General features: G+C 69.4%; 49 protein-coding genes, 1 tRNA gene and 8 pseudogenes (1 of these 58 running past the window's edge). 24 read left to right on the top strand and 34 right to left on the bottom strand.

Going from position 1 to position 57203, the window contains the following annotated elements; translation table 11 throughout:
* Positions 1–598, top strand: the 3' end of a protein-coding gene (locus tag AB0M16_RS34845; protein WP_365350277.1) for a hypothetical protein. It extends 623 nt beyond the left edge of the window; 598 of the gene's 1221 nt are visible here — the last part of the coding sequence; the start codon falls outside the window, past its left edge; the stop codon is at positions 596–598.
* A 232-nt stretch (positions 599–830) separates the two neighbouring features.
* On the opposite strand, the gene AB0M16_RS34840 is transcribed toward AB0M16_RS34845, so the two are convergent.
* Complete coding sequence (locus AB0M16_RS34840; protein ID WP_365350275.1) at positions 831–1088, bottom strand: hypothetical protein; 258 nt, start codon at positions 1086–1088, stop codon at positions 831–833.
* A gap of 430 nt (positions 1089–1518) precedes the next feature.
* On the opposite strand from AB0M16_RS34840, the gene AB0M16_RS34835 reads away from it, so the two are divergent.
* The 3 genes from AB0M16_RS34835 (at position 1519) to AB0M16_RS34825 (ending at position 3622) form a co-directional block, all read left to right on the top strand.
* Positions 1519–2355, top strand: a complete 837-nt coding sequence (locus AB0M16_RS34835) for a helix-turn-helix domain-containing protein (RefSeq protein WP_365350273.1) — start codon at positions 1519–1521, stop codon at positions 2353–2355.
* 68 nt (positions 2356–2423) lie between these two features.
* On the top strand, positions 2424–2906 hold the full coding sequence (locus tag AB0M16_RS34830) for a cupin domain-containing protein (RefSeq protein WP_365350271.1): 483 nt from the start codon (positions 2424–2426) through the stop codon (positions 2904–2906).
* Complete coding sequence (locus AB0M16_RS34825) at positions 2903–3622, top strand: SGNH/GDSL hydrolase family protein (RefSeq protein WP_365350269.1); 720 nt, start codon at positions 2903–2905, stop codon at positions 3620–3622. The genes AB0M16_RS34830 and AB0M16_RS34825 overlap by 4 nt, the downstream gene beginning before the upstream one ends.
* Positions 3623–3792: 170 nt before the next feature.
* Here the strand turns inward: AB0M16_RS34825 and AB0M16_RS34820 are convergent, their stop codons facing one another.
* Positions 3793–4242 (bottom strand): DUF6233 domain-containing protein, encoded by a 450-nt coding sequence (locus tag AB0M16_RS34820; RefSeq protein WP_365350290.1) that lies wholly within the window; start codon positions 4240–4242, stop codon positions 3793–3795.
* A gap of 553 nt (positions 4243–4795) precedes the next feature.
* On the opposite strand from AB0M16_RS34820, the gene AB0M16_RS34815 reads away from it, so the two are divergent.
* Complete coding sequence (locus AB0M16_RS34815; protein WP_365350267.1) at positions 4796–5947, top strand: HEAT repeat domain-containing protein; 1152 nt, start codon at positions 4796–4798, stop codon at positions 5945–5947.
* A 69-nt stretch (positions 5948–6016) separates the two neighbouring features.
* Here AB0M16_RS34815 and AB0M16_RS34810 read toward each other — a convergent pair whose 3' ends face one another.
* Both AB0M16_RS34810 and AB0M16_RS34805 read right to left on the bottom strand, forming a co-directional pair.
* Positions 6017–6511 (bottom strand): hypothetical protein, encoded by a 495-nt coding sequence (locus AB0M16_RS34810; protein WP_365350265.1) that lies wholly within the window; start codon positions 6509–6511, stop codon positions 6017–6019.
* Positions 6508–6711 carry a hypothetical protein gene (locus AB0M16_RS34805; protein ID WP_365350263.1) on the bottom strand — a complete coding sequence of 68 codons (204 nt, stop codon included), beginning with the start codon at positions 6709–6711 and terminating at the stop codon, positions 6508–6510. The genes AB0M16_RS34810 and AB0M16_RS34805 overlap by 4 nt, the downstream gene beginning before the upstream one ends.
* Before the next feature lie 527 nt (positions 6712–7238).
* Between AB0M16_RS34805 and AB0M16_RS34800 the strand changes: the two genes are divergently transcribed.
* Entirely contained in the window at positions 7239–7931 is a 693-nt protein-coding gene (locus tag AB0M16_RS34800) for a MarR family transcriptional regulator (protein WP_365350261.1), read from the top strand.
* 146 nt (positions 7932–8077) lie between these two features.
* Here AB0M16_RS34800 and AB0M16_RS34795 read toward each other — a convergent pair.
* The 5 genes and pseudogenes from AB0M16_RS34795 to AB0M16_RS34775 all read right to left on the bottom strand — a co-directional run.
* Positions 8078–8176: pseudogene (locus AB0M16_RS34795) on the bottom strand (DUF6233 domain-containing protein); the annotation flags it as partial.
* Positions 8177–8450: 274 nt separating this feature from the next.
* Positions 8451–8713: pseudogene (locus tag AB0M16_RS34790) on the bottom strand (ATP-binding protein); the annotation flags it as partial.
* A 151-nt stretch (positions 8714–8864) separates the two neighbouring features.
* On the bottom strand, positions 8865–9464 hold the full coding sequence (locus AB0M16_RS34785; RefSeq protein WP_365350259.1) for a hypothetical protein: 600 nt from the start codon (positions 9462–9464) through the stop codon (positions 8865–8867).
* The gene (locus AB0M16_RS34780) at positions 9464–11110 is read right to left on the bottom strand and encodes an acyltransferase (RefSeq protein WP_365350288.1); all 1647 of its coding nucleotides are present in this window, start codon (positions 11108–11110) and stop codon (positions 9464–9466) included. The genes AB0M16_RS34785 and AB0M16_RS34780 overlap by 1 nt, the downstream gene beginning before the upstream one ends.
* A 1667-nt stretch (positions 11111–12777) precedes the next feature.
* On the bottom strand, positions 12778–13341 hold the full coding sequence (locus AB0M16_RS34775; protein ID WP_365350257.1) for a hypothetical protein: 564 nt from the start codon (positions 13339–13341) through the stop codon (positions 12778–12780).
* Between the two features lie 340 nt (positions 13342–13681).
* On the opposite strand from AB0M16_RS34775, the gene AB0M16_RS34770 reads away from it, so the two are divergent.
* Positions 13682–15694 (top strand): hypothetical protein, encoded by a 2013-nt coding sequence (locus AB0M16_RS34770; protein WP_365350255.1) that lies wholly within the window; start codon positions 13682–13684, stop codon positions 15692–15694.
* Between the two features lie 465 nt (positions 15695–16159).
* Here AB0M16_RS34770 and AB0M16_RS34765 read toward each other — a convergent pair whose 3' ends face one another.
* From AB0M16_RS34765 to AB0M16_RS34755, 3 genes and pseudogenes are all read right to left on the bottom strand, one after another.
* Positions 16160–16486 (bottom strand): GNAT family N-acetyltransferase, encoded by a 327-nt coding sequence (locus AB0M16_RS34765; RefSeq protein ID WP_365350286.1) that lies wholly within the window; start codon positions 16484–16486, stop codon positions 16160–16162.
* Positions 16487–17472: 986 nt separating this feature from the next.
* Positions 17473–18404, bottom strand: a pseudogene (locus tag AB0M16_RS34760) (IS481 family transposase).
* A 187-nt stretch (positions 18405–18591) separates the two neighbouring features.
* Positions 18592–18906, bottom strand: coding sequence for a hypothetical protein (locus AB0M16_RS34755; protein WP_365350253.1), 315 nt, complete (start codon positions 18904–18906; stop codon positions 18592–18594).
* A 113-nt stretch (positions 18907–19019) separates the two neighbouring features.
* Between AB0M16_RS34755 and AB0M16_RS34750 the strand changes: the two genes are divergently transcribed.
* Positions 19020–19958 (top strand): transposase, encoded by a 939-nt coding sequence (locus tag AB0M16_RS34750; RefSeq protein WP_365350251.1) that lies wholly within the window; start codon positions 19020–19022, stop codon positions 19956–19958.
* A 517-nt stretch (positions 19959–20475) separates the two neighbouring features.
* Here the strand turns inward: AB0M16_RS34750 and AB0M16_RS34745 are convergent.
* The 8 genes and pseudogenes from AB0M16_RS34745 to AB0M16_RS34710 form a co-directional block, all read right to left on the bottom strand.
* Positions 20476–20549 (bottom strand) — tRNA-Met (locus tag AB0M16_RS34745).
* 57 nt (positions 20550–20606) lie between these two features.
* A complete protein-coding gene (locus tag AB0M16_RS34740) occupies positions 20607–20807 on the bottom strand; it encodes a cold-shock protein (protein ID WP_030221474.1) in 201 nt (66 codons plus the stop codon).
* Between the two features lie 624 nt (positions 20808–21431).
* Complete coding sequence (locus tag AB0M16_RS34735; RefSeq protein WP_365350248.1) at positions 21432–21845, bottom strand: GNAT family N-acetyltransferase; 414 nt, start codon at positions 21843–21845, stop codon at positions 21432–21434.
* Between the two features lie 231 nt (positions 21846–22076).
* Positions 22077–22637, bottom strand: a complete 561-nt coding sequence (locus tag AB0M16_RS34730) for a hypothetical protein (RefSeq protein ID WP_365350246.1) — start codon at positions 22635–22637, stop codon at positions 22077–22079.
* 128 nt (positions 22638–22765) lie between these two features.
* Positions 22766–22984: pseudogene (locus tag AB0M16_RS34725) on the bottom strand (ATP-binding protein); the annotation flags it as partial.
* A gap of 189 nt (positions 22985–23173) precedes the next feature.
* Positions 23174–23620, bottom strand: a complete 447-nt coding sequence (locus AB0M16_RS34720; protein ID WP_365350244.1) for a MerR family transcriptional regulator — start codon at positions 23618–23620, stop codon at positions 23174–23176.
* Positions 23617–23952, bottom strand: coding sequence for a hypothetical protein (locus AB0M16_RS34715; RefSeq protein WP_365350242.1), 336 nt, complete (start codon positions 23950–23952; stop codon positions 23617–23619). Before AB0M16_RS34715 ends, AB0M16_RS34720 begins: the two co-directional genes overlap by 4 nt.
* 136 nt (positions 23953–24088) lie before the next feature.
* Positions 24089–24436 (bottom strand): annotated as a pseudogene (locus AB0M16_RS34710) (MFS transporter); the annotation flags it as partial.
* A gap of 569 nt (positions 24437–25005) precedes the next feature.
* Between AB0M16_RS34710 and AB0M16_RS34705 the strand changes: the two are divergent.
* Positions 25006–25440, top strand: coding sequence for a hypothetical protein (locus tag AB0M16_RS34705; protein ID WP_365350240.1), 435 nt, complete (start codon positions 25006–25008; stop codon positions 25438–25440).
* A gap of 106 nt (positions 25441–25546) precedes the next feature.
* Here the strand turns inward: AB0M16_RS34705 and AB0M16_RS34700 are convergent, their stop codons facing one another.
* The 8 genes from AB0M16_RS34700 to AB0M16_RS34665 all read right to left on the bottom strand — a co-directional run bounded on the left by AB0M16_RS34700 (position 25547) and on the right by AB0M16_RS34665 (position 30731).
* Positions 25547–26008, bottom strand: coding sequence for a hypothetical protein (locus tag AB0M16_RS34700; protein WP_365350238.1), 462 nt, complete (start codon positions 26006–26008; stop codon positions 25547–25549).
* A 438-nt stretch (positions 26009–26446) separates the two neighbouring features.
* Positions 26447–26713, bottom strand: a complete 267-nt coding sequence (locus tag AB0M16_RS34695; RefSeq protein ID WP_365350236.1) for a DUF4235 domain-containing protein — start codon at positions 26711–26713, stop codon at positions 26447–26449.
* A complete protein-coding gene (locus AB0M16_RS34690; RefSeq protein WP_365350234.1) occupies positions 26710–27162 on the bottom strand; it encodes a DUF3618 domain-containing protein in 453 nt (150 codons plus the stop codon). The genes AB0M16_RS34695 and AB0M16_RS34690 overlap by 4 nt, the downstream gene beginning before the upstream one ends.
* Positions 27159–27575, bottom strand: a complete 417-nt coding sequence (locus AB0M16_RS34685) for a phage holin family protein (protein ID WP_365350232.1) — start codon at positions 27573–27575, stop codon at positions 27159–27161. The genes AB0M16_RS34690 and AB0M16_RS34685 overlap by 4 nt, the downstream gene beginning before the upstream one ends.
* A gap of 82 nt (positions 27576–27657) precedes the next feature.
* On the bottom strand, positions 27658–28236 hold the full coding sequence (locus AB0M16_RS34680) for a phosphatase PAP2 family protein (RefSeq protein ID WP_365350230.1): 579 nt from the start codon (positions 28234–28236) through the stop codon (positions 27658–27660).
* A 9-nt stretch (positions 28237–28245) separates the two neighbouring features.
* Positions 28246–29274, bottom strand: a complete 1029-nt coding sequence (locus AB0M16_RS34675; RefSeq protein WP_365350228.1) for a YihY/virulence factor BrkB family protein — start codon at positions 29272–29274, stop codon at positions 28246–28248.
* Between the two features lie 840 nt (positions 29275–30114).
* Entirely contained in the window at positions 30115–30492 is a 378-nt protein-coding gene (locus tag AB0M16_RS34670; RefSeq protein WP_365350226.1) for a fic family toxin-antitoxin system, toxin component, read from the bottom strand.
* A complete protein-coding gene (locus AB0M16_RS34665; RefSeq protein ID WP_365350224.1) occupies positions 30492–30731 on the bottom strand; it encodes a hypothetical protein in 240 nt (79 codons plus the stop codon). The genes AB0M16_RS34670 and AB0M16_RS34665 overlap by 1 nt, the downstream gene beginning before the upstream one ends.
* 211 nt (positions 30732–30942) lie before the next feature.
* On the opposite strand from AB0M16_RS34665, the pseudogene AB0M16_RS34660 reads away from it, so the two are divergent.
* Positions 30943–31085: pseudogene (locus AB0M16_RS34660) on the top strand (transcriptional regulator); the annotation flags it as partial.
* Positions 31086–31164: 79 nt separating this feature from the next.
* On the opposite strand, the gene AB0M16_RS34655 reads toward AB0M16_RS34660, so the two are convergent.
* Complete coding sequence (locus AB0M16_RS34655) at positions 31165–32406, bottom strand: beta-ketoacyl-[acyl-carrier-protein] synthase family protein (RefSeq protein WP_365350222.1); 1242 nt, start codon at positions 32404–32406, stop codon at positions 31165–31167.
* Between the two features lie 67 nt (positions 32407–32473).
* Here AB0M16_RS34655 and AB0M16_RS34650 point away from each other — a divergent pair, with 67 nt between their 5' ends.
* The gene (locus AB0M16_RS34650) at positions 32474–33091 is read left to right on the top strand and encodes a TetR/AcrR family transcriptional regulator C-terminal domain-containing protein (protein WP_365350220.1); all 618 of its coding nucleotides are present in this window, start codon (positions 32474–32476) and stop codon (positions 33089–33091) included.
* 581 nt (positions 33092–33672) lie between these two features.
* Here the strand turns inward: AB0M16_RS34650 and AB0M16_RS34645 are convergent.
* Positions 33673–34080, bottom strand: coding sequence for a TipAS antibiotic-recognition domain-containing protein (locus tag AB0M16_RS34645; RefSeq protein ID WP_365350218.1), 408 nt, complete (start codon positions 34078–34080; stop codon positions 33673–33675).
* Positions 34081–34566: 486 nt separating this feature from the next.
* Here AB0M16_RS34645 and AB0M16_RS34640 point away from each other — a divergent pair, with 486 nt between their 5' ends.
* The 4 genes and pseudogenes from AB0M16_RS34640 to AB0M16_RS34625 all read left to right on the top strand — a co-directional run bounded on the left by AB0M16_RS34640 (position 34567) and on the right by AB0M16_RS34625 (position 38265).
* Complete coding sequence (locus tag AB0M16_RS34640) at positions 34567–35364, top strand: hypothetical protein (RefSeq protein ID WP_365350216.1); 798 nt, start codon at positions 34567–34569, stop codon at positions 35362–35364.
* Positions 35365–35402: 38 nt separating this feature from the next.
* A pseudogene (locus AB0M16_RS34635) lies at positions 35403–35641 on the top strand (Barstar domain containing protein); the annotation flags it as partial.
* Positions 35642–35827: 186 nt separating this feature from the next.
* Positions 35828–37204: a hypothetical protein gene (locus tag AB0M16_RS34630; RefSeq protein ID WP_365350214.1), complete on the top strand. Its 1377-nt coding sequence runs from the start codon at positions 35828–35830 to the stop codon at positions 37202–37204.
* A 488-nt stretch (positions 37205–37692) separates the two neighbouring features.
* Positions 37693–38265 carry a DUF4262 domain-containing protein gene (locus AB0M16_RS34625; RefSeq protein WP_365350212.1) on the top strand — a complete coding sequence of 191 codons (573 nt, stop codon included), beginning with the start codon at positions 37693–37695 and terminating at the stop codon, positions 38263–38265.
* Positions 38266–38523: 258 nt separating this feature from the next.
* Here the strand turns inward: AB0M16_RS34625 and AB0M16_RS34620 are convergent, their stop codons facing one another.
* On the bottom strand, positions 38524–40764 hold the full coding sequence (locus AB0M16_RS34620) for a S8 family serine peptidase (protein ID WP_365350210.1): 2241 nt from the start codon (positions 40762–40764) through the stop codon (positions 38524–38526).
* Positions 40765–41574: 810 nt separating this feature from the next.
* Here AB0M16_RS34620 and AB0M16_RS34615 point away from each other — a divergent pair.
* From AB0M16_RS34615 to AB0M16_RS34600, 4 genes are all read left to right on the top strand, one after another.
* Complete coding sequence (locus AB0M16_RS34615; RefSeq protein WP_365350208.1) at positions 41575–45276, top strand: hypothetical protein; 3702 nt, start codon at positions 41575–41577, stop codon at positions 45274–45276.
* Positions 45277–45526: 250 nt separating this feature from the next.
* Entirely contained in the window at positions 45527–45715 is a 189-nt protein-coding gene (locus AB0M16_RS34610) for a hypothetical protein (protein ID WP_365350206.1), read from the top strand.
* A 41-nt stretch (positions 45716–45756) separates the two neighbouring features.
* Positions 45757–45897, top strand: coding sequence for a hypothetical protein (locus AB0M16_RS34605; RefSeq protein WP_365350204.1), 141 nt, complete (start codon positions 45757–45759; stop codon positions 45895–45897).
* Between the two features lie 353 nt (positions 45898–46250).
* Positions 46251–47429 (top strand): PP2C family protein-serine/threonine phosphatase, encoded by a 1179-nt coding sequence (locus AB0M16_RS34600; protein WP_365350202.1) that lies wholly within the window; start codon positions 46251–46253, stop codon positions 47427–47429.
* Between the two features lie 112 nt (positions 47430–47541).
* Here AB0M16_RS34600 and AB0M16_RS34595 read toward each other — a convergent pair whose 3' ends face one another.
* Positions 47542–47916: a hypothetical protein gene (locus AB0M16_RS34595; protein ID WP_365350201.1), complete on the bottom strand. Its 375-nt coding sequence runs from the start codon at positions 47914–47916 to the stop codon at positions 47542–47544.
* A 79-nt stretch (positions 47917–47995) separates the two neighbouring features.
* Between AB0M16_RS34595 and AB0M16_RS34590 the strand changes: the two are divergent.
* From AB0M16_RS34590 to AB0M16_RS34580, 3 genes and pseudogenes are all read left to right on the top strand, one after another.
* Positions 47996–48376: pseudogene (locus AB0M16_RS34590) on the top strand (transposase); the annotation flags it as partial.
* 111 nt (positions 48377–48487) lie between these two features.
* On the top strand, positions 48488–49759 hold the full coding sequence (locus AB0M16_RS34585) for an MFS transporter (protein ID WP_365350284.1): 1272 nt from the start codon (positions 48488–48490) through the stop codon (positions 49757–49759).
* Between the two features lie 377 nt (positions 49760–50136).
* The gene (locus AB0M16_RS34580) at positions 50137–51276 is read left to right on the top strand and encodes an ATP-binding protein (RefSeq protein ID WP_365350199.1); all 1140 of its coding nucleotides are present in this window, start codon (positions 50137–50139) and stop codon (positions 51274–51276) included.
* A gap of 192 nt (positions 51277–51468) precedes the next feature.
* On the opposite strand, the gene AB0M16_RS34575 is transcribed toward AB0M16_RS34580, so the two are convergent.
* Positions 51469–52389 carry a methyltransferase domain-containing protein gene (locus AB0M16_RS34575; protein WP_365350197.1) on the bottom strand — a complete coding sequence of 307 codons (921 nt, stop codon included), beginning with the start codon at positions 52387–52389 and terminating at the stop codon, positions 51469–51471.
* A gap of 253 nt (positions 52390–52642) precedes the next feature.
* Positions 52643–53416: a class I SAM-dependent methyltransferase gene (locus tag AB0M16_RS34570; RefSeq protein WP_365350195.1), complete on the bottom strand. Its 774-nt coding sequence runs from the start codon at positions 53414–53416 to the stop codon at positions 52643–52645.
* 522 nt (positions 53417–53938) lie between these two features.
* On the opposite strand from AB0M16_RS34570, the gene AB0M16_RS34565 reads away from it, so the two are divergent.
* Complete coding sequence (locus tag AB0M16_RS34565) at positions 53939–54358, top strand: hypothetical protein (protein ID WP_365350193.1); 420 nt, start codon at positions 53939–53941, stop codon at positions 54356–54358.
* Positions 54359–54372: 14 nt separating this feature from the next.
* Positions 54373–56748: a hypothetical protein gene (locus AB0M16_RS34560; protein WP_365350191.1), complete on the top strand. Its 2376-nt coding sequence runs from the start codon at positions 54373–54375 to the stop codon at positions 56746–56748.
* Positions 56749–57203 lie beyond the last annotated feature (455 nt).

Raw genomic sequence — 57203 nt, 5'->3', positions numbered from 1 at the left:
AGAGCCCGTTGAGGGGCTGATCCCGCTGGTTCCCTCGCTGGGGACGTCGGACGGCCGCCGACCCTTGCCCCTGCTCAGGCGGGCCGTTGAATGCCTGGGCACCATCGCCGTACCGGCGGCGCACGGCTGGGCACAGGAGGACCACCCCTGGCTGGCTCAGCTGGGTGCGGACGTCCTGGCCGACCATGCCGGCCCCGAGGTGTTGCCGGGCCTGGTGACCGAACTCGCCGAACAGTGGACAGCGCGGGCCTGGTGCGGTCCCGACCGGACGGCCCGGCGCCTGGCCCGGTTTGGGCCTGACGCCGCCGGAGCGGTGCCCTACCTGCGGCGCTTCTTGCTGCACACCCCGCACTCGTATGAGCGGGCCGCGTACCTGGGGGCACTCGCCGCCATCGACGGAGACGGCTTGGAAGCCGTGTACGCCGAGACCCTCTGGGACTGTGAGGAAACGATGCGGCTGCTGGGGATCACTTCCGCACCCGCGAGCCCGGACGTCCTCGAACGGATTGCCGTACTACGCGATGATCCGATGGAGACGACCGAGGTGAGAGTCGCGGCCCGAGCACGGCTGGGCGCCGCTACCGGCCAGCTGTACTGACCCTGTTCGAACGAGCGAGCCCGACCATCGGGGCGCCTCCCGTTCTCGTGAACAACGGCCCCCGCCTGATCCGGGCGCCTTCCGATCCGCTGAACAAATGCTGCCGAGACTCGTGAACAAAGCCAATGCCGCGATCTGGATGCGCTGTACGGCGATCTGCGGCCCGATCAGGCGAACGCCCGGCTGGGTACCTCGGATGAAGTGGCACGCCGTCAGATCGCCGTACGGGAGCTTAGATCGGCGTGGTCTCGGCTTCCCTCGCCGCCGTGATGGCTGCCTCCCGAGCGGCTTCCCACTCGGCGTCAGCAGCAGCCTTGTGCTTCTCCGCGGTGATCAGGCAGCGCCCGCACAGGCCGGAGGTCTGCACGGCTCGGCCGCACGGCCCGTCATACCCGGGGCATGCGCCCGTCTCGCGGCCGTCCGACTGGGCCCAGGCGATGCAGGACAGGCCGGAGGCGACGACGCCCCGGCCGCAGCCGTCGGCGGACACCGGGCGGTCCCCGCCGAGGCAGCCGGGCAGAACTCTTCGCCGGGGGCAGCCAGTCGGGGGCACAGGCTGTCGTCTCCGGCGCACGGGCGGTGCCGCCCTGCGCCGGTGACCTCTGCTGCGAGCCTGGATTGCTGCTCGGCCCATGAGGCGGGTTCCGGTGTCTGCTCGTGGGCCTGGTGCTCGCGGTGCACCAGGTCGTAGGTGCCGGAAGGCTGAGCCGGAATCGGCAGGATGCCGGGCCGACCGCCATCAACTCACGCAGGCGGCTCGCGACGACTGCGTCGACAGACGTACGGATCGGCTGCGGCAGGGCCTTGGACAGCAGCGCGTGCCGGATCTCCTGAGCTGTGAACCCGGACGCCAGACTAGGATCTTTCTCGCCGATATCCGCTGTGCCGATGTTCCGACCGCCGGTTCGTACACTGCGGGGGTGGAAGACCATACGGCCACCAGGGTCTATGCACGTCCGGTGCCTGCCTTGCGGCGGTACGTCGGCTCGTATGCCGGTTTCGATCTTCGTGGGTTCCCGGCGGGGGTGCACTGCGGTCCGCCGGGCCGTGTGCTGACTGCGGTGATCAGTCTGTCCGGTCCTTTGGAGGTGGCGGCGGGCGTCGATGACGGGTCGCCGGTCACCCGATTCGGCAGCGTGGCCGGCGGTTTGATGCGCCGGTCTGTCGCGATCCACCACGACGGGCGCCAGGAAGGCGTGCAGGTGTCGCTGACACCGCTCGGGGCCCGGGCCGTCTACGGCCTGCCCGCCGCTGAGCTCGCCCACCGACTGGTCCCACTCGATGAGCTTCTCGGAGCGCTCGGCGTCGAGCTGGTCGACCGGCTCCGCGCGGCGACGGCATGGGCCGCGCGGTTCGCGGTGCTGGACGAGTTGCTCCTGCGAGCCGTCGGTCGCGGCGCAGGCGATGACCCCGTGTCCCGGGTGCGCCCCGAGGTGGCCGAGGCCTGGCGCCGCCTCTTGGCCGCGCGGGGCCGCGTCCAGGTTGGGGAGGTCGCCGCAGAACTGGGCTGGAGTCGTCGGTACCTCACCGAGCGGTTTCGCGGTGAGGTGGGCCTGTCGCCGAAGACCTTCGCCCGGGTGTTGCGCTTTGAGCACGCGCACGAACTGGCCACCAGGCACGACCCGCTTTCGTGGGCCGAGGTGGCGGTCGTCTCCGGTTACGCCGACCAGGCCCATCTCGTCCGGGACTGGAGCGAGTTCACGGGCCGTTCGCCGACAGCATGGCGTCGCGGCGAAGTCCTGCTCGGGACTGGGTAGTCGCCGTCCGGCCGCCCATCGCGTCGGCTTCCGTTCCCTTTCCTTCAAGACCGCCCTATTGCTGTCCTGTGACGATCGTCGGCATGAGACTTGTGAATCACGAACCCAACGCCATCGACCTGCGGACCACCCCTGTGCACCTCGGGCTGGGGTCGAGAGCGAAGCCCGTCGAGGGCTTCGCCTGGGACCCGGAGGTGCTCCATGCCTACAGCGCCGCGGTCGCGGCGGACGGCGCCGAGGGCCGGATGGTGACGATCTTCGACGGCGATGGCCTCGGCGATCATTGGGAGCGTCACCCCGCCGGCGACGAACTGGTCGTCTGCCTCAGCGGGTCGGTGACGGTCACCCGCGATGTGGAGGGAGTGCCCGACCGGGTTGTGCTCGGGCCGGGCGAGGCCGCCGTCAACCCGGCCGGGGCATGGCACGCGGTCGACATGGCGGGGCCGGCGTCCATCCTGACGATCACCGCTGGCCTCGGCACCGACCAGCGTCCCCGGGCCGAAGCGCTTCCGACCGAGCGCGCCGGCACGTCCGGCCCGCGAAACCCGTGACGACCCGTGTCGCTTGCCTCGGCGACAGCCTCACCCGCGCGCAACTCAGCGTCGACTACCTGGAGCTTCTTGAACGACGCCGACCTCCCGGCGACGTACGGCTCGCCCGCTTCGGCGTCAACGGCGACTTCGCCCACAACCTCTCACAACGCGTCGATGCCGTCGTCGCGGACTCACCCGACGTGATCACCGTGCTGATCGGGACCAACGACGCCCGAGCGAGCCTCGCCGGCTATCCCGTCGAGCGGGCCATGAAGCGCAAACAGCTTCCCGAGCGCCCGTCGGCCGACTGGTTCCAGCAGTGCCTGGGAGCCGTCGTCGAGCGGCTGCGAGTGCAGACTGACGCGACGATCGCTCTACTGTCTCTCCCGGTCCTCGGCCAACAACTCGACGGAGCCGCGGCGCGGGCATCACGGGCGTACAGCCGCATGATCGCCGAGGTCGCCACCACTACCAAGGCGGCCTACCTCCCGCTCCACGAACGCCAGACCGAGGAACTGTTCCGGGCGGATCCGCCGCCGATCCCCTACCAGGACCCGACGCCCGCAGCGAGCGTCGGCGTCCTCGTCCGGCACGCCTTGCTGCACCGCAGCCTCGACACGATCTCGGAGCGCCGCGGTCTCGTGCTCACGACCGACCACATCCATCAGAACAGCCGCGGCGCCGCCCTTGTCGCCGAGGTCATCGACGCCTGGCTCCCGGTTAGGAGGGCGTAGCCGGTTCCGGCGGTGGCCTATCTCCTGCGTATTCGGTTCCCACCCCTACGGGGCAGGTGACGAGGACGGGACCATCTCGAACGCTCTCGGCTACCACGACGAAACCGCCACCCGTCGGCTCAGTGAGATCGGCGGGGCCTGGACCCGCGCCCTTGGGGGATCACACACGGTCACCGGCAGGTTGGGTTCCACGGGGAACTGGCGACAGTTGATTGCGAGAGTCCGCCAGTCTCACACCCGAGGCAGGCGGGGCGCTCGGAGCCTGCCCCGGAGGGCGTGCATGGGGGCCATGATCGGGGGCACATGGGCGTCGAGGGGTTGGGGTCGCTCCCCGGGCCTGCGGTCTCCCCGAGACCGCACGGGCCCGAATCGGGTGAAGGACCGGCCCGCATCGTGGACGGTGCGGGCCGGTCCGCTGCTTTGAGGGCGGCCGTTAGTCGAGGATTTCCGAGTTCGGAGTCGGCCCGGCACACCATGCACGCGTCCGCGTGGCCGTCGGCGAGCAGGCGGCGTGCCTCGGTGGCGGTGACGGGCCTGGTGTTGCGGCTGGTCATCCGACAATCCCCCGCATGCACGCTGTCCGGCACCGGACGTCCGCCCTCACGTATGAAGGATGGCACCCAGGCCGGCGGCTCCCGTCGAGGCCGGCGCGCGCCCAGCTCGGCGTCGCGTTCCTCGGCCGCGGCGATGGCGGCCTGGACGTGGGCCAGGGCAACCGTCGGATACGTCTCGTTGGTGCGCAGGCGCGGGAGGTCGGGCACGGGCTCACGCCGCCCCCGCGAGTACGTCCGCAGCTCCGGGCGCGGCAGCGGCGGTGGTCGGCTGCTTGGCCTGCAGGGCAGGGCGCGCTTTGTCCTGGCCGGCCTTGCAGAGCGGGTTCTCTGGGGGAGGCGGTGTGGCGCGAGGCAGATGAACGAATATAGGTGGGCCTCTCCCAAGTAGCTCGATTGTTTCCTGCCCTTGAGCTCGGCCGGATCGGCGCTGCCGTATGGGCGGCAACGGCGCGATCCGAGTCCACAGCTCGTCGTCCACCAGTCAGGGCTGGGGATCACGCTTGGCCACACTCGACCGACGCGTCACTCGTCCAGAGGACAGCCCGGCTCATTTCGTTGGGAGTTCTTGGGTTCGGAAAAGCCGTTGGCTGTCGGTATTCCTTGCTGGAACGATCCTGGGATGTCCGACTACCGTGCCGCTGTCCTCCGCCTGTGGGGTCGCCAGCTCTACGAGCGTCAGGGCGAGCCACTCGCCTGGGCGGAGGCGGTCCTGGAGGCCACCGGTCGCCCGCCGACCGCGGTCACTGCGGCGATGTCCGGCCGACTCGACGCCCTCGCTGATTCCCCGTCGGACCGCGCAACGTTGCTGTTCCGGACGGTCGCCAAGCTGGCCGCGAACCTGCGGGGCGACGGCCACTACGACGCGGATGTCGGCACCCGAATCGGCCCAGTGGCCCTGCAGCTGGGCGAGCTCGAACCATCACTCGCCGGCTCGCTCGGCGACGCACTCGGCCACCCGCCGGATGGGCCGACATCCCTCGTCACCGTCCACGCCGCCGAGTTGAGCGGGAACCGAACGATCCGGCTGCGGGCGATCGACGCCCTGCTGGAGTGGGCCGAGCTCGGCCATGCGCAGGCACGGGCGGCCCTGTCCGAGGTGGCCTCCGACCACCGGACGCAGGATGTCACCGTCTGGACCAAGGCACTCGGCCGGATCGCTCTGTTCGGCGACGCGAGCGTCGAACCGGGCCTACTGCGTGCGCTCGCCGACACCGGGCATCGCGGGGTGCGGTGGTCGGCGCTCGCCTGTGCCGAACTCGGCTTCCGCCGGGCCGTTCCGCTGATCATCGCCCTGCTGGAGCATCCCGATCCGATGGTCCGCGAGGGTGCCTGCGAGGCGCTGGGCCTCTTTGAGGATCACGCCGCCGTGCCCGCGCTGGCGGCCCGGCTGAACGATGAGACCAGCTGGGTGCGCAGCAGGGCCGCCCTGGCGCTCGGCCAAATCGGTAGCGACCGGGCACTCGTTGCGCTCTGGCAGGCCATGATGGAATGCCGGAACCCGAAGGCCAGTCATCTCGCCTCAGCGATCGCCGCCTTCGGCCCGCCGGTGGTGGACAATTTGATCGCCCTCACCACGGATCCCGACCCGGACCTCCGAGCACTGGCCTGCCGCGCTCTCGGTTCCACCGCCGACGAGCGGGCCCTGCCAGCACTGGAACGCCTCGCCGCCCACGACCTCGCCAGAACCACCCTCGGTGGCCTCGTGGCAACCGCCGCCAAGCAGGGATTGCGGACCGCGCACCGCATTCGCGCGCGCACCGCATCGACCTGAGCTCGACGCTCGTCTCGACTGACGTTCACCGTGTGGAGATGCGTCAGGGCTTCTGGTTGGGGGCGCGGGTCAGGTCGCGGTTGGCTGCTCGGGCGCTTCACGTTCGGCTTGACGCTCCTCAAGCGCGCGCGTCGGTTCAACGTTGCTCTGTTCGAGCCTGGTGATTCGACTGTTCAGCTCGGCGACGTCGGCGGGTGGCCCGAGGCCGGAGGCCCGCCAGATCTCTTCGCCGAGCGTCTTCGACAGGGGTTCTTCGAGCTGCTGGACGCGGGCGGTCAAGCGGGTGCTGCGAGCACCTGCGTGGGCGAGATCGGTTTGAAGCGATACCGAGGTGACGGTTGACCGAGTCCCGGACGGCGTGGCCGGTTCGTGCGCCGCGGTGTGGAGCGCGTCGAGGAGGTCGCGATGGCGGTAGAGGAAGGTGCGGTCGACACGGGCGGCGCGGGCGATGGCTGAGGCGGTCAGTGGGCTTGCGTCGCGCCGTGCGGTGGTGATCGCGCTCGTCACGCGGGTACGGCGGCGTTCGGTATCGGTCTGGCGGCCGTCGTTCATGGCTGTGGTCACGACGTGTGGATCCTTGGGGGTCGGACGTCGGGCAGGGGCTGGCCGACGCGGGGCATGCCGAGGTGGACGGTGCGCGAGCGGCGCATGAGGGTGACGGCCTGTTCGATCTGCGCGCGGTCCTCGGCGGTGAGCTGGTCGAGGTCGGAGCTGACGCGGTCGATGGGCCGGCGGACCCGGCTGATCTCCTCCTGCGAGGGCATGCCTGGGTACGTGCCCATTCGTCGGCCTCGAACGCGGGCATCAGCCGTTCCCGGCTGCGCAGCGGGTCGGCGAGGTGGGCTTGAAGGTCGGGGGGGTGGGAGACGTCGGTGGGGAAGTGCTCGCACCCCAGGCAGCGGTACCGCAGCGGGCAAGCGTGGCCGCCGGCGGTGACTCAGCCCTGACGCGGCGGGGGTCTCAGAGAGCGCCTTGGGGATGGTGCCTGCGGACACCGAGCGGTCCTGGCCGGCAGCACTCCACTGGGAGAGCAAGGGCATGGGCGGATTCCAGACGCGTTCGCCGGGGTCGTGGAGAGGCCAGCGGGACGGTGCCGTCGTCGCGCCGAGTACGGCTGATCGACGCACGTGAACCCCGCTGGGCTGCGGCAGCCCTGGCTCTCCCTGGCCGCCATGGTGATCAACCTGTCGAACGCACTGGACGCGCAGCTGCAGCGCGACGCCCAGATCAGTCACTTCGCATACTCGAATACCAGGTCCTCGCCACCCTGTCCGAGGCCGACGAACGCACCATGCGAATGAGCGAGCTGGCGGTCCTCACCAACGGCTCGCTCTCCCGCCTGTCCCACGTGGTCAAGCGGCTCGAGAAGCAGGGCTGGGTGCGCCGCACCCCCGATCCGGACAACGGCCGCTACACCCTGGCCGTCCTCACCGAGACAGGCTGGGAGAAGGTCGTCGCCACCGCCCCGGGCCACGTCGAGGAGGTCCGCCGCCTCGTCTTCGACCCGCTCGCCCAGGCCCAGCAACGCACCCTGCGCGCCATCGGCAGCCGGTGTCAGCCAGGCCATCGACCCCACCGGTGCCTGCCCGGAGTGACGATGCGCTCCCCCGTCCCCTCGGCCCGCCGACGCGAGGCACGCGGACCCGCCCACGCTCTGGTGCGCGCCCCCGCACCGCGTGACCCGCACACGGCTCGCCATGTCCGCGATCTCGATCCTGTCGGGCCCGACGGCGGCTTCGATCGCGCACGAGGCGACCCTGCGCGGCTCTGGACACCTGCCTGGAAGCCGCGGCCGAGGAACACCGGACCGACGACGGCGACCTGGTCGGCAAGCCCAGGGGCGGCCCACGCCGGACCTGGACGATCAAGAAATGAGCCCCGCCCAGGGAAGGACCCCGCCCATCCGGCATCTTCCGCACCGGCCCCTTCGGACCGATCGGCGAAGCCCCCGCCATCTGACTCCGAGGGCGTGCGTGCGGGGTGAGTTCGCGGGCACACGGGCCCGGTCAGCGGCCTGGGCCGCTTCCCGGGCCCGCGGCCTCCCCCGGACCGCACGGGCCCGAACCGGGTGGACGACCGGCCCGCACTCGTGGACGGTGCGGGCCGGTCCGCTGCTCGAGGAACCGGCCGTCACTCGAGGGCGCCGAGTTCGGAATCGGCCCGGCAGACCGCGCACGCACTCACGTGGCAGTCGGCGAGCAGGCGGCGTGCCTCAGCGGCCGTGACCGCTCCGGTGCTGCGGGCCGGTCATGCGGCAGTCTCCCGCGTGCACGCTGTCGGGCACGGCGGCCGACCTCGCGGAGGTAGGAGAGCACCCAGGCCGGCGCCTCGCGCCCAGGCCGGCGCCTCGCGCCGAGGCCGGCGCGCGCGCAGCTCGGCCTCGGGTTCCTCGGCCGCCACGACAGCCGCCTGGACATGGGCCGGCGCGACCGTCGGACAGGTCTCGATGGTGCGAGGGCGCGGGAGATCGGGCGGGAGGTCGGGGCGGGAGGTCGGGGCGGGCTCACGCCGCCCCCACGAGCATGCCCGCAGCGCCGGGCGGGGCCTCGGCGGGGGCCGGGATGTTGCCGCCGACGGTGCGGCGGCGGTCGACGATGGCCGCGCAGAGGCGGGGAATCGGTGAACGTCTTGGGCCGGCCGGAGAAGGACCCGGTTGGAGGCGAGGGCGACGCTGCTCTTCTCCTCGCGTCCGGTCAGGACGCGGAAGAGGAGTTCGGCCCCGCGGCGGCCGAGCTCCATGTCGCCCCCCTCGTCGATGCAGGGCAGGCCACCAGCTCGCCGGCCAGCCCGACCGCGACGTCCCCGAAGTCGGCCTCGGCCACGGCACCGGGCTCGTGGGTCTGCGCACGAACCGTCCACGACTCCCTTGCCGGCCTGCAACCGGATCTCCTCGCGGGATCGCCGCGCGGCGTGGGGGTCAGGCTCCGATGCCGACCGAGGACACGTAGGCGTAGGCGTTGTAGTCGGAGTCGAGGTCGCTGATGACGTCGTCCCAGATCTCGTCGACGAGGTCGGCGTCCTGGGCGGCGTAGGCGTCGACGAGGTCGCCCCAGACGTATCGGACGGTGAGGGACCGCTGGGAGAGGTTCCGGCGCAGCCGCTCCTCGGGGACGTGGGTCTGGTCGACGGGGTAGATCTCCATCCGGCGGCCGCGGCCGTCGTTGTCGAGGTGGCGTTTCAACCAGCCGGAGCGCAGCAGGTTCTCGCGCCGGCGCTCCCAGTAGGCGCTGTCGATGCGCTCCAGGTTGGCCTTCGAGGGCTTGGACTTGCCCTGCATCCACGAGCGGATCGTGCGGGCCGACACTCCCCGGTCCTTCAGCGCCTGGCGGCCGGCGGCGCTGTCGAGGTAGCGCAGGCGTGCGGAAAGGCCGCGCTTGGACGTGACCGGCGAGGAAATACCCGAGGAGTGGACGATCCGGTTGAGTTCCAGGATCAGGGCTTCGCCACCCTTCATCCCGCGGGTGTTGTACTTCTGGAATTCTCCCCAGCGGGACCACAGGTCCGGAGAACCTGCCATTACCGCTTACCCCCAAGAATGTAAGTGTCCTTTTCCTTGACCTGGTTCAGGTCCCGGCCCTCCGGGAAAACCGCCCGCCAGTCCCCCACGACGTGCAGTTCGTCCGTTCCGGAAATCTCCACGACCTGAAGTCCGGCCTTGTGCGCCTTGTGCGCCTTCATCCACAGATTCGCGAACGCCTTGGAGCGGATGATGTGCATCCAGTCCGGGCGGCGGATTTCACGGTTCGCACTGGACTCACCGATCGTCGACACGAACTTAGAATACATTGCCTTCACATAGGCGACGGTCAGTTCGTCGCCATTCACCAGCGCGGTCTTCCGGGTTTCCGCAAGCGCGCGGCGCATCTTTTCCAGCAGCGCTTCCGAGGCGCCGGAGACCAGCGACCGGTGAATGACCGGGGCGTCCGCGAGGCCCTGGCGGGCGCAGTCGAGCAGCAGGCGCAGCGTGGACTCGGTGACCCACAGCTCCCCCGGCTCCATCCGGGCCCCGAGAGGGTGGGGAAGGTCGGTGTGGTGCCAGTCGGCGGGGGTGATCAGGTGGACGCCGGCCTTCTTCGGGTCGTGGACGCCGCTGGTGTCCTCGCGGAGCTGGCCGATCGGGAGCCATGCCTTGAGCGCCGACAAATAGGCCGCGTTCATGTCGAGGGCGGTCACCTCGATACGCTCGCCCTTCTTCGCCGCCGCGAAAATCTCAGGGTTACGCCACTTCGGGCGGCCCTCCCAAATGTCGTCGGCTCCCTTCTGGGACCTCTTGCTCAGCACATCGGCGGTCGGCGGGAATTCGGAGTGCTCGTAACGGCCGCCCACCCGGGACTTCTTCAGCAGCGCCATCACGTCCGGGATCGCGCGCTTGATCAGCTCCGCGTGCGCCGCGTCGACGTCACCCGAGCACGCCGCGAGGACGTCGCGGACCGGGCCGGTGATCTGCTCGACGAGGGTGGTGGAGGCGTAGCCCGGAGCACTGGCGCCGCGCTGCGGCCGGGCCGGTTCCGACAGGGTCGACGCGGCAGGCACCGGCACCTCGCACCGAGCGGCCGTGGGCAGCTGGGGCGCGGCCTGCCCGGCGGGGTCGGGCGCAGGGATGTCGGTCGGCGTGGCCGAGCCGGCCGCCGCCGCGCCCGCGGCTGTGACCGCCGCCCCGCACTCGGCGGGGGTGAGGTGCTGCGGGTAGCCGTCGACCTCATCCCGGGCCGGCTGCCCGCACAGGACACACGGCCGCCCCATGCTCACCGGGGCCGCCGCGTTGCCGGTGCCGGCGGCGGCTTCCGCCATGTCCTGCAGCGCGGCTTCCTCGACCGGCGCGGCCAGATCGGGAACGGGCGCGGACCGTGCGGCGGCCGAAGGGAGTGGGGCGCGGGGCGGGAGTGGGACCGCGAGGGCCTGCGCCCCGGACTGGAGGCTGGGCACCGCGCCGTGCAGGACCCCAACGGCGTGTGTGGGTCCGGCGAGCAGGTCGAGCACGTGCAGTCGGTAGTGCGCGGCGAGGAGGTCGACGTCTTCCAGGGACCAGTGGCTCTTGGCCGCCTGTTTGCGCGAGACCTGCGCCTGCGACTGGCCGAGGGCGGCGGCCAGGTCGCCCTGTCGTTCGCCGGTCCGCGTCATCAGCGCAGACACGGTGAGCCTGAGGATGTCCTCCGTACCCATCACGACCGCAACCCTAGCACCACGGAATGCGAAATATGCATAGGGAATGCGGATGAGGGCCCCTGGATGTCGCGTGCGCGTGACAGTGAAAAACGTGGCACGTCATCGCTGCGCGGCGACCTCGGACCGTCATAGGACTCCGACACCAGCAACGAGTCGGGTTCGTCTCCCCACGGCTCGCGCGTCGCACGCCACGCCGTGGGTTCGACACCCCGCTCCGCGACCTCGCCCCACACGACCGACCCGGCACCGAGAACAACCCGCGACACCCCCACCGTGCACCCAGCCACCCCGCTCGCAGGCACTCCAGCACGTAGAGGCCGGCCGACCAGCCCCGCACCACGAACATCCCCTCGGACACCGACAAGGCCAGGACAGTGATCACAGAGGGGGTCGTCACTCGCCGATACCCGCGGTGCCGAGTTCTCCGAGGCCGAACCCCGACGGACGACCCTCTCAAGATCCAGGCGAGCGACGGTTTCGTGACGTGATGTCAGTGACGGCCCCTCCATGGGTCGGTTGCGCGGGAGCGCGCGCATGCGCCCAGGGAGGGGACTTCGGTCTTGCCGTTCATCGAGGGGTACAGAAAGAAGGACGGGACGGCGGTCCGCCGCCATGGGAGAGCGCCGGCAGGGACGAGCAAGGAGACCGCGCTCACGATCGGCATCGTGGCGGCCGTGTCCGAGTTCGGCGGCTCGGGCACACCAGCGGGCGGCGGAACGGGGACGGAGCGGTTACCGGCGCCGCGGTCCTCGCCCCCGGTGACGTATCCGATCACCTCGCCCAGCGGGAAGCAGCCTGCGCCTCGTCCCGCTCCGACGGTCTCGTATCCGATCCGCTGACCGGGGTGGAAGAAGACGGCTCCGCGGCCGGTGCCGACGGACTCCTATCCGATCCGATGCGACCCGACGCAGGGCGGGCGGTGAGCCGGCATTTGTCCGGCCCGGCGCCGGTCACCGAAAACTGATGGCACCGAGCAGCTGCTCCCGGGCGCCGGCGGCCTCGTCGCCATGGGATCCGTGCTCGCCGCGGTCGTGGACTTCGTGCACGCCTATCCGTGGAGGCCCGTATTCCTGGTCGCGCTCGCCGGCGGGCTGGTGAGGGCGTGGTGGCTGGTGGTGCGGCAGCGAGCCGCCCAGTGGGAACGGGTTCGGTGCCTCCTCCCTCCCCCCGTGTACTGCCGCGCCGAGCAGCGGACACATCGCACTCCGCCTGCAACGGCTTGCTGACGCGACGGCCGAGCCACCTTCCGGGACCGTTGACGAGCTCGGGCCGTCGCGCTCCGCCTGCAACGGCTTGCTGACGCGACGGCCGAGCCACCTTCCGGGACGGTCGACGAGCTCGGGCCTTGAAGAGGGAGCGACGTCCTGTCGACCCCGGGGGCGTCATTCGTCCTGGTCAGGTCGATGGCGACGCTCCCTGCCCCCATGCCCACCCGGCTCTTCACGTGCGCTCGCCACCTCGGCGGAAGGGGGATCGACGTCACCGCCGGTCAGCGCTGCGGCGTGCGCCGCAGCCCTGGGTGGTTTTGTAGATGAGTTTCAGGAACGTCTGCTGCTCAGCCGAGAGAGCACCGTCATCGAGGCGAGAGCAAAGTCGCCGAGTTCTGGAAACGTGGGGCTGCTTGCTCCAAGAGCACGGGTGTGCACTGCCCCACAGGAGTCCCGCTAGAGACCGTCCGAAACCACACCGATACTCCGGCGCATGGTGCGGCGCATCTCCGTGAGCTGCTCCCAGAGCCCCACGATCTGATGGTGCGCTTCGTCGAGGGACTCATCGTCTTCCAAGCGCGACGGGATCCCGCCGTCCAGACGCTTGAGGACCCCATAGATGCGGTTGAGCCTGCGGTGGACGCGGTCGACGACCATGAGCACGTCGTCCGGAACCCGCATCTGCGCCTCGGAGTAGCGCGCCCGTTGCTCGCGCCTTGCATCGTCCAGACGAGATCTCATGCCGTCCGTGACATGGCCGGCCCGCAGCGCATGCCAGAAGTGGTTGAGCTCGGACTGATAGTCGAGTGACGCCGTGTTCAGCCTGACGTAGCAGGTCCGAACAGCCTCGGCCGACGCGCGTTGGGTTTCGTACTGTCGCTCCTCGGAACGCTGCCGTGCTGAGTGATCCAGTTCCTGGGCCTTGGCCTTCTCGGCGAGCCTCTGTGTCATCAGTGCTGATACGAGAGTGCCGACGATCCCCAAAAACGCGATCACCAGTGGCACCACCGTGCTGCTCATCCGGTACCGCCTCTCTCCGCTCCACTCCGAGTGTGGCGGTGCGACGCCGCAATGCCATGGAGCCACTGCAGCCGTTCCTACCTCTCACCTACATTCTTGGCGCCGTCCCTCACCCGCCGTCCTCAGAAGGCGTCGACAACCGCTTCTCGTTGTGAGCTACGCAGCCACCCTGGGCATGATGCCAAGCCGGACCACTCCAGCCGGCCGGCCGGAGTGGTCCGGCGACGCACTCGGGGCAGATGAAACCTGTCTCGGCTCATCGACCGCCAAGGCGGCCCACGGCGGGCAGAAAGTCAGGCCCGCCAACGGGAGCACGGTGCCCTGTGCAGGCGTTGTTCCGATGAAGGCACTGCTGCTGTGCGAGGGGGCCTCCGTCGCGATCGAGGCGGACGGGGGCCAGGAGATCACGGGGGTGGGCATGCGGGTGTATGTGGCCGTGCGCGAGAGCACATGGGGTGACTTACCCCCATACGCGATGAGTGCGGGATGCGTTCTCGAGGAACAAGCGGGGAGGCCTGATGCGGTCGAACGATGGAAGGAGACAGGCCGTCAGGTAGCCGACCGTTCGTTCGTGATGGAGGTTGGGGATCCCGCCCGTACCCTCGGCGCCGCCTTCGCAGCACGGTGCTGGGAGGAGTTCCTGCGCCGCTGGCATCCGAGTCTCCTGTCGCCCTCCCCCCGCATCTGGGGTGAAGGGGACGCGGCCTCGGACGTGTTCTGCGACGGGCTCATGGAGCCCCTTGTGAAGGTGCGGTTGTACGAGCCAGGAGCGGACCAGGGCCAGCTCGCACGTTCCAGCACCCTGTCCGAGCAGGGCCTGGAGGACGGCGACTTGCTGGTGCTCGACATCAGCTTCGAGCAAGACCATCTGCCCGAGTTGGTGTTGCGCTCCTACTTCACCACCCTCCTGAATCCACAGCCAGGTCAAGACCCTGGGCCGACTGCCGAGTTCGCTTCGACCGAGTGGCGGCGATTCCGGCGATCCCACGAGGAGCGCTCCCTGGCCGACGTGGTCCGGTGGCTCAGTCACGCGAGAGACGCGGGCCCTTTGCTGACGCTGCAACAGGTGGCGGCCGCCTGGGCCGCGCGGAGCGGCGGTCCCTCCGCGCCGTCACAGGCCGATCCCCATCTGCCGGAACTCGCAGACGCCGTGAACAATTCGCCGCTTCGGGCCAGCCAGTCGGCCATGCCCTGCATGGTCACTCCTCGCAATACCCATGAGGCGCTGCACTATCTGCAGATCGCTGAGAGGGCCCGGCCCGTCGGCGTGCCGCTCGTGTGGGGAGTTCTGCTGTACACCACAGCCGATGTCGAGCTCGCACGGTACGTCCGGACCCACTTCGAGGACCTCAACGTCCTGTCGGGCGGCTCGACCCGGATCCTCGTCTTCGAGCGACGAAGGCGGTGGCCCTCGGCGAAGAGGTACTGGCGTCAGCATCTCGAGCCGGAGCTGTTTCGAGTGCTGTCGGGAATGCGCTGGCTGCAGTGGACTCCCTACGACCCACACGCTGCGTACGAATTCGCCTCACACCTCGGAGTCGTCCCGGACCAGCTCCCCTGCCTCGTGATGTTCCGCGCGTCCAGCGAGGACCTGCGGAACGCCGAGAAGATCGTTTTCCGCATCGCGCACCCATCCACCGCCGCCTTCCGCGCTCTCCTCGGAGGCATCACCCGGGCGCTCGACTCGACCCCCGGGCTCCTACGCGAACCGCGGTCGTTTCCTCAAGCCTCCCGACGACCCGGAACCGACCACGAGGACTCACCGAGCGACGCCGCGGCCGCCCTGCGAGAACTGGTCACCAACCAGACATACGCACGCCTCAGCATCACGGGGTCCGACACCGCCGTGGACACCACGGCCACCGTGGAGGCCATGGCCGACGGCGCCTTCGCCCAACTTCGCGACGCACACCAATCCATCATGGCTGCGGTCCATGCCACCATCCCCGCGCCCGCCGCGCTCACCATCGCCGACAGTCAAGTCGTCATCAACCGAGGAGGAACCGTGCCGGACAGCTTCGAGTTCCACGGGGAAAACACCACCTTCATCAACAACCCCCAGAACACGCTGATCCAAGACTTCCAGAACACGCACAGCACCCCACCCCATGCCGACGAGCTCGCTCAACTCCTCCACCTCATCCTCACGAGCACCAGCCTGGAGGACAGCAGGCGAACACAAGCGGCAGAGACCGTGCACGAACTCGCCCGCCTGACACCCCACACCCCCGAGGAACGGGCCGCGGCAACCTCGCGACTACAACAGCTCCGGCTCCTGCTCACCTCCAGCGCCGACATCGCCACCCCCGCACTCCCACTCATCACCTCGCTCACCACACTCTTCGGCGGCTAGATTCCCAACACACCACGGCACCCCTCCCCCGCCTCCCAAAACGTGGCGGTCAGCAGACCGCTCTCCATCTCCACCGGAATGTTCTTCCGCCCAGAACAGACCACCGAAGCCCAGGCGGCCCACAGTTCCTCGGCAACCAAAGCGGCGAGAGGACGAGGACCGACCTGGCCAGCGTGACGTGCCGAAACCGGTCGAGCGGTCCCGACGCTCTCGCCACTGCGGATGCCCCCCTCGCATACGCTCACCCCGGCCACACCACCCAACAGAACTGCCCACACAAGAAGTCGCATGCCCTTTCACATCAAGATCGAAGACGCCGACACCGAGAGCCAGACACGACCACCCGCACGACCACCCCGCGAGCCGCTCGAGGCAAAACCTGAGACACGTCAACACACCACCATCAACACACCACCAACGCCCTGGGAAGCAACTGCCAAAAGCTGCGGATCAGGCCGCTGACATCTATCGAGACTGCTCCCACTCGGTCCCGGTGAGCTCATACTCCACTTCACCGTGCTCGGAGCCCCCGATCACCTCCGGCCACTCCCCGATGAAATTCCGCACGAAAGACAGCCCCGACTTCTCCATCACACGACGCGAGCGGACATTGACAGCCATGGCATTCGCGGTCACCCACTCGACCCCGAGTTCCGCGAACCCCTCGTCAACCAGAGCCCGGGACCCCTCAGTGGCATAGCCACGCCCCCACGCCACCTGGGCCAACCGGTAACCGAGTACGACCACCGCAGAACTGCACTCCCCCAACGGCCGGAACTCCAACCAACCCACAAACGCGCCGGTGATCCTCCCCAGCACGGCCCAGCAACCGCACGTCCCCCAGCACGAACAGCCATGCAGAAACCCCGGCAAAGACCGCCCCTCGATCACCCCCCGACCCACACGACGACCACGTCGACGAAACACACGACCCCAGAGCAAATGCCCAGAACAAACAGACGGCCGACATCCCCCGCCCTGAACACACGCACCACAAACCAGCCAGTCCCCAAGAAACTGACCAAGCCACAATCTTCACCACCCGCAGACCGAACCCGCCACCAAACCTCCGACCCACGGCAGGCAGTCGTGCTCAAACCGCGCGGGCCCCCGACAGCTCGACCAGGACACCCCCCTCGAAGCGACCACCCGCCCGGACGAGCGCACGACAAGGCGCGGTGCGCTCACGGCCCGCCAGCGTTCCCGGCCTGACTCGATGAGCCTCAAGACCACAGCCAGCGCGGCGGCCCGGCTACCTGCACCCATGGCGACCTTGGTCCGCAGACCCATAACGGCGAAGATCGACTCGATCGGGTACGTGGCCCACAAGCGGATCCAACACTCCCCGGGAAACCGAAGAACACCAACAGCCCTCCCCCACCGTCACCCATCCACTCAACGACCCTGAAGCACCACGCCCCGAACAGCTCGCCGAAACACAGCGACCGCCCACACCGCACACTCCTTGCCCTCAGCGTTGCAGATCTCCTGGATCGCGCGCTTGGCTGCGGGCGGGCCAACTTCGGCAGCGCGTCGAGCACGTTCGCCGAAAGCGGGCAGCCACGTCCGGCTACGCGACTTGCAGGACAGGGAGAGGCGGCAGCGGCCTCACGCTTCGGCGCCCGCCACGCCACTGATGACGACGATCGCCGCCACGTCGCCGGCCTCGGACCGCCCCCACCAGACGACGCCGCCTGACTGCGCCGTGAACGATCAGCCGGGTGACGGGGCCGATCCTGCCCGCCTCGATTCGCCGAGAGGTGCCCTCGTCTCGCGCGCTAGGTGAATTGCCCTGTGAGGTTGGGGACGCGGCTGGCGGGTGGTTTGCCTGCGAGCGCGGTGTGTCCGCGGTGGTGATTGTAGGAGTGCAGCCAGTGGGGGAACGCGTCGCGTCGTTCCTGCTCTGACCGGTAGGGGCGGGCGTAGGCCCATTCCTCCAGCAGGGTGCGGTTGAGCCGTTCGACCTTGCCGTTGGTCTGGGGCCGGTAGGGCCGGGTTCGTTTGTGGGTGATCCCGGCCGCCGCCAGGGTGTAGCGCCAGGTGTGGGACTTGTAGCAGGCGCCGTTGTCGGTCAGGACGCGCTCGACGGTAATCCCGCACGAGGTGAAGAACGCCTGGGCCCGCTGCCAGAAACCGGCCGCGGTCTCCTTCTTCTCATCGCTGAGGATCTCGCTGAAAGCAAGGCGGGAGTGGTCGTCGACGGCGGTGTGGATGTAGCTGTAGCCGGCGTTCTGGCGGGTCTTGCGGCGGCCTGGCGGCCCAGAGCCTTGTGTCCGCCGCCGTCGGGGATGTTGCCGAGCTTCTTGATGTCGACGTGGACGAGTTCGCCCGGCCGGTCGCGCTCGTAGCGGCGTATGACGGCACCGGTGGCCCGGTCCAGATGGGTCAGACGGGCCAGGCCGTAGCGGGTCAGGACCCGGTGAACGGTCGAAGGGACCAGGTGCAGGAGGTGAGCGATGCGGGCCGGGCCCCACCGGCGCAGGACGCGAACTTTGATGATCCGGCGTTCGGTGCGGTTCGGGGTCCGGCGCGGGCTGTGGTGCGGGCGGCTGGAGCGGTCGGCCATGCCGCTCTCGCCCAGTGTCCGGTAGCGGGCGGCCCACCGCTGGGCCGTGGTCGGCGAGACCTGGAACCGCTCAGCGGCCCGCCGGAGCGGCCAGCCGTCCCCGACCACGCAGCGGGCCAGGCGCAGGCGTCCGGTCTCGGTCAGGGGTGCATTACAGTGGGGCCTGAGGGCCTTTCTGGTCGCCGGTGCAGATGTCGCAATCCACACCAGGCCAGAAGGCCCTCACCCATTTCAAGATCCCTCAGCCGAAACCTGCATCACCCGTCCACAACCTCCCGGGACAGAACAACTAGTGCGTGTATCGGAAGTGGCTTGAGAGGCTGTCGGCCGGTCAGTCCCGAGGCAGGGTGGCGAGCCAGCGGTCGTCCTGGAACGCGGCCGGGACTTCGTCCTCCCACGGATCGATCCCACGTCGTTCCAGTTCGTCGAACCATCGGTCCCGCTGTGACTCGGGGAGACGCCGTCCGCACCAGGGGCAGAAGTCGATGGCGATGCTCGACGTGCCGCCGTCGTGGATGATCAGCCCGTACTCCTGGAACTTGGCACTGAACTTAATCAGCGCGTCCGGGCAGGCGAAAGGGTCGTCGTGCTGGTCGCAGCGCACGTTCACGCGACTGTTCATCGCCTCGCAGCAGTGGTTGGTCATGGCCTCGGCTTCTCGTTCATCGGCACCATGCCCAGAAGTAGATCACGGTCTGTGATGATCACCGGGTGGCACGTGGGGATCTGACGGATACGCAGTGGGCCTGACTGGAGCCGTTGTTGCCCAGAGGCAGCAAGCCGGGCCGTCCGCCGATTTGGACCAGGCGGCAGCTGATCGATGACATACGGTTTTGCACCCGTACCGGTGTTCCGTGGCGGGACGTGCCGGAGCGGTACGTCCCTGGGCCCGGGCGTATGACCTGTTCCGCCGCTGGCAGCGGGACGGCGCCTGGCAGCGGATCTTCGCTGAACTGCAGGCCCAGGCCGACGCCAGGGAGCTCATCACCTGGGACCTCAACATCGACTCCACCGTGTGCCGGGCCCACCAGCACGCCGCGGGGGCGAGGAAAGGGGGACCTGCAGGTCGAGCCGCCCGGCGGTATCACCGTCGAGCCGGACGGCCACGGCCTCGGGCGCTCGAGCGGCGGCCTGACCACCAAGCTGCACCTGGCCGTCGAGCAGGGCCAGAAGCCCATGGCGATTGTGATCACGGCCGGGCAGCGAGGCGACTCCCCGCAGTTCGAGTCCGTCCTGAAGAAGGTCCGCATCGCCCGCAGCGGTGCCGGTCGCCCGCGCACCCGGCCCAACCGGGTCCGCGCCGACAAAGCGTACGCGTCCCGCAAGAACCGCGCCTACCTGCGCCGACGCGGGATCCGCTGCACCATCCCGGACAAGGCCGACCAGGCCGCAACCGCAAGAAGCTCGGCTCGCGTGGAGGCCGGCCGCCCAAGTTCGACGCCGAGGACTACAAGACTCGGCACGCGGTCGAGTGCGGCATTAATCGCCTTAAAGGCACCGCGCCGTGGCCACCAGGTACGACAAACTCGCGGTCCGCTACGAGGCGACCATCCTCGTCGCAGCCATCAACGAGTGGCTGCGACCAGCACATTCGATACACGCCCTAGGCGTGGCCCTTCTTTCACGACATGCCTTCACACGAACGAAGCCGGCCCGGGCGCGGGCCAGGGGCGCGGTAGGACGACATGCTGCCGGTGACCCGGCGCCGCGGGGTACGGCCGATGTGGTGGACGACCACCGACAACCGGACCTCGTCGAAGGCAAGCACCAGACCGAGCCACGCGAAGCCCGGGCCACAACGGGTGCCGGCCGCGCCCAGACTGCCGCGAACTGATCATCGTCCCGGCGCGCGGCCGCGGGCGGGCGCCGCCCCGGGACACGGCAGCAGGCGTCACCCCGGGGCGCGGCAGCAGGCGTCGCCTCGGAGCACGGCAGCGGACGTCGTCCTGGTCATGTGGCGCTGGTCTTCGGAACTGTGTCTGCCTCAGGAAAGCGGGGCGGGGCCAGGGGCCGAGGAGCCGGGGGTGGCGCGACGGTTCCCCTGCCTCCTGGTACAGCCCGTCGCCACGCCAGACCGCAGCCGGCCGACGGGGGGCCGTCCCTCGCGATGGCACGAGAACGGCAGGATCCGCCTCCGCCCCGCTGCGGCCTGGCATGGTGTCGCAAGAGGGCGGAAAGCCGGTAGGGGCCCGGCATGCCGGGCCCCTACCTTTCGTAGCGGGGACAGGATTTGAACCTGCGACCTCTGGGTTATGAGCCCAGCGAGCTACCGAGCTGCTCCACCCCGCGTCGGTGATCCCACCCTACACAGCAGGCGACGCGGGAGCCGAGCAATTTCGTGGCGGGTCAGCCCCGGACGATGTTCTCGGCCTGCGGGCCCTTCTGGCCCTGGGTGACGTCGAAGGTGACCGTCTCTCCCTCGACCAGCTCCCGATAGCCGTTGCCCGAAATGTTGGAGTAGTGGGCGAAAACGTCCGGGCCGCCGTCCTGGGCGATGAAACCGAAGCCCTTCTCGGCGTTGAACCACTTCACGGTACCGCTGGCCATACTGCGCATCCTTCGATCTTGCCGGGCTCCCCGGCGGCCTCATGGAAGCCCACGCCCGAAAGCGAAGGCCCGACACCCGTTCTACCTCACCCGAGCCTCCCCCATTCGATCATTCATCCACCAACGCAAAAAAGCCCGACGCAAAACCACCCAACGGGAACTCGCACCCTCCCCCGACACACGCCGGCACCGGGCCGACCCGCCCATCACCCGCCCGCGACATCACAAACACGCCGGAGAACACCGGCGCTCCCGGAGCCGCCACGACCGCCCCGGCACCCGGCGCCCCGTCAGACACCCCCCGAACCGACCAGACACCGGCCCGGGAGGAGCAGGACATCCCGGCAGAACACCATCACCCACCCAGCACCTACGAAAATCTGCGGCCAGGCGCCCGGGCCGACCCCACCCACCAGCCACTCGCTGGGGTGGCGTCGTTGATCTCAAGGAACAGCGATTGTCGACCGGTTTCGGAGGCAGGTGGCCATCGCTGGGCTGACGGTTGTCGATGAGAAATGACGGCATGGTCGCGTCTGGGACGTGTCACGGCCGGCATTCATCACCGGGATGGGGCTGGTCAGTGAGGGCGGACATGTCCGCGCTGCGGCCGGGATCGGCGAATCTCTATGACGTCATGTCACGCAGGTCAGGGCGGTTCCTGGGCAGCCCGAAGCCCGCCATCTGCTTCTCCTCGTAGGACAGGAAGCCCAGGCTCCGGTAGAACGCGTGGTTGCGCCTGCCCTCCGGCGCCGACTCGTGGTCTGTGGAGAGGAGGAAGAAGCGGCAGTGCGAGTAACGTCGCATGAGGTGCTCGACCAGAGCCCGGCCGACGCCCTGCCGGTGATGTGCTGGATTGACCACGACGTCCTGGACGTAGCATATGTGCTCATCGTCGGAGACGGTCCGGGCCAGTCCCAGGAGCGTTCCTGAACCGTCTCGTGCGGTGATGACGAGGTGAGAGTTCCGCAGGCCGCGGCAGAGCTTGTCGACGTCGGCGGTGTAGCCCTCCCAGCCGACCGAGTCGTAGAGGCTCAGCATCTCATCAGGATCGAAAACGCCCTCTTCCGTGATGAACACGCCGAACCCCCTGCGGCTGTGCCGCTTCTCGATGCCGACTTCTCACTGGATCTGACTTCACGCTCGTCGGCCACGTCAAGATCGCCAGTCTGCCTCACGCTTGCCGCGGCCCCGGCTTCTGGTCTCGCGTGGCCCCAGCCGACCATGGGGCGGCGACCTCCTTCACCTCTCGTAAAGTCACACCAGGTCAGGTCATGACTGACCGTGGTGGTATTCCTCGGAAGGCATCGAGTCCCATTCGGTATGCGCGCCGTCGCGCGTCACCATGAACAACGGGCGCGATCGCAGGACCTGCCCGACGCGTTGCCCGCGCATGACGACCCCGGGATCATCCGGTCCTGCATAGCCCTCGGGCGTGTAGCGAAAGTGACCATCCACTGCCTCGGCATGCGCGATGTCGTCGCTCTCCAGTTCCGACAGGTCTCTTCCGACCAGCGGGATTCCATCGTGCCCGACCTGGGGACCGTGCACGGCGTCGGCTGCGATGCAGAACAGCCCCGCGGCTTGACTCACGTAGGCCGTGACGGCAGGCAGTGAAGAGGCCACCCCGCGGCGATGGACCCCGATTTTCCAGGTGGGCGAGAAGATCGCGTGGACGCGCGGGCAATCGCTGACCTTCGTCTGGCCGAGAACCTCAAAGGCCTCGACCACTTCGTCGACGGTCATACCGAACCGGAGCGGTCCGACGCCGACCGCTGGCGCATAGGACCACTCATCCCGATCGGCGACTCCGGAATCGGCTTCAGCCTTCATCGTCCCCCCTGTAGATAGCTGAAATCTTGCCGCAGCCCATCATGTCAATGGCCGACCAGCAGCCCGTCAGGTGCCTTCAGGCGCGCGCTCCTCCGCCTGCTAGGGCCGCAGTGATTTCCAGGCGATCGCTAGGTTCGCTGCTGCTTGGCTTTGGTCTGGGCGAGTCGGTAGGACTCTGTGCCGGTCTCGATGACGGTGCCGTTGAAGGTGAGTCGGTCGACGATGGCCGCGCAGAGCCGCGGGTCGGTGAAGGTCTTGGTCCAGCCACCGAACGACTCGTGGGAAGGATGGCCACGCTGTTCTTTTCCTCCCTCTCGGTCAGAACCTGGAACAGCATCTCGGCGGCGCTGGCCGTACAACCAGGTCCCGGCGGCGAGCACGGCCAGGGCCACGGCGAGGGCGGGCAGCCAGCCGACGATCGCCCTTGCCCCGGCTCCGGCGACGCCCGCCGTGATCAGGACAGGCAGCGCGCAGCACGCCACGCAGGCCAGCGCGGCCAGGCCCCGAGCGCCTTCGGGGCGCGGTGGGGGCGGGGGTCAGCAACAGGGTCCGGCATGACGGTTCTCCTCGGCGAGGTCGGTGAAGGGGATGGGGCAGCAGGTGCTGGACGCACAGAGGGTGAGGTCGTCGCAGCCCGCTTCGACGGCAGCGGCAAGCGCGGTGCGGATGGTGGTGAGGTCGGCGATCTTCGCATCGACCTCGGCGAGCTTGGCGGCGGCCCGGTCCTGGAGCCCGGCCACGGGGCGGCCGTGCCGGTGGCGGCCGGCCTCCAGGAGCTCGGCGACCTCGTCCAGCGTGAATCCGAGCCGCTGGGCAGCTTTGATCACCCGTAGCGCGGTCACCGCGTCCTCGCCGTAGAGGCGGTGACCGCCGATGCTGCGTTCCGGCTCTGCCAGCAGGCCACGCCGCTCGTAGTAGCGCAGCGTCTGGATGTTCACCCCGGCCGCTTCCGCGACCTGACCGCTGCGCAGGCCCGCGCTCACCGCTCCTGCCCAGCGGCCGCAGTCCGCGCGGCCAGCGCGTCCAAGACCGCCTCGTGCGCCTCGTCGACCGAGATGTCCAGCCTGATCAGGTCCTTGCCGGGTGCGGTGGTGAAGGTGAAGAACGAGCAGCAACCGCTCTCGCGCTCCACAAGGTCGCGGACCCGATCCTCGACACCCTCTCCACCGGCCAGCTCAAGCCGCAGCTGGAGCGGCTGCGACCGGGACATCGCAGTCAGCCGCTCGGCGAACAGCGCATCCCACTCCGCGACCCGCAGAGGCCGCTCCTCCGTGGGCAGCGTGCAGGACAGTGGCACCCACGCCAGATCGCTCATCGTGCTCTCCCGTCGTCACATCCCCGGGAGGGGAACACCTCCGACGGTAAACCCGTACCTGGGTACAGGATGCAAGCGTCCAGAGCAGCTGCGTGTGTGGGGAGATCCATTGCGCAGGTACGAGGAAGCCGGAACAGGGGATGACCGATTTCAAGCAGCCGATCGCTGCAGGCGGACAGAGAGCAGCGACAACCCAGAAAAACAGCCCGCCAGCCCAGCACAGCGCCCAGCACCGGTCCCCCGGAGACACCGGCGACCGTGGTGCCCCACAACAGCACGGCGAGCACCCGTCCCTCCCTGCCGGGCGGCACCTGCATGGTCGCAGTTGTCAGCGCCACGACGAGAAACTCCCCATACCCCATGCCGCGACCACCCGGGACACAACCAGGACCGGGAAGCTCAAGGTCGCAGCACCCACGACATGGGCTGCCAGGAACACGACGACGAACCCCACAGGGCCAGACCGTCCCGGCCAATCGCGGGCACCCCGCCATGAGGGCCGGGACCTGCTCAGCCGAGCAGGCTCGTGTCCTGCCGCCCGGTGCAGGCCGCATGCATGGCACGGGTGATTCGATACAGCACACACCGGCGCAGCGGACCTTCGGGCGCGCTGGGGTCCTCGAAGTCATCGGCCGGATCCCGGGTCACACCGATCCGGCGCAAGGAAACAGTCCGAGCCCGGGGGGGGATTGAGAGCCTGTCTGGTCGGTCATGTGACTACTGCGTGCCTGGGGCGTCCTGTGGGCTTGGCGCGGGGTGAGGTGGGTGATGCCGAGGGGAAGCGGCAGCGGCCGCTCTTGGGGAGCAGGGGCCCGGGGACGGCGTCGGTTGAGTGCGAACACACGCCGGATCCCGCCGACCGGCGCGAACGGATGTGAGAGCAAGGACACCCCTGCCGAACCGCTCCCAGGCACGACCGACGCCGGCGAGACAGCGGCTCAACCAGGGCCCCCACGCCTGACTCAGTCCCGTCCTGCACACCGATGATCGCTTGGCTTGTCTGCAGGGACGTAGCCTGCTGCCGCACGGAACATCGTTGGGGCAGGTGGAGCTTTGAGCGTTGACAAGATGTATGGAACGCACCCGGAGGTGATCACGCCGCTGCTGGATGCCGTCGGCGAAGCAGCGATGGTGCTGTCGTTCCGGGAGGACCGCACGTTCGCCGCACTCAGTGTGGGGCGCTTCGGGGCTGTGGGGTCGACCCGGCTGGACTGGGCAGGGGCCGAGGTGATCGAGAGGTGCGATTCGTTCGACGCAGAGGAACTGCACAGGCTGGTGGCTTCGTACGCTGGGGCGGATGAACTCGCAGTGGTGCTCTGGAGCAATCTCGCCGTGCCGTCCGTGGCTTTGCCTGCCGCGCTTGTGGCACTCCAGGCGGAGGCGGTGCTGGAGTGCTCTCCTGAATGCTGGATCTACCTCGTCGACGGAGGAGTGCTGATCGAGTTCCAGGACGGCGAGGGATTCACTGCGGGAAGGATTCCGCGCTGACGCTGCTGTCGAGAGGGTGCTCCTGGTGACGGGGCTGGTCGTCGTGGCCGGGTTGATGTCCGCATTCACCCTGGCCCACAGAGAGGAGCCGACGGTGGTTGTCCGTTCACGCGAGAGCCGGGGCGTGGGGGCAGGGCGGCGGGGAGCGGAGGATGGGGATGCGCATGCTCATCAGGAGGTCGTCTTCGGTGCCGGTGTGTGCGGTGCTCCGCCAGGTGGTTCCCGGGTGGCGCGAGCGGAGGTGGGACAGCGCCCGGATGTCCAGGCCGGTGTCTCGAAATGGCGTGTTGATCGAGATGGCGGTGATGACGCCGTAGGCGCAGGTGGCGCAGAACTGGTAGTGGAGCTGGCCGACGACCTGGCGCCCGTTGACCAGGAGCAGGCACTCTTCACCGGGTCCTGATGTGCCGGGGATGTGGGTGGAGAGGAAGTCGACCGCTGTGTAGGTGCGGAGCCGGCGGCGTAGCCGGGTGGTGAGACCACCCTGGCGGGCGTGCTTGGCGCCCGACGAGGGGGACGCCTTAGGGGTGGGCGGAGTGCTCTTGGGGCGCGCGTGGTGTCCCTGCATGAGGTTCGTGTGCCCGAGCTGCGGGGCCTCACGCGCCCGTCCGGGCGAGCCGAGGCCGTCGGCCGTTGTGGCGCCTGCTGTCGCGTTGGGGGTACAGGGACGGGACGTGAGCCGTGTTCCAGTACCGCTCGCGGTGTTGGTCGGCGTCTTGCCAGACCGGTTTCTGTGGGCAGCGGATGCGGCCGGGTCGCGTGGGTGTTGCCGGCTGCCCTTGAGGGTGCCTTCGGGGGCTGCACGCCGCCAGGGGGTCGTGCGGCGCTGGCACCAGGGCGGTCGCGCGGTGGCCGGGTGGCCGCCGAGCGGTCGATCAGGATCGCTGCGGTGACGGCGGCCGTGGCGAGTACGTGCAGGCCCGGGCGGAGCCACGGCGTTCCTCCGGTCAGTTCCCGGTGGGGCCGGATGACGCCTGGCGGGGGCGGGCGGGGCCGTGAGGCCGGTTCAGCCGGGCCAGGTTCCGGTCAGGCGGCGCGTGGTGGCGGCTCCTGCTCGGTCGACGGCGGCCCTGACGACGGCGAAGATCGCGCCCTGCAGGGCTGCGGCGAGTAGGACCTCCTTCCAGGTGCGGTCTTCGTCGGTGGCGTCCGGGGCGTCGTCTTCGTGGCCGACCATCTTCCACGTCTGTTTGAAGGCCAGGCCCGCTGCCATGCCGCTGATTGCGCCGAGGGCGAGCCCGACGGGCTTGTAGGCGATCTTGGATGCCTTCATTTGTTCCTCCGGTTACGGCGCAGGAGCAGAAAAACGGCCAGCACTGCGGCGGCGGCGAGCAGAGGGGTGCGGTTGGTCCGCGCCCCCGTGGCGGCTGAGGCGGCCTTGTCGCGTACCGGTCCCGGTGTCTTGTCGGCGACCAGGTGACCGGCGTGGATCGTGCTGTCACGCATCTGGGCCGCAGCGTGGGCTGCTTTGTCGACGACGGGGTCGGGGATCTTGTCCTTGATCAGTCCGGCAGCCTGGGCCGCCTTGTCCCGGAGCTGGCCGGTCAGGAGCGCGGCCTGATCCTTGACCTCGGCCGCTTTCGCTTTGGTCTGCGCTTTCACGTCGGTCTTGGCGGCCAGGGCCTGTACGGTCTGGCCGAGCTGGTCGCGCGCGTGCTCGACCCGGTCGCTCAGCTCTTCCGGGGTCGGTGCGGGCCGGTCGCCCTGGGGCTGGTGGCTCATCGGTGTGCCTTCTCCTTGATCTCGGCCACGTCGGCCTTGACGCTGTCGATGGTCTTCTCAGGGGTGGGACTCCCGGCGCGGGCGACCTGCTTCTTCCCGGCCACGGCCACAGCCGCGGCCACCACGGCCAGTGCGGCGGCGACGATCAGGGCTGATGCCCACACCGGCAGAACCAGGGCCAGGGCCGCGATCGCGGCAGCGACCAGAGCTTGGGCGGCCAGGACGCCCAGGAGACCGGCGCCACCGAACAGGCCGCCGCCCACCCCGTAGCGCTTGCCCTTCAGGGTCATCTCGGCGCGGGCCAGCTGCATCTCCTCCCGGACCAGTTCCGAGATCTGCCGTGACGCCCGCGTCACGAGCTCACCCGCCGCGACGTCGCTGCCGTGGCCGAAATCGCTTCCAACCGGGCTCATTGAGTCTTCACCTTCTTCCACTCACGGGATCCCAGGCCGCGCCTACCCTGCCGCTCGCCGGTCACCCCTCGCGCACGCGAAGTCATCGCCGACAGCGGACCATCAGACGGGGCGACAGGCGGACCAGAGCCGCGGCCGCGCCGCCGATCACGGCGCCGGTCGCCACATCGGAGGGGTAGTGGGCTCCGCTGTGGACCCGCTGGAGAGCCACGAGCACGGTCGGGACGGCGCAGGCGGCCCCGGCCCACGGCCACGCCTGCGCAACAGCGGCGGTGAAGGCGACGGCGGCGGCGGTGTGGCCGGAGGGGAACGACGAGCTGTCCGGCCTCTCCACGTCGTCGCCGTGGGGAATCCACTTGGCGGGTGGCCGGCGCCGCTCGACCAGCTGCTTGACGACCCCGTTCGACAGCAGTTCCGCGACTGCCATGGTCATGACCCCGCCGGCTGCGGCCCTGCGGCCGCGCCACCCTCCTGTGGCCGTCATGACCAGGGCGGCGGCCCACCACAGCTTCGTGTGCTCCGCTGCCTCCTCCACGGCGGGCAGCAGTCGACGCGCTGCTGGGGAGTCCCAGGCCGCCACGCGCCGAATCAGCTGATGGTCTTGGTCCTGGAGTCCCGCCAGCACCTTCATCTCCGTCTTCGTCTCCCCTCCATCGCCCACGACCAGCGCTCACTTGAGGCGGCGCCGCTCTTCATCACTCCATGCCCGGGTGTCGCGGGGCTGGACGTAGGGCTCCTCGTCCTCGGGCAGCCCGCCGGCGATCGCGCGCTGGCGGACCATCTCGGCGTCGAACTCGAGGCCCAGGAGGACGGCGAGGTTGGTGATCCACAGCCACAACAGGAAGATGATCACGCCTGCGAGGGTGCCGTACGTCTTGTTGTAGGAGCCGAAGTTCGCGACGTAGAACGCGAAGCCGGCCGATGCGAGCATCCAGATCACCAGCGCCAGGAAGCTGCCTGGGGTCACCCACTTGAAGCCGCGGCCCTTGGCGTTCGGCGCGGCCCAGTACAGCAGCGCGATCATGATGGTGACCAGGAGCAGCAGAACGGGCCACTTCGCGATCGACCACACCGTCATCGCGGTGTCGCCGACCCCCAGCGCCGATCCCGCCTGCCGGGCCAGGGCGCCGGTGAACACCACGATGAGCGCACTGGCCACGGCGAGGAGCATGAGCACCACCGTCAGCCCGACGCGCAGTGGCAGGACCTTCCACACCGGTCGGCCCTCGGGCATGTCGTAGACGGCGTTGGAGGTGCGGATGAACGCGGCGACGTATCCGGAGGCTGACCAGATCGCGACGAGTATGCCCACGATGGCCAGCAGCGAGCCGAGGCCGGCGTTGCCCTGCAGCTGCTGTACCGCGTTGGTGATCACGTCTCGTGCCGCGCCGGGGGTGAGCTTTTGCAGGTTGTCCAGGACCTGCTTGGTCGCCGATTCTCCCGCGATGCCCAGCAGTGACACCAGGACCAGCAGGGCGGGGAAGAGGGCCAGCACGCCGTAGTAGGTCAGCGCCGCCGCCCGGTCGGCCAGCTCGTCGTTCTTGAACTCTTTCAGCGTCCCGCGCAGCACCGCCTTCCAGGACCCCCTGGGCAAGTCCGAGAGCCGATCCGGCGCCTGCTCCTCGACCTGCCGGCCGGGACCCGCGGGCGCGTCGACGGCGGGCCGGCGTTCGTGTTCCGGTGTGTTCGTGGGGCTCATAGTCGGCGCATTTCCACTCCGGCCGTGCTCATGCCGCTCGCCGAGCAGGAAGCGAACCGGTGGTCGCAGGCCTGTGCCTCGGGATCTCGCATCGGTTGCCTTCTCCGCGGCTGGAGCCCGTACCGGCACGCTTGGGGTCAGCGCTCGACTCCGGTGGCGCGGTGTGGGGCGCCGACCGGGTTGGATTCGGGGGGCCGACCGCCCGCCGACACAGCTCGCCACCGCGTGGCCGGACGGCAGCTGGCTGCCCCAGCTCCCGGTGCCGGACGCCGCAGCCGGCGGCCGGCACCGGGCGGCGCTGCTTCCTGCGGGACGGCTGCAGACCGCCCCGTCAGCAGCGTGTGCGGCACGGGCGCGCGGACTGCCCCCAAGACAGCCGTGCTGATGCCGGCCGAGGCACCCTGTATGACGACCGACAGGCGCTGGAACAGGGCGCATTTGGGAAACGGGTTCCCTGCCTCGCGTCGAACCCGGCGCTGCGGCATGACAGCCCGGCATCGATCGGTGACGCAGTCGGCACGCGGACCGGCGGCCCCTCCGGATGGACGGGCGCTGACGAGAACGGGCCCCGCGCTGAGCGCGGGGCCCGCATCCGGGAACACCCCCCCACCTGTGCTGGGGCGTTCCAGCGACCGTAGGACGTGCCTGACCTCCCCCGGCACGCGGCCACGCCGCTCCCAAGCTGGGGCTGGGGCTGGGGCTGGAACGAGGGACACCACCACCCTGCGGGCGCCAAGGTCGCCATAGACATCGTCAAAGCTCGCCAGGAAGCCGCGGAGGGCTGCCAAGTGCAAGACAGCAGGCCGGGCAGGGTGGCACGCGGGTAGTCGGCTGCGGATTTCAGGTGCTTCGGGGCCAACCGCGCAGCAGGGCGGCGATCCTCGCCGCGGTGCAGGTGGGGTCTTGCAGCAGGTCGCGCAGAGCGATGGCGTCCGTCCGGGTGGGTTTGACCGGGATCCCGGAGGCCTCCAGGTACATCACGCCGGTGGCGGCTGCGACGGCCATGTTGGAGCGTTCCAGCCAACGGCAGCGGCCGAGGATGTGCACGAGGGTGGCGGCCCTGGCGTAGGGGCCGTCGTAGACGGGCTGGTCGAGTAGTTCGGCGCGGTGCGCGGCGACGGCTGCCACCGGCACTCCGTAGTCTTCCGGAGCGGGGTCGCCCGCCCCCGCGATCTCTGCGACACGCAGAATCCAGGGGACGTCGATGTGGAGTTCCATCAAGCGGCGTGTGATCCAGGGGTGCGGCGATCGGCGTCCTCGGCTTCGTCGAAGACTCCCTGGTGTTCGGCGAGGAACCGCTCCGCGGCGTGCAGGCCTCGCTGCCGCAGTCCTTCGGTGTCTTCGTGGACGAGAACGGCGATGTAGTCGCCGAGGCTGAGGCCCCGGTCCTTGGCACGTGCTTCTGCCAGTGCCTTGATGCTGCTGTCGACGCGCGCGCCCAGCTGTGTCTTGGCCATACCCTGACGGTAACACCTGTTACCACTCGAGTGAAGTCTTCAGGCAGCGGCTGACGCTCCGGCGACGCGATGGTGCCCGGGCCCACTGCCCCCGCATGGGGGCGAAGGATCGGCGGGACGCCATGATCACGCGCCTACTTCCGTGGGGAGCCGGGAAGCAGGGCCGGCCCTGTCCTCGCGTGCGACGCCGCTTCCCGCGGCGCAATCCCCCCGTGTCCTACCGGATCCGTTCCGTGAGGCGCCGGCCCGGGCCGAGGCATCGGCGGGTATGAGCGGGAGGGGGCGTACGCGATCTACGCGGTGTGCTGCACGCTCCCCGACCCCGCCGCCCACTTCCTCGGCCACCCCGAGCTCTTGCAACACTCGATCAATCAGCGGCGGCTTCCACGGACGATCGTGCGTGCGTGTGAGGCATGGCGTGGTGGAGGCCGTGTCAGGACGTTTGGTGGCGTGCGCTGGTGACGATGAGTGAGACGTTTTGCCCGCCGAAGCCGAAGGAGTTGCTGAGTACCGCCTCTTGGGGGGCGTCTCGTCGCTCTGTGACGATATCGAGGTCGATGTCAGGGTCGACGCCGGTCGTGGTGAGGTTGCGGGTGGGTGGGATGACACCGTGCTCGACGCTGAGGACGGCGATGAGCGCTTCGATTGCGCCGGCGGCGCCGAAGAGGTGGCCGAGTGCCGCCTTGGGGGCTGTCACGGTGGCGCGGCCGAAGACTTTCCCGATCGCGTGCGCCTCGGCGATGTCACCGAGCGGGGTTCCGGTGGCGTGGGCGTTGATGTGGCTGATCTGCTCGGGAGCCAGGCCGGCTTGTGCGAGGGCCTTGCGCATGGCCGAGATCTGCCCGGAGCCGTCGGCCGCGGGCGCTGTGATGTGGTGGGCGTCGGCGGCGATGCCGGCGCCCGCCACTGTTGCGTGGACGCTCGCGCCTCGGGCGCTGGCGTGCTCGGCGCTTTCGAGCACCACGACGGCCGCGCCTTCACTGAGGACGAATCCGGTGCGGTCCGCGGCGAACGGGCGAGAGGCCGAGGCGGGTTCGGCGGTGTGGCACGACAGTGCTTGCGCCTGGGCGAAGCCGGCGACGGTGATCGGGGTGATCGCGGCTTCGGTTCCACCCGCGATGACGACGTCCGCCTCGCCGGCGCGGATGAGCCTGACTCCGAGGGCGATCGCCTCGGCGCCGGAGGAGCACGCCGAGACGGGCGTGTAGACCCCGGCCCGCGCGCCGTATTCGATACTGATCAGCGCTGCCGCCGCGTTGGGCATGAGCATCGGGACCGTGCGTGGCGAGACACGCCGTACCCCGGCCGCCTCCAGTACGTCGTCTTGCTTGAGCAGCGTGCCGACGCCGCCGATGCCCGTGCCGATCGCTGACGCGAGCCGGTCCGGATCCACCCCGGGGGCGCCGGCATCGGCCCAGGCTTCGGCCGCCGCGATCAAGGCTGCCTGCTGTGAGCGGTCGAGCCGCCTGGCCTGCACCGGCAGCAGCAGGGTGGCGGGGTCGATGGCCATGGTGCCCGCGACGATGTCGGGAAGGCCGATGTCCTTGTGGCCTGGCAGGACGCCGCCGCGGATGCCGGATTCGCCGGCAAGCAGGGCACCCCAGGTGGACTCCACGTCTCCGCCGAGTGGCGTGATCGCGCCGAGTCCGGTCACGACGACTTCAGTCCGGTGCATACCCCTGGACCTTTCTTGTATGCGATACAAGCGAATGAAGCCTTGTTGTATCACATACAATGAAGGCGTGGAGAAGAAGCGAACCGAAGCACGGTCAACGTCGGCCCGGTCGCGGGACCGCGGACGCGCGACGAGGCGCCGACTGATCGAGGCCACCGCACGGCTCTGCCGTGAGCGGCCCGGCGCCGAGGTCAGCGTCGCGGAGATCGCAGACGCGGCAGACGCCTTCCCCAACCAGGTCACCTACTACTTCGGCTCCAAGGACTCCCTGCTCGTGCACGCGGCCTTCCTCGGCCTGCTGCACGACGCCCGACGGATCGAGCGCATCGGCCGCCAAGCCCCCGATGCGGCTGCGTTCCGACGCAACGTCGCCCGGGCAGTACTGGCAATGCCCTCACTGCCGTCGGTCGCGCGAGCACTCGCCGCCGGGATCTCCAAACCGGAACTCGCCCCCGTGGTCGACCGGCACCTGCAGTTGCTGTTCCGGCAATCCGAACGCTTCCTGAACCAGATCCTCGACAGTCGCGGCTGGAGGACCCATCGCCCCCTCAGCGCGGAGGCCAGAACGTTCTGGAGCACCGCGCTCGGTGCAGTGCTCCTCGTCCGCGCGGGAGCACACGGCACCGTCACCGACCTCGACCTCGCCGGAGCACTCACCGTCCACGACCAGGCCGAGCACGGCTGAGCCGGTTCGCTTGGATCACTTCAGCCGGCCGAGCCGTCGTTGACGACGTCGTCCGTGTGGTTCACCGCATCTGCGCTCTGATCTCGGCCTTCGGCATCCTTACGCGCGCGATGCTGCTCGTTGTTGCCGTCGGCGGATACCGCTCCAAGGCATCGGCCTGTTGACTCGCGTTCGGAGCCGTGGTCCTCCTGGGCGCTTCGTACCCGCTCGTGCGGGACGTGCGGGGGCTGCAGACGGGGCCGACTGGCTGGCGGGCAGCGCCGTTCCAACCAGCCCCGCCGGCCGTTGTCCGGTGCGCCGTTGACTCGCGCGCAGTGGGCGCGATGCGAGCCGTTGCTCCCGGATAGGACACCGCGGCGGGGGCCGATGAAAGGATCATCGAGAGGTGATCGACGCGATGGCTTGCAAGTTCCAGAAGGGATCGCAGTGGATCCGCGTCCCTGGGAAGTACGGCAACCGGCGAGGCGTCGACAACCGGCTGCGGATGTGGGAAAGGGTTGTAGCGGCCGCTGGTCCTTCGGGTGCGCCCGGACCCGGTCCGGGCGCACCCGCCTGTACGTGTTCTGGCCCCAGTCGCCCGACTACGCCGAAGCTACAGGCCCTGCGCTGAGGGCGAACCCGCCGCCTTGCCCGGCGAACACCTTGATCGCGGCGCCCATGAACTCCACCAGCCCCGGGTGGTAGGAATCGTGGAACGCCCTCATGGCCTCGTCCTCGGCGTAGAAGAGCGACATGCCGACGTACGCCTCCCTGGAGGGGATGTAGAACCGGCAGACGATGTCGAAGTGTCTGGCCACGAGCTCCTGGATCTGGTGGTCCCCCGGCAGGGAGCCGCCGTCCAGGAAAGCCGTGACCTCCCGGTACAGGACGTCCCAGTCCTGGTGGACCCGCTGCCTGTCCACATGCTCCCAGTCGTTGGTCTCGGCAAGGCTCTTCGCCTGCTCCTCGGCCAACGCCCGGCGACACTCGTCCTCGTAACTGTTCCCCACGCCATCACTCCCCATCGTTCCCTCAGCCCTCCGGTGCATGCCCAAGAGGCCCCCGGCACATCGACATCGACCGGCCGCCCATGATCAACTGCCGGACCAGGCCGAACGGTGACACACCGCCACCTGGTCGGCAATCCATTTCCTCAGCCAACAGCGGAAGGACGGCTCGCACAGCGAGCCGTCCGGGCGGGGTGCTGCTTCGGCGTAGTCCTCGAGCTCCAACCCAGCTCCAGAAGCTCCACAAGGGCAAGAAGGGCAGAAGCTCGGAAACCCGATCGGCATCCCCGTAGCAGTCGTGCACCTGCGTCCAATCCACCACCTGGGCAGTTTGGCTGCGACAGGCGCCGTCCGGCTGGGTGTAAGTTGTGTCGCTCTTTGTGAGGCGAGGAAACGGTTCCGCTCTTCCGCCCGCGGCTTGGCCGCGGCGATGATCACGACGCCCCGGCCGCCGCCGGGATTCGCCCCTCTGCCCCGAGGTGGCATTCCGTGGTCCTCGTCATCGTCGTCGCTTTGCTGGCCCTGCTCGCGGGACTGGCCGCCAACCGCTGGCTGCGGCCGAGACTTGTCAACGCCGACGACGACGAGGGCATGGCCGTCAAGGACCTCGTCGGTCCACTGCTGACGATGACCGTCCTGCTGCTCTCCTTCGTCCTGGTGACCGCCAACGGCTCCTACGGCAGGGCGGAAGTCGCCTCACGCGGCGAGGCCCGGGCCCTTGACCAGCTCGTCGAGACCGCCGAATACGCCCCCGCCACCGAGCGGGCACGCATCCAGGCCGGCGCCGTCTGCTATGCCCGTGCCGTCCGCGTCCAGGAATGGTCTGCCATGGCCGACGGCAACGGCTCACCGGCCCCCAGCATCTGGTCGACCGGCTTTCGTCAGAACTTCGAGAACCTGGCCGGCCAGCCGGTCTTCGGGATGCTCGTCGCCGCAGACAACAAACGCTCCGACGAACGCGAGGAACGCCTGACGCAGGCCACCTCCAGTATTCCCAGCACCATTTTCTGGTTCCTGCTCGCCACCCTCGTCATCACCGTCACCGCCCTCGGGATCTGCCTTCCCAGGAGGAACAACAGGGGCCAGGTCATCACCCTCGTCGTGATCACCGCTTTGCTGACCACAGCCCTGGTCATCATCCGCGACGTCGACCGCCCCTTCGGCGGCATCATCAACATCGCACCGACCGCGATTGCGGAGGCCGAAAGGCAGGCGCACCGCGACTTCGCCGCCAACGGCCCCGCCGCCGATCTGCCCTGCGACGCCGAGGGAAACCGCGCTACCTGACCCCCAGAAACGCCGGGCCCAACGCACGTAGTCGCGCGTCCTTCGGTGAGGCCATCAACGGATCCGGCGGATACTTCGGCTGGAACCTTGACGCTCTGGACGCCTGCCTTTGCGGCGGGTGGGGCGCCACTGCTCCATTCACCTGCACAGGGATTCCTCGGCCGAGGCTCGGGCACGGTTGGTAGAGCGGGTGCCTGTTGGCGATCGCGAGGTGACGGTGTTCGACCTGCTTCTGGAGATCTTCGAGGAACGGGGCGTGAGCGTCATCCTTCGGTGATGGCTGGTGGCTTCCAGGCATTGGTCCAGGGAAGGTCATTCGCGCCACCCGTCGGCGGCCCCGGGGCCGGCATCTCCTCGCGGCCGAGGGACCGGGGGCCGGAGGCTGCTGCCCTGCCGCACGCCGACAGGAGCGACCGGCCGCCCCCTCGGTGGCATGTCAGTGGCTACTTCTACGCTTCCAGCTGTGCGCATAGATGATCTTTCGTGGCAGGCCGAAAACTACGGCGGTCTTTCTCCCCGGAAAGTGGACCTTCTGCTGGAGCACGGTCACCTGGACCTGGTGATCAGGGCGGCAGAGGAGCGCGGCGAGTGGTTCTGTGCGGAACGCGCAGCGAAAGAGCTGTGCCGGTCGGGCGAGTTCGCACGGGCGCTGAAAGTGGTGGAGCCGTTCGCCGCCACGGGGTGGCGGACAGCCCTGTGGGTGAAGGCGGACGTCCTGCTGCGGGCGGGCCGGACGGATGAGGCCCTGGATCTGGTCCGCCCGGACGAGGAGGGCCGCGCCTCACAGATCGTGTGCCGCGATTTCGCCGAGCTGCTCGCCAAGGCAGGGCGCGTCGACGAGGCCATCGACCTGCTCGTGCCGCACTGTGGTGAGTCGTGGATCCGATCGGTCCTCGTGGAGATCACCGAAGGTCAGGACCGCGACGAGTGGTTGCTGGAGTTGATCGCCCCGCACGCCGAAGCAGCGCGGCACGCCAGCGACGAGAGTCGGTGGGACTGCTCCCGCTCGGACGTGCAGGAGCTTCAGGCACGGGTGCTCGAACGCGCGGGACGCGTCGACGAGGCGATGCGCATCCTCGGCCAGGCCATAGCCGAGCGTCGCTGCCTCACCCAGAACACTCTCACCGCCTACGCCGAACTGCTGGCACGCCACGGCCGACTGGACGCGCTGCGCGAGCTGGCCACCGGACGGCACGCACACACCGTTCTGCACATCTACGCCCAAGCCCTGCGAGACCGCGGCCGGGTACAGGAAGCCGAGACCGTGATGCGTGATGCCATCGCCGCTGATGACTGGGCCGGGCACCGGGCCTGGCTGTCCTCGGCATTGCTGCGGGACGGCCGGCTGGACGACGCGATCACCGTGGCCGCACCCGGCTTCAGCTCGTACGACTGTGGCAACCTGCTGGCGCCCCTCGTTCACCCGCTCCACGACCGGCCCCAGGAACTGCTCCATCTCCTGGACCACCCCCTCACCGTGCCCCACCACGGCCATGCGGAGTTCCAGCACAGCTGGCGGGCCTTCGCTCTTGCCTCTCTCGGCCGAGCGGAGGAAGCGATAGCCGTGGTCGAAGCCCACCCGGACCCGTGGAGCGACCCCTGCATCGTCAGGGCCGGCCTCCTCAGCACCGCTGGCCACCTCGATGCCGCCGCCACGGAACTGCGGAGTCTCGGTTCGATCAAGGCACGTGAGGAACTGTTCGAGGTCCTGGTCCAGCAAGGGCAGGCGGCCGAGGCCATAGCCACGCACCCCACAGCGGCTGAACAGCGAGCCGCCAGAGCGAAGAGCACACCCGTCCCTCTCCGGGAGGACGGGTACTCGCTGGAGCCACCCTTTTAGGGGGCGGCCCTGTCACACCTCATTCAGAGGCAAGGCGAGGGTGACGGCCGCTTCGCGGGACTCGATAGTCTTGTCGTGGCGGGTTACCGTGCCTCACTCCTGCTTGACGCGGACGAAGCGCCGTTCCACGAGGTTGCGGTGCTGGTGGACGTCACGGTCGGAGACCGGGGGCGGCCGCCGCGGCGACCTCGAAGCCGTGCCACTCCCCCGCGCCAGTACCCGACCGGCGGAGGGCCTTGACGGCGAACCCGACAGCTCGACCTGCTCGTCGGGGAACGGGAGCGAGACGCAGACTTCCGACGAGGGGCGAGGCCGTCAGCGATGCAACGTGCCCCGAGACGACTCAGCCCAGGGTGCTCTTGCTGTCCAGTGGCGTTGCCGCGCGGTGGCTGAGACCTGAGACCTGCTTCGTGCCCGCCCGTGCGGTTGCGTGGCATTGGCGGCGCCCCGCGCGGTGTGAGCCGGTCCTGGTCTGTTTGGATACCCGGGTGACTGAGCCGACCGCGTCCTCACCGTGCCCTTGCGTACTCTGCGATCCCACCACCTCGGCGACCTTCCAGGCACGCAAGCACATCGAACAGCACTGGTCCCGGGAGATGGCGAACATTCGGGAGTACGGCTGGCACGTGGTGGGGGTCGGCGGGGAGGACATCCCGAACTGGTCCTTCACCGTCGGCCTGTGGCATTCCTATCGGATCCCAGAAGTCGCCATGTTCGGGCTGGAGCTTCAAGGGCTGATGCACTGGGTCAATGCCGCGGCCGGCCAGCTCCGGGACGGGGCAGCGACCGAGCCCGGCACGCTGCTTCCGGACGTCATCGAAGGGTACGAGGTCCAGCTCCAACCCGTGGACGTCAGCTGGCACCGGCCGCTGTTGGGCACGGCCGTCGGCTTCTACCGCCGGCATCCCGTCCCTGTCGTCCAGGTCCTCTGGCCTGACCGAGATCACCGCCGGCCGTCGGACGAGCGAGCCAGTCCGGGCTGCCGCGCGCAACCGAGCTTGTGGCTTCCGGTCGACAAGCACCCCACCGGCGTCTGGACCGAGGAAGCCGCCGAGCACTGAGCCCTGTCGGAAGACATCCGGTGGGGCGGCAGACCACTACTACCAGGAGCTGATGACCAGCCGACCCGGCGAGGCTCGCGCTCACGGCACCAGGTCCCGTCGCCGTATCGCTACGACGGACGCTCTGGTCGGCGGCGCTGCCACTGGTCGGGCAGTGCCGCCGCCGACCGGCCCGGGCAAATGGCGCCGCAGCCGCCGCACCATCTGTCCGCCTGTCCGCCTGTCCTGTCGGGCCCCGGGCCGTTGGTCAGTCGTGGATCAGTTGGTCAGTTGCGTGACCGGGCCGTTCAGGTTGCCGGTGACGACGAGGGCGAAGTCCTGTGGTCCGGCCAGCAGGTTACGGGCGAAGACCTGGATGAGGTACGTGCCGGCAGGGGGCGAGTCGATGCGGACGACCTCGACGTTGTTGGTGCAGTCGGTCCCGAGCAGCCGGTTGGGCAGACCCGCGTTCCCGGCATGCTTGGTGCCGTCGGGAGCCTGGACGATCACGCTGATGTCGTTCTGGAGACCGCGACCGGGCAGGTCCGTGTACGCGAGGCAGAGCCGGAAGGGCGTGGCTGATCCCGCCGTCACGTTGAAGCGCTTGCGCTCCCCCGTGCGCTGGAACTGCTTGGCCGGCTTCTGCCACGTATCGACGAACTCGAGCGCGAAGTCGGCGGCGCCGTCGTGGGGAAGGGTCGTGGGCATGTGGATGGCGCCGAAGCCCTGGTGGTAGTACGGGTCCTTGGCCGTGGAGTCGGGACCGGAGAGCGTGCGGGCACCGTTGATCAGGGTGGCTTTGACGAGGGCTCCGCTGGGCTGGGCGCTGCGCTCGTCGACGTAGTACTGGCGTACGAGTGCGGCGCAGCCCGCGACGAGGGGGGTGGCCATGCTGGTCCCGCCCATGTAGGCGTACCGCGGGTTCGGGTGCGGGGTGCCCCAGAAGTGGTTCGAGGGGGCGAGGGAGGAGCGGGTGGACAGGATGTCGGTACCGGGGGCCATGATCTCCGGCTTGACGCGGAAGTCGTCGCAGGGGCCGCGGCTGCTGAAGGCGGCGAGGGATTCCGGGTCACCGGAAACGCGTTCGGTGCCGATGGGCGGGTCGGGGTAGTCGCCCGGCCACAGGCTGTTGTAGGTGGCCTGGGAGAAGCCGCCGCTCGTGCGGTCGCTGCGGCCGGCTCCTACGGTGAGGGCGTTCTTGCACGAGCCGGGTGAGCCGATGGATGCCCAGTCGACGAAACCCTTGGGCGAGTTCAGGCGTACGCCGACGGTTCCCTCGTTGCCGGCGGCGATGACGACCAGCATGTCGCGCCGTTCGTGGACGTAGGAGTCGACGTCGTCGGAGTCGATGGTGTAGGCGGATGCGGTGGCGGCGCCCCAGCTGTTGCTGTGGATGCGGGCGCCGGCCTGGTAAGCGGGCTCGAACAGATCGGCCAGGGACAGGGGCAGTCCGCCGAGGTTGCCCGCCGCGTCCATGATCGATTGGAAGTAGAGCTTCGCTTCGGGAGCGGCGCCGCGGATCTGTCCCTGGGAGGCCGAGCCGTCTCCCAGCACGGAGCCCGCGACGTGGGTGCCGTGCCCGTCGGGATCGTCGCTGTCGCCGGGGCGGCCGAGCGCGGCAACGCCGACGATGCGGCCCTGGAAGTCGGGGTGCGTCTGGTCCAGGCCGGTGTCGGCGACCGCCACGATCTGCCCCTTGCCGGTGAACGGCACGCCACTGCTGCCCGGTCCGTCGGGGACGATGCCCATCAGACGGACGGCGAGGTCGTTGCACAGCTTCGGCGGGACGTACTCGACCATGTCGAGCACGTCAGGGAGTTGAGGGATCTCCATCTCCAGCGGCGACCCCTCGGGGATCTTGAGCCGGATGCGGTGGGAAGCGGAGGCGATGAGCCGCAGGCCGGAAGAGTCCTCGTGATCCTCGAGCCACGCCATCACCGACTCGCGGGCGGCCGGCGTCGCCAGCCGCAGATCCCAGATGCGGCCGTCGGCGGCCGTCCTCGGTTCGCCTGCGGTGGGCGGGGCCGGGGTTTCGCCCGCGCGGAGCCGGACGGGCGCTGCCACCTGGGGACCGTAGCGGTCGACGGATACCACGAAGTCGAGGTTGGCCAGTTGACCGGCCTGGGATTCGGTAGCGGCCGCGACGTAGGCGTTCACCGGGACACTGCGCTGCAGCTCGACACCGGTGGCGTTGATCTCGTCCCGGTACCGCTCGACGAGCGGTTCGCCCAGCTGGACGATCCACGACGTACGGTCACCCGGCGCGACCGTCAGAGCCTCTGCCTCGCCGTTCCCTTCAGGCAAGGCGGATCTGCCGGTCACACGCCCGCGAGCCATGGCGGACGTCTCGCCGCGCACGTCGTCCAGTCTGTCGACGGTGAGCCCGGCGCTCTCCAGCTGCGCAATGGCGCCCTCGGCGATGTCTCCGATGACGTAACTGTCGGTCAGGGTGGCGTTGCCGAGCATGCTCAGCGCGGCCTGTTCCTCATGCTCGTGCATGAAGTAGGCGATTACCCGCATGACGGTTCCGTTTCCTGGGCGCGCTCCGCGCCCGAACAGGGGAGCTGAGTGGAAGGGGAAGGAACGCGGATCCACGCGCAGGACACCGCGGCTGACCCGGGCGCCGGACGTCCAGACCTCAATCTAACTGCGGAGAGTGACGAAGGGGTTCAGGGACACGCCTCCACCCGGCCGTGTGAGCGCAGGGGGCCGGAGGTATCGATTCAGCACCCCACCGGACAACTCCAAGCCGGCCGCAGCGCTCAGATTCGTCAGCGCCGCCTCGGCCTGCTCCCACCAGGACCGGATCCACTCCGCGTCGACACCTGGAGCCGGCCGTGGAGCGACCGTGCGGTCCCTTCCTGACCTCGCCTGTTGCGCCGGCTCCGTGGCACCCGTCCATGGAGGTACCTCACGGCTCACCGCTTCACCGCTTCACCGCTCCGCCGCTCCACCGCTCCACCGCTCCACCGCTCCACCGCTCCAGCGGAGGGATCACCGTGTTCCCGGACGAGCCGCAGCAGAACCGCTGCCGGGGCGTCGGGCCGCAGGGCGGCGGCGTACCGGACGGACAGGTCGGGGTCTTCGTCCGGCTGCCATGCCTCGCCCGGCAGGTCGCGGCTCTGTGCCAGGGATCGCCGGAACGCTGGGTGAGGGGTTCAGGTGCGTCAGCCGTTCGGCGAGCGGTGCGTCACTCAACCAGGCAGGGCGCTACCGGGTCGGGGGGATGGTGTTTGTCTGAAAGCCGTGGGCCGCGGGTGCTGACGGGTGTCCGGTGTCAGACAGGGTATCTAGCCTGCTTGTTCAGGACGTCTTTGGTGCGGGGGATTCATGGCTGTCGACGGTGGGCGGATTGCGGCGCGGGGCTTTCAGTACCAGTACCTGCGGACGGTGGAAGCGCTGTTGGCCGGCGCCGGTAGGTCTGAGGTGGCTGCCTGTCGTGTTGAGGGGCCCGGGGCCGCGGTGTCGCTGCAGCATGTGGATTCGGTCGACTTCGATCTGGCCGACGTCGACGGCCGCTCGCTGATGGCGGTGCAGGTGAAGAGCGCGGGAGCAGGGCGCGTCATGCCCGCTCGCGAAGCGGTTTCCGTGCTGGTGCGGCTCGTCACCGGTTTCGACGCCCTGGAGTACCGGCTGATCACTTCAGCGGCACCGGACGAGAGCTGTGTGCAGCTGGCTGAGTTGCTTGCCCGTCATGGTGGCGACGTCCCCGCCTTGCAGGCGGGCATGCGGACCCTTCTGAAGCGGGCGCCTGCTGTGTGGAGCGTCTGTGAGGCGTTGTCGCCTGAGCAGTGGGAGCGTTTGGGACGTAGCGGGGTGGAGTTCGACGCCCGCAGTGACCTGCAGCTTCGTGAGGACCTCCACAATGCTTTGCGTGCGGAGCGGGAGAGTGCGGGGCTGGGGCTGGGGCACCGTGCCGGTGGGCTGGTCTTGGGCTTCCTGGTGGCCGAGGTCATGCGCCGGGCGGCGGACCCCGCACTCGCGCTGTGGACGGTGGAGGACTTCCGCCGCCTGCTGCTGGTCGGTGACGAGGAGCTGATGTCGGCTGTGGGCCGGCAGGAATTCGGGATCGTGTACGGGCAGATGCCGCCGCTTCCCGAGGTGGATCGCGCAGGGCTCGTCGAGCGCGTGAGTGACGTCCTTGAAGGCGGCGAGGACGACGCTGCGGGCGTGCGTACCTGTGTCGTCACGGGGCTGTCGGGGTTGGGAAAGTCCAGCCTGGCAGCGGCGTACGTGGCAGATCGGGCGTTCAGGTACGACAGTGTGTTCTGGGTGGAGGCGGACAGTGAGGAGGCCCTGGTCGCATCGTTCGTCCGCGTGTTGGCGCACCTGACCGGTTCGCGCCCGCAGGCGGAGGTGAGCGATCCGCGGCTGCTGCGCGAGCGGGTCCACGCGCAGCTGCAGTCGCTGCCGGGGGCCTGGCTGATGGTGTTCGACGACGCGAGCCCGGTTGTCGCGCGGGCCTGGCTGCCGCGCCGGGGGCGGGGCCGGGTCATCGTCACCTCGCTGGGCGGGCACTGGCACGCGGCCGGCGGGCGGATCGAGCTGGGCCCCATGGGCAGTGATGAGGCCATGCGGCTGCTGCGGCTACGGCTGGAGCTGGGCGAGGACGAGGCCGACAGGCACGCGGCAACGCTGTCCCGGCTGGCGCGGACGTTGGAGTTCTGGCCACTGGCGATCGAGGTGGCCTGCGGCTATCTGGTGACCTGCGGCATCGGTGTGGAGCGGCTCGCGGCCTACGCTGACACGCTGATCAGCCGGGCCGCGGACGACGACCAGGCGGTGCCTTCGGGCTATCCCCGGACGCTGGCGGCGGCGGTCGCGGTCAGTGCCGAGCGCCTGGTCGACGGCGCTCGGGCTCGGGGTCTGCTCCCGGTGACCCTGGCCACGGTGGCGGCGCTGTGCCGGCTGGCGCCGCGGCGGGCGCCGGTTCATCTGGCGTTGGCGAGCGCCTTCGTCTCACCGCAGGATCTGCCGCCCGTCTCTGGGTGGGTGGTCTTCGACGAGGCGCAGGTCCCGGTGCGTGAAGTCCTGCGCGAGCTGCTGAACGTGTCCCTCGTTCGCCTGGACGAGCCGCTGCCCGTCCGGGAGGAGTCCTTCCCCGGCAGCGAGGACACCGTGTCGATGAATGCGGTGCTGCAGCAGCTCCTCGCCCACCAGCTGGGGCTCACGCATCACAGCGCGTCCGCGGGCTTGTCCGAGCTGGCGTGTCACACCGACCGCTGGCTGCGGGGTGCTTTGGTGACGGGGCAGGCCGAGCGGTCCTGGGAGCTGGCTCAGCACGCCACCGTCCTGGTCGGTCACATCCGCAGCGCTCAGGTGGCCGACGAGCACACGGCTCTGCTCATGGGAAACCTCGCGGCGTTCCACCATGCGCACGGCCAGTACGACGCCGCGCGGGGACTGCTGGAGCTGGAACTGGAGTGGCTGAGCCGAGCCGGGGAGCCCGATGCGGGCGTGACGGCACAGGCTCACGCCATGCTGGCCCACCTGGCCCACCTGTGCCAGGACCCGGACGCCGATGAGCAGATCGGCTCCCACCTGCGTGCGGTGCTGGCCTTCCTCCGACAGCTGCAGGGGCCCGTGCCCGAGCCGGTCGCCGGCCTGGCCTCGGCGGCCTCGGGGATCCTGCGCATGCGGCTGCACACCGGCGAGAGCGAGCTGCTGGCACAGCTGCAGCGAGAGTTCGCCGCGCTGGGTGACGGGCAGTCGGCCACGGCCGAAGCGCTCGAGGTGGAGGAGCTCCTGCAGATTCAGGACCTGTTGAGCCGCGGCGAGGCTGAGCAGGCCGAGCAGGCCCTCGTGCCGGCCCTTTCCCGGATCCGTGATCCGTGGTCGCCCGCCACCGCCGACCTGAAGCGGCTCCTGGTCGAGGCTCACGCCATGCAGGGCAACTGGGAACAGGCCAACACCGCACTCACCGAGTTCCTGCCTTACGCCGGGCCCCACACGCTGTACGGTTTCGCGCTGCACCACCTTGTCCACAACGTCGGGTGCGAAGCCGCGTGGCAGTGGGTCCTCGCAGGCGAGCAGCGGGCGGTGGAGCTGCTGGGCCGGCTCTTCGAGGAGACCAGCGTCCGTGACAACCCCGCCTTCGAGACAGCGACCGACGAGGGCCGGTTCATCCTGCTCCAGGTCGTCCACGACATCTGGAAAGCCGTCCGCCAGAACGCGTACGACGCCATGCCCCTCGAGCTGATGCGCCGGCTCACCGACAAGGTCTTCACCGACCCCCATGACCCCGGCAGCGTGTGGGAGCGGATCTACGCGGGCCTCCTGCCCCGGCTGGCCGCCGTGCTGCGGGAAACCGTGCACGAGCGCGTCCAGCTCGAGGGCGATGCGGTCCTCGCTGGCGGGCTCCCTCTCCTCCATGCGAACCCGACGGCCAAGGACGAGTACGACAACGCGCGTTGCCACGCGGTCCTCGCCCTGTCCTCCGACCCCGTCTACGGCGTCCTCGCCGGGCGATCCAGCCTCGACGTCCTGCTGCCCGAGGCCCGACAGTTCCTCCCCAGCGCACGACCCCTGGTCATCCTCCAGCCAGAGAAGATGCTCCGCGTCACATCACCGGACACGGGCAAGTCCATCGACATGCAGATCCACCGAGCGTGTCACAAGGGCCTTCGCCGTATGACCGGGCCCGAGCCCGTCGTCGGCTCACCCGAGCAGCTCACCCTCGTCCTGACCGGCCGCGAACTGACCCTGAGGCACGACGACGGCACTGTCATCGCCCGCGCGACAACGCGCACGTCCAGCCAGTGGCGCCAGGCGGCACGCGCTCGCTCCAGCGCGATGGTCTTCTACGGCTACGCCTTCGACCTGCACCACTCCCCCACGCACCGGAGCTTGATGGCGTCGCCGCACCAGCTGCAGCAGAGCTTTACCTACTCCAGTGACAACGGACTCCTGGCAGCAGCCGTGGTACCCGTCCGTCTGGAGCCCGAACCCGCCGTCAAGTCGACCGTCCCACCACCCGCACGCAAGCAACCGCGCAAGACAAGCCGCGCACGACGAAGCCACCGCCGCCAGTGACAAGATTCAAGGGACAGAGAAGCTCCCGCGGCGCCGCTCGGTCACTGGGGAGCTGTGGACGGTCGCGTAATTCGGCTCTGGCGAAGATCTTGTGATCGGGCGCCCGTGATGCCAGGGTCTCCTGCGACGATGTCAGGCGTGCGGTCCGCGGAGCCTTGAGGCGCTTCTCCCGCCTGTGGCCGGTGGCGTGATCGAGCCTGATCCACCGGAGCGGCGCGAGGGGCCGGTGCGGGTGCTGGGCGTCCACGACTTGGCGTTACACGAGGGCGACTCGTACGCCATCGTCCTGGCGGGCCCGGAGGCCCGCCAACCCGTCGACGTTCTGCACGACACCAGGCTCTACGCCCTCGACGGCCGCTACGTCAACAAGGTCGGCAACCGGGACACCGCCGTCGCGTTCGACCTGGCCAGCGGCCCCACCTCCAGGACAGGAAGCTGACCGTGGTCGGCGCACGCGAAGACATGCTCATGATTCCGGCCGTGCGCCTTCACCTCCTCGACGCCGCCACCGGCAAGAAGCGCGACGTCCGACGCTTCCACTACGGCGAGACCCCCATGGGCGAAGCCTTCGAGTACAAGGGGCTCCTCAGCGTCGGTCGCACAGCGTACGTCCGCTCGTGACTCGATGGCAGCGCGGTCTACCGCTCGTCCGAGAATGAGTTGAGCTTCGGCGCCCGCGCTTTGCTCTTGTCTTTGCTGCACCGGTACGAGCGGCTCCGTGCGGCGCCGGTCGCCCGGCGGGGCGTGTGGCCGGCCGCACTGGGCCGCGCGCCGCGGCTGACTCTGGCGGATGGTCCGGGGGAATGCGAACCGGGTCCCCGCCCATCGCCTCACGGCAGGATCAGGATCGAGGGCGCCTGCACGCCCCGTTTGGGCTACCGCCTGACCGCGTGCCGCCGCCAGGCAGTGGCGTGGTCGGCGCATACGCTCGGCGGCAGTGGCTGACAACGGTAACCGGGTGAAAGGCGTGGGTCATGGAACCGCACGAGAAGGTGCTGGCGGACCTGGTTGTCAGCTCTCACCTGGTGCCGGGCGGGGACCTGGCCGAGCTGGTTTTCGAGACGGGCCGGCGGATGGGCCTGGCCGGCACGGCCGTCTATGTTTCGGACCTGCAACAAGCCGCGCTGGTGGCGCTACCCCAGCCGCTGGCGGGGCCGGTGGACCCCACACTCGACATCGACGCTTCCCTGGCGGGGCTTGCCTACCGGACAGAGCGGACGCAGCGCTCGGCGGATGGTCGCACCGTGTGGGTGGCGATGGTCGACGGTGTCGAACGGCTCGGCGTACTCAAAGCCACGGCCGAAACATTCGACGAGGAACTGATCGGCCGGTGCGAGGTCTTGGCGGGAGTGACGGCCCTGCTGCTGGTGTCCAAGTCCACGCACAGTGACCTGCTGATCGATGCGGAGCGGCGCAGGACGATGACGGTGCAGGCCGAGCTGTTGTGGGCGTTCCTGCCGCCACGGACGATCGGCACGGCTCGCGTGACTTCCTCCGCGGTGTTGGAGCCGGCGTATGAAATCGGCGGGGACGCGTTCGACCACAGCTTCGTCAACGGCGGGCTGCACCTGACGATGCTGGACTCGATGGGGCACGACCTCGCCTCGGGGGGCGCGAGCGCCGCGGGTCTGGCTGCCTGTCGTGCCACCCGGCGGGCGGGTGGATCGCTCGCGGACATCGTTCCGGCCATCGACCAGATCTTGAGCGAGTGGTTCACCGACCGGCTGATGACCGCGATCATCGCCCACCTGGACGTCGGGGACGGGACACTCACCTGGGTCAACTGCGCTCACCCTCCGCCGCTGCTCATCCGCGAAGGCCGTGTGCTGACCGGCATGCTCGAACGGCAGGCTGATCTCCCGCTCGGCTGGGGCTTCCACATCGCGGCTCCGGCCGCGGTACACCGCGTGCGGCTCCAGCCAGGCGACCGGGTCCTGATCTACAGTGACGGCGTCACCGAGGCCAGGTCTACAGCCGGCGACATCTTCGGCGAACAGCGGCTGGCCGACACCGTGATCCGCTCGACCGCCGCCGGCAACCCGGCGCCCGAGGCCCTGCGCCGCCTGGTACAGGAGCTCCTCCACCACCAGAACCATCAGCTCCGCGACGACGCCACCATCCTCCTCGCCGAATGGCACCCCCACCGAGACTGACGCTGCCTCCGCCGTTCCTCTCGGGGCGACCGCGCTGAGACCGCGCAGCTCAGAGAACGACCACGCCATAAGAAGCGGCGTCTTACTGATCATTTCAGAATGAGGGCACTGGTTACTCGTCATCGAGTCGCTGAAGAACCTGCGTGAAGTCACCGGTGTCGAGCAGGCCGGCGAGTACCTGGGTCATGTTGTCGATGCCGGGGTCCCGGACTATCAGCCCGTCAGAACACCAGAAGAAGCGGCCGCCCAGCTCCTCGCCTGTTTGGGACCACCTCTTCATCAGGCGCTCGACCTCGGCGAGGGTGAACACAGTCGCGCTCCAGCGGGAGCCGTCCGCTGCCAGCCGTACCTCCACGTCGACGTTGCAGACGGCATCAAGATCATCGCCGACGCTGGGCAGGAATGACGCCTCGAACCGATCTGTGCGGACGCGGTACCAGGGTTCATCCCAACCCTGGTCAGTGTCCTTGTCCCCGGTGTTGGTCATCCGCGGAGTATGTCGATCCGGCTCAACATGCTCAACCGGGTTCTCTGGCAGGCTGCAGCCTCGTATCGACGACCGCCATGGAACCGCGCTTGCCGTCTCGCTCACCGGCGGGAACCGCCACGACGTCCAACTCCTGCCCTTGTTGGATGCGCTCCCCCCGATCCGCAGACGGCGAGGACGTCCCCGCAGCAAACCGCGGCGTGTGTACGCCGACAGGGGCCACGACGTCGACAAGTACCGCCGCCTCCTGCGGAAACGCGGTATCAAGCCGATCAGCGCTCGCCGCGGTGTTGCACACGGCTCCGGTCTCGGCAAGGTGCGCTGTGTGGTCGAGCGTGCCTTCGCCTGGCTGCACCAGTTCGAGCGACTCCGAATCCGCTACGAACGCCGAGCCGACCTCCATCAGGGCCTGCTCGAACTCGCCTGCAGCATCATCTGCCCCCGACGGCTCCGTAGATCATTCCGAAACGATCAGTTGGCGCAAGCACGAGACGATTCTCCGGAGGGGGTTCGGTCGGCGGCGAAGGCTCACCAGTATTCTTCAACGGAATCACCGGGGGGAGCTCGCAGCATGACCGGTACCACGGAGGCCCTTGGAGCGTCGGCTGCAGTCGGCGATGCGGCACGGAGCGTCACGCGCCCGTTCTACGTATACGCCGTGCTCGCCAACACGCTTTTCCAGCGCGGCGTGTTCGTCCTCTTCCTCCAGCAGCGAGGCTTCTCGGCCGGGCAAGTGGCCTTGCTGCAGACACTGCTCTACGTGGTCAGCGGACTTGCGGAGCTGCCGACGGGAGTCATCGCCGACCGGATCGGCAGGCGTGCCAGCATCGTGATCGGCCAGGTGCTGATAGCGGGATGTCTCCTCGGGCAGGTGGCGTTCTCCCACTACTGGGTGTTCCTGGCGCTCTTTGTCGGGCAGGGCGTGGGCATGGCATGTGTGTCCGGTTCGGAGACCGCCCTGCTGTACGACCTGCTCGTGCGTCGTGGTGCAACGGCCAGCTACGTCAGGGTCAAGTCCCGGTTCACCATGCTCGGTACGGTCACCTCGGGAGCCGCCATCGTCCTCGGTGGTCAACTGCAGCGGATCTCCTGGGGATTCGTCTACGTCGGTTCGGCGGCGTGCCTCGTCCTGGCCGTGGTGGTGCTGAGGTCACGGGTGCCCGAGATCCGCGGCGCGGACGCGGTGGACGAGCAGGACGGAGCCCGGGAGGAGCACGGAGACGTCACAGCGTGGCGGGCGATGCTTCGGGTCGCCACGCCGGCGCTCGTGACGCTGGTCGTGGTGTCCGGATTGATGCATGCGACGTTGACGCCGTACATCATTTTCACGCAGAAGACCCTCTCCGATCAGGGAGCGGGCACCGCATGGGTCAGCGTGTTCATATCGGCGGGATTCTTCGTCGGCGGGCTCACTCCCTTGCTGTCGGAGCGCGCGGACCGGCGCATCGGGTATCGGGTCATCGTCCCGGCGTCTCTCCTGACGCTCGCCGTGGCACTCGGCCTGAGCGGCCTCGGTCTTGTCTGGGTCACCATCGCCGCGTTCCTGGCCCTGGTCGGGATTCCCGAGATCACCGCCGTGCTCGTGGACAACGTGTTCAACGAGGCCGTGCCGTCGCGCCACCGGGCGAGCCTGCTGTCGGTGATCACATTCGTGGAGTCGGCGCTCATCGGCACCGGTTACCTCGTCCTCGGTGCGCTCATGGACGGGCTGGGCTCCAGTGCGGGCATGGCCGCCTACGCCGCGGTCCCCCTGCTGGCATGTCTCCTGTGGCTCCCGGTGCTCTCCCGGGGGGCGCGGGTGACCACCGGGATCGAGAAGCCCGCCGCCCCAAAGGGGCCCTGAAACAGGTCATCTCGAGCAACGCTATGCCCATGGCGGTGCGTTGCTCGTCGGCCTGTCGCTCCCAGTCGGCGATGGAGTGGTCATCGCGACGATCAGCGCCTGATACGGGAGGGGGAAGGATCGCGCTGCTGCGGCAGCTGCCCGAGGTCCAGGTTTCTTCAGTTCGTGGTCCACGAGCGTGCGGAACAGTGCCGCAGACAGTCCTCGGGGGCCTGCGGCGGGCCTTGCCGAGACGGAGCGCACTCCTCCCGGCCGACCGCTCCCGATCGCCCTGCAGGAGTCCGTACGCGGCCTCGCCATATCTGCTCTGACCTGGTGCTTTATCGCAGATCTCCTAAGCTGGGAAGGCTCTGTCGGACACCCTCGGAGGGGGCATCATGAGCGAGGAATCCCCTACGTACGACGCCAGCTCGATCGTGGTTCTGGAGGGCTTGGAGGCCGTGCGGAAGCGGCCCGGGATGTACGTCGGGTCGGTCGGTGAACGCGGCCTTCACCACCTGGTGTTCGAGGCCGCCGAGCGGGCGTTGAACGAGATCCTCGGCGGCACCGCCAGCCGTGTCGAGATCACCCTCACCGCCGACGGCGGCGTCCGCGTCGCCGACGACGGCTCCGGTCTTGCGGTCGGGCACGCCGGCCACACCGACGGCCCTCCGCTGGAGAACCGGTTGACCGAGCTCTGGTGCGGCACACCACCCGCTGACCGGCGCTCGCTGTTCGGCGGCTACTTCGGCGTGGGACTGGCCGTCGTCAACGCCTTGTCGAGCCGCCTGAGGGCAGAGGTACGGCGCGACGGCGCCCGCTGGGTGCTGGAGTACGAGCAAGGCGTGCCCGTCGGGGTGCCCGCCCGCAGCGGGCCGGCCTACGGCAGCGGGACCGTGATCACCTTCCGGCCCGACGCCGAGATCTTCGAGACGCTGGAGTTCTCGTTCGACGCACTGGCCGAGCGCTTCAGAGAACTGTCTTTCCTGAACCGCGAGTTGGACATCACCTTGACCGATGACCGCGACCTCGCGGCGCCGCGCGCCGTTCGCTTCCGCTTCCCGGGCGGTCCGGGAGACTACATCGCGCAGCAGGGCGCCCCGCTCCACCCGGACGTGATCCGCTTCGAGCGCGCATACTCCGCAATGGAAGGAACCGTCGAGGTGGCCCTCCGCTGGTGCGACCGCCGCGAAGAACGGATCGCAAGCTACGCCAACAGCCTGCCGACCACCGGGGGCGGCACGCACGAGCTCGGCTTCCGAGAAGGTCTGGCGGCCGCGCTCACTGGCTACGCCCGGGAGCAGCTGCTCAACCCCGACTTCACCCCCACCCAGCTCGGCGCGGGCCTGACGGCGGTCGTGTCGGTGAAGCTCGATCGGCCCGAGTTCGAGGGGGCAACCCGTGGCCGACTGGGCAACGGCCCCGTCCGCGCCTGCGTCGCCGAGGCCGTCCGAGAGCACGTGACCGCCTGGCTCCGCGCCAACCCGGCGCAGGCGATGGCCGTCGTCGCCCGGGGCTCGACGGCCGGCCGCCACTGACAGCAGCACACCGAAGGCACACGTGAGCCCAGGTCGGGGTGGGTAGGCGGTCTGGGCTTCGTGGCGCAGTCGGTCGCAACAACTTCATTAGTCACAAGGCATGGCAGATCGCACACGCGGATCTGGACATCACGACGATCACGGACGCCGCGCCTCCAGTGCTCCCCCACACCCCTCACCGCGTATCGGCGCCTAGCGAACGTCGGGCGACGCCTGGAGCCGTCCCTGACCGAGTGCCGGAAGGTGCTGCGCCGGGCGGCGGCCCCAAGCCGAGATCAGCGGCGCGAGTGTCAGGTCCAGTTCGCCCGTTCGGATGGCGGCCAGGTGGGCGTCGATCTCGGCGTCGTCAGCCAGGCCGGCGGCGAGGAGCTCGCCGCGCACGTGGCGGATGGTCGCCGCCTCCAGCCGGTCGCAGGCCTGCCCGCCGACCGGGAACGAGCCCGCCGCGGCGACATCCACCAAGCCGGCCTCCCGCAAGGCCCGCGGCAGGGTCCGGCCGTAGCTCAGGTCCGCGCCGCGGCGCGCCAGCAGCTCCCGGACCGCGTCGCGCAGCCGGTTGGCCCGCCGCTGCGCAGGGCCGTCGTCCAGGCATGCCTGTGGCTGCAGGGCGGTGTCGGCGTCCTCGATCAGCAGCCAGCCGCCGGGCCGCAGCGCTGCCGCCATCGTGGCCAACGCGCGGGCCCGGTCGGGTACATGGACGAGCACGAGCCGGGCGTGCACGAGATCGAACGTCCCAGGCTCTGGAGGCGGGTCAGCAGCGACGTCGTGCCGGCGCACCTCGTACCCGTCACCCGCCTTCAGCCACGACGGGTCGATGTCCGTGGCCAGCACGTGCCCGGTCGGACCCACGGCCGCCGCGAGCGCCTCCGGGATTCCGGGGCCACCGGCCCCCACCTCCCAGCAGCGCGAGCCGGCCCTGACCCCCAGTCGGTCGAAGTGCCCGCGCGTCACGCCGTCGAAGAGCTCGGCCAGCCAAACGAATCGCTCGCCCGCCTCGGCGCGCGCGTTGTCCAGCAGATACCCGCGGGCGGCAGCGGGTTCTCCGCCCGCGGTGGTCCCGTCTGTCGAATCCGGGCGGCCACCGATGTGCGGCGGTCGGGGCGAGGTGGTCATGACTACATGGTCAGCCTCCGGGGCCACCTGCGCCACGACGACGTGAGAGGGATGCCTCACACAGCCGGCGACAGCCCCGCGTGGGCCGGCCCTCGACGGGGGGGCTCAGGTGCAGCCCCGCCGCGTGCCGGTCTCGATGTGGTGGGATGAGGCTGTGGGAGATCGCCGCGGGTCTCAGCACCGGCCAACGCGTCGTACTGGTGCTCAAGGCCTTGGGGAGGGGCGGCGGTCGGGGCGAGCGACGTCGGAAGCGCTACGCGGCGCCGGCGCGGGCCACGAGCACCGGCTGGAAGAAACCTGTCTCCTGCGGCATTCGCCACTCGGGATCGACGAACCCGGCCTCGTCCGCAAGCCCGGCCAGCCGATCCTGGCCGAGTGCCCAGTAGGTGGTCCGGCGGACCTGGACCCGCCATTCTGCGCCTGCCGGAAGAAGTTGGAAGTGCTCCAAGTCGTAGTGCTCGCCGTCGTCGTGCCAGTGCCAGAGTTGGAAGGTGACGGTCCGTTCTCCGGCAGCGTCGGCGACCTGGTGGACCTGTGGAGGCGTCGAGGCGGGGCGGTCGCGCAGCAGGTCGTCGTAGGGGCGCGTGCTGACCAGCAGGAGGCCTGCGGGACGCAGGACGCGGCGCATCTCGACGAGGGCGGTGTGCACATCCTGTTCCGTCAGCAAGTGAGGCAGCGAGTTGTCGGCACAGATGACGGTGTCGAACCGGCCGTCGGGGAACGGGAGGCGTCGCATGTCGGCGGCGGCGGTGCCCAGGCTCACCCCCCGGCGGGCGGCCTCACGGCCGGCGCGGGCGGCAGCGCGGGGGCTGAGGTCCGTCCCGGTGACGCGGTGCCCGCGCAAGGCCAGGCCGATGGCCTGTGTGCCGATGCCGCAGGAACAGTCGAGCACCACCGCGCGGTCCTGGCCGATCAGGGCATCCAGCGCCTCCCCCTGCCGACGCACGCTCGCGTCCCAGTCCGCGTAGATCACGTGGTAGTCGTCCGCGAGCTCGTCGTAGAAGTGCGCCACTGATCTCTCGGACATGGCCCGAGATTACCGTGCCTGGATCCGGAAGGCGCTTGTCATCCCCATGATCGGCCGCGAACGCTCTCCGTGCCCCCATGCCGTCGCTTCTCATCCGTCTCCGCGAGCAGGCTGATCGCCGGCGGTTGCCGAAGCTGCTCGGCGAACGGTGCCGCTGAACGTGCACGAAGACCCGCGCGCCACGCAGGCGCGGCCTCTCCTCGCCGACGCCCCCCAGGCGGAACTCTCCACCACCACAAATCGCCGGCCTTCCGGTGCAACCTACGAGTCCCCCGGCTTCGTCCGTCTCATCGTCGGCTGCCCCCACGCGAAGACGGCGGAGGGGGGACGCGTGGGCAGGAGCGCTGCGACGGCTGGCCTGATCTGTACGTCCCGGGTACGGCGCACCCGACTCTGGCGCCGGTGGACGGGCGTCCGTACGGTGAGCGCTCGGTACCCGAGGGGCACGGCACGACACGCGAACCATGGCACGTCACTCACGGCACGAGATGACACGCACGACGATCGAAGCGGGGGAAACGTATGTCGTTCGGAGATGAATGGCGGCAGGCGCGCGACGCGGCCGACAAGCCCGCCGTCGCGATGCGGCTGAACCAGACCGGAGGGGGCGGCGCCACGCCCGATCTGGCCGTCAAGGACGACGACCTGGGCCCGATCGGCGCGGACGCGAACGTGCTGTACGAGGGCGTGAAGCGGGACGCCGAGACGGTACGGGTGTCGAACTACGAAGCGGCCGCGGCGCTCACCGCCGCCCAATTCACCTGCGGCGCCCAACTGATGCAGGTGCACGAGCGGTGGTACACACAGGTGGGGACCCTCCGGGACGCCTGCGCGCAGATCTCCAACCATCTGGACTACTCGGTCGCGGCGCACGCCAAGGACGACGCCGAGATCCGGGGCGAGCTGATGGCCGTGTCCAAGATCAACGAGCTGCTGAAGTAGGCGGGAGGCGAACCATGCTGACGTACTGGGACGTGCTGCACGCGCCCGTCGACAAGCTCAAGACCGCGGTCGACGACTGGTCGGCCATGGCGGGCAAGCTCGCACTGCTGGCCGCCGACGCGCGCGACGGTATGCAGAGCAAGGCCGACAAGGCGGACTGGGCGGGGGTGAACGCGGAGGTCAGTCAGGCGTTCATCCGCAAGGTCGCGAAGGAGTTCGACGACGCGGCCAAGGAAGCCAAGGGGATGCACCAGCTCCTGCTCGACGGGTACACCGCGTTCAAGAAGGCCAAGGACGCCCTCCAGGCGATCGTCGACGGTGCGGGGAAGGCGGGCATCGTCGTGGACAGCCAGGGCATGGTGACGGCCCGGTACCCCGTGGCTGCCGACGCCACGACCCGGCACGACCCGGACATGGATGCGGCGAAGGCCGAGGAGAAGGCCGACCTGGACGCCTGGACCGAGCGGATCCGGGTCATCGTCGCGGGCTGCACGGCCGATGACGAGTCGCTCCGGCTCGCCCTGGCGGCGAACGTCGGCGACGCACACGACTTCACCGCCCCCAAGTACACCAGCCTGGACGCCGAGGAGGCGCAGCGAGCCTACGAGCTGGCGGTCAGGGGCGCCAACGGTCATCCCCTCACCCATGCCGAACTCCAGCAGCTGAACCAGCTGTTGGCGGCCAACCAGAAGTCGGTCGAGTTCACCACCGCCTTCTACGAGAAGCTCGGCCCCAAGGGGACCCTGGACCTCTTCGCCCAGATGTCCACGGACACCTACACCACGGCGGGGCCCAGGGAGGAGCACCTGAAGGACGTCCAGGACCTCCAGCGCAACCTGGGCCTCAGCCTCGCCACGGCGACCGACCCCGACAGCAAGATCCTGATACCCGGCGGCAACGGCGTGCCCGTCAATCCGCTCGGCGACTGGTCGGCCGAGTTCCGCAAGCTCGGCACCCAGAAGCTCCCCCTGTTCCCCGGCGACACCATGGGGGTGTACGGCTACCAGGCGCTCGCCGGCATCCTTCGCTACGGCGACTACGACCCCCGCTTCCTCAACCCGATCGCCGGCCACGTGGTGCAACTGCACGAGCAGACACCGCACTTGTTCTCCGACAACAAGCGCGACGCCTGGCAGCAGAACATCTTCAACCCGTCCGGCCTCAACGGGGCGGGCTACGACCCGCTGCCCGGTGTCCTCGAAGCCCTCGGCCACAGCCCCGAGGCGTCGAAGCAGTTCTTCACGGAGGAGCCGCCGACCGCGTACAACACGGACGGGACGGTCAAGGTGGGCGCCCCGCCGGACCTCGGGAAGGAGGACGGCCAGCCGATCAGGAACTATCTCGACTACTTCGCCCGCGAAGGCGGCGCGGAGTCGTTCCCGGACGTCGGCCGCAACGACCCCCACAACACGAAGGGTACGGAGGCGTACCTGCCGTCCGCGCTCGGCCATGCCCTGGAGGCGGCGACGCTGGGGCATGCCTGGGACGATCCGCAGCCGGTCCTCGCCAAGGACGAGACCACGGCGAAGCTGACCGCGAGCGTCATCGACGCGTACGGCGACGCGAAGCTGCTCAAGGAGCAGGAGGCGTTGGCGGAGAGCATGGGACGCATCGGCGCCGGATACATCGACGACCTGCAGTGGGCCGTGGACAACCGGGGGCAGCAGAGTGTGTTCGTCCCGCACGCGGATCCCGGTTCCCACGCGAGGGTCAGCCGCGAGCTCGCCGTCGACTTCCTGACCGCGCTGGGGCAGCACCCCGATGCCTACGAGATCGTCTCGATCGCGGACCAGGTCTCCACCACCGCCCGGCTGGACACGATGGTGCGCCCCGACGCCAACGCTCCGCTGCCCGACCTGGGGCCTGCCGGATTCGTGATCGAGGCCGGTGCGCAGGTGCAGGGGCTGCTCGACCACGCGCGCGCCGAGCAGATCAAGGCCGAGGGTGAGCAGGCGTACGAGGAGTACGAGAAGGCGCACGAGAAGATGAAGACTTTGATCGAACTCGGTACCGGGGCCGTCGTCGGCGCGGGCGTCGCGGCGCTGCCCGCGACGACCGCGAGCGTCGGCGTCGGGGCCGTCCTCGTGCCGGTGGCCATGGACAGCGGCGCGGCCTTCGTGGAGCAGACGATCAACGACATCCTCGGGAAGTACGGCGAGAAGGGGCTCGAGGAGAAGAAGGAGAGCATCGAGGTCGAGATCCGCCGGGCCACCAAGGACATCTATCTGTCCGGTGAAAGGCATTTCGTGGCTCCGGTGGATCGCTACATCGCCCTGCTGTACCTCCCTCCCACGGGGGAGAAGGCCAAGGAGCTCCTCGACTCGGCGAAGCAGGGTTACATGATGGGCACCGGCCAGGCTGCGAACACGGGCAACCCGCCGCAGACCTGATCGTCCTGTGCCCGACGCCGCGGTGGCTCCGCCGGGTCCGCCGGGTCCGCCGGGTCCGCCGGGTCCGCCGGGTCCGCCAGGTCCGCCAGGCCGCGCAGAGTATGGCCCGCCCTCGCCGCTCAGTGCGGCGAGGGCGCTCGCGTCGCCGCCCCGTTGTCCTCCAGGGCTCGGTGCCACGGCTCTCGGCCCTACGGCACCTCACGCCACCGAGCACACCGGTCCGCAACCGCCACGGCACGGCCGATCGGCGGCGCTGGGGCGCCGGCCCAGGACCACCTGCGGGCTCGTACGCCGACGACGCCCTGTGGCAGCCCCGCAGCGCGGGCAGAAGCACCGCAAGCGGCGTTCTCGCACTGTCGCCCCCGTTATGTTTTTCGCGGTCCTGCAATGGGGCCGCTGGCCTCCGGGCCCGGCATGACTGTTGCCCCCTGTCGAACGGATGACCTGGGGGGTGG

Origin of the sequence: Streptomyces sp. NPDC051921 (assembly GCF_040680975.1) — a bacterium.
Taxonomy (GTDB): domain Bacteria; phylum Actinomycetota; class Actinomycetes; order Streptomycetales; family Streptomycetaceae; genus Streptomyces.
The sequence above is the reverse complement of the archived record's forward strand: the minus strand, read 5'-3'. Positions and strand labels throughout refer to the sequence as shown.

Bases quoted from the DNA above. Each gene is read 5' to 3' on its own strand.
- AB0M16_RS34675 (WP_365350228.1), bottom strand. From the start codon at position 29,274: ATGAGCCCCACGAACACACCGGAACACGAACGCCGGCCCGCCGTCGAC.
- AB0M16_RS34775 (WP_365350257.1), bottom strand. From the start codon at position 13,341: ATGAGCAGCACGGTGGTGCCACTGGTGATCGCGTTTTTGGGGATCGTC.
- AB0M16_RS34755 (WP_365350253.1), bottom strand. From the start codon at position 18,906: ATGACCAACCACTGCTGCGAGGCGATGAACAGTCGCGTGAACGTGCGC.
- AB0M16_RS34570 (WP_365350195.1), bottom strand. From the start codon at position 53,416: ATGTCCGAGAGATCAGTGGCGCACTTCTACGACGAGCTCGCGGACGAC.
- AB0M16_RS34685 (WP_365350232.1), bottom strand. From the start codon at position 27,575: ATGAGCCCGGTTGGAAGCGATTTCGGCCACGGCAGCGACGTCGCGGCG.
- AB0M16_RS34615 (WP_365350208.1), top strand. From the start codon at position 41,575: ATGGCTGTCGACGGTGGGCGGATTGCGGCGCGGGGCTTTCAGTACCAG.
- AB0M16_RS34695 (WP_365350236.1), bottom strand. From the start codon at position 26,713: ATGAAGGCATCCAAGATCGCCTACAAGCCCGTCGGGCTCGCCCTCGGC.
- AB0M16_RS34620 (WP_365350210.1), bottom strand. From the start codon at position 40,764: ATGCGGGTAATCGCCTACTTCATGCACGAGCATGAGGAACAGGCCGCG.
- AB0M16_RS34670 (WP_365350226.1), bottom strand. From the start codon at position 30,492: ATGGAACTCCACATCGACGTCCCCTGGATTCTGCGTGTCGCAGAGATC.
- AB0M16_RS34580 (WP_365350199.1), top strand. From the start codon at position 50,137: ATGAGCGAGGAATCCCCTACGTACGACGCCAGCTCGATCGTGGTTCTG.
- AB0M16_RS34600 (WP_365350202.1), top strand. From the start codon at position 46,251: ATGGAACCGCACGAGAAGGTGCTGGCGGACCTGGTTGTCAGCTCTCAC.
- AB0M16_RS34785 (WP_365350259.1), bottom strand. From the start codon at position 9,464: ATGGCAGGTTCTCCGGACCTGTGGTCCCGCTGGGGAGAATTCCAGAAG.
- AB0M16_RS34585 (WP_365350284.1), top strand. From the start codon at position 48,488: ATGACCGGTACCACGGAGGCCCTTGGAGCGTCGGCTGCAGTCGGCGAT.
- AB0M16_RS34575 (WP_365350197.1), bottom strand. From the start codon at position 52,389: ATGACCACCTCGCCCCGACCGCCGCACATCGGTGGCCGCCCGGATTCG.
- AB0M16_RS34700 (WP_365350238.1), bottom strand. From the start codon at position 26,008: ATGCAGGGACACCACGCGCGCCCCAAGAGCACTCCGCCCACCCCTAAG.
- AB0M16_RS34735 (WP_365350248.1), bottom strand. From the start codon at position 21,845: ATGCTGAGCCTCTACGACTCGGTCGGCTGGGAGGGCTACACCGCCGAC.
- AB0M16_RS34800 (WP_365350261.1), top strand. From the start codon at position 7,239: ATGCGAATGAGCGAGCTGGCGGTCCTCACCAACGGCTCGCTCTCCCGC.
- AB0M16_RS34715 (WP_365350242.1), bottom strand. From the start codon at position 23,952: ATGAGCGATCTGGCGTGGGTGCCACTGTCCTGCACGCTGCCCACGGAG.
- AB0M16_RS34805 (WP_365350263.1), bottom strand. From the start codon at position 6,711: ATGCCCTCGCAGGAGGAGATCAGCCGGGTCCGCCGGCCCATCGACCGC.
- AB0M16_RS34665 (WP_365350224.1), bottom strand. From the start codon at position 30,731: ATGGCCAAGACACAGCTGGGCGCGCGCGTCGACAGCAGCATCAAGGCA.
- AB0M16_RS34560 (WP_365350191.1), top strand. From the start codon at position 54,373: ATGCTGACGTACTGGGACGTGCTGCACGCGCCCGTCGACAAGCTCAAG.
- AB0M16_RS34690 (WP_365350234.1), bottom strand. From the start codon at position 27,162: ATGAGCCACCAGCCCCAGGGCGACCGGCCCGCACCGACCCCGGAAGAG.
- AB0M16_RS34565 (WP_365350193.1), top strand. From the start codon at position 53,939: ATGTCGTTCGGAGATGAATGGCGGCAGGCGCGCGACGCGGCCGACAAG.
- AB0M16_RS34815 (WP_365350267.1), top strand. From the start codon at position 4,796: ATGTCCGACTACCGTGCCGCTGTCCTCCGCCTGTGGGGTCGCCAGCTC.
- AB0M16_RS34770 (WP_365350255.1), top strand. From the start codon at position 13,682: ATGAAGGCACTGCTGCTGTGCGAGGGGGCCTCCGTCGCGATCGAGGCG.
- AB0M16_RS34655 (WP_365350222.1), bottom strand. From the start codon at position 32,406: ATGCACCGGACTGAAGTCGTCGTGACCGGACTCGGCGCGATCACGCCA.
- AB0M16_RS34730 (WP_365350246.1), bottom strand. From the start codon at position 22,637: ATGAAGGCTGAAGCCGATTCCGGAGTCGCCGATCGGGATGAGTGGTCC.
- AB0M16_RS34740 (WP_030221474.1), bottom strand. From the start codon at position 20,807: ATGGCCAGCGGTACCGTGAAGTGGTTCAACGCCGAGAAGGGCTTCGGT.
- AB0M16_RS34595 (WP_365350201.1), bottom strand. From the start codon at position 47,916: ATGACCAACACCGGGGACAAGGACACTGACCAGGGTTGGGATGAACCC.
- AB0M16_RS34780 (WP_365350288.1), bottom strand. From the start codon at position 11,110: ATGGGTACGGAGGACATCCTCAGGCTCACCGTGTCTGCGCTGATGACG.